33 protein-coding genes and 4 pseudogenes are annotated in these 44839 nt (G+C 68.6%); 28 read left to right on the forward strand and 9 right to left on the reverse strand.

Features of this window, described 5'->3' with window-relative positions; translation table 11 throughout:
- Nucleotides 1-515: pseudogene (locus tag F1643_RS18290) on the reverse strand (hybrid sensor histidine kinase/response regulator); the annotation flags it as partial.
- A gap of 276 nt (nt 516-791) precedes the next feature.
- Here F1643_RS18290 and F1643_RS18295 point away from each other — a divergent pair.
- The 3 genes from F1643_RS18295 (at nt 792) to F1643_RS18305 (ending at nt 2198) form a co-directional block, all read left to right on the forward strand.
- On the forward strand, nt 792-1217 hold the full coding sequence (locus F1643_RS18295) for a TerB family tellurite resistance protein (protein ID WP_194914645.1): 426 nt from the start codon (nt 792-794) through the stop codon (nt 1215-1217).
- 348 nt (nt 1218-1565) lie between these two features.
- Nucleotides 1566-1814: a hypothetical protein gene (locus tag F1643_RS18300; protein ID WP_085092051.1), complete on the forward strand. Its 249-nt coding sequence runs from the start codon at nt 1566-1568 to the stop codon at nt 1812-1814.
- A 93-nt stretch (nt 1815-1907) separates the two neighbouring features.
- The gene (locus F1643_RS18305) at nt 1908-2198 is read left to right on the forward strand and encodes a hypothetical protein (protein ID WP_194914648.1); all 291 of its coding nucleotides are present in this window, start codon (nt 1908-1910) and stop codon (nt 2196-2198) included.
- 117 nt (nt 2199-2315) lie between these two features.
- Here F1643_RS18305 and F1643_RS18310 read toward each other — a convergent pair whose 3' ends face one another.
- A complete protein-coding gene (locus tag F1643_RS18310) occupies nt 2316-2564 on the reverse strand; it encodes a hypothetical protein (protein WP_111070105.1) in 249 nt (82 codons plus the stop codon).
- A 270-nt stretch (nt 2565-2834) separates the two neighbouring features.
- On the opposite strand from F1643_RS18310, the gene F1643_RS18315 reads away from it, so the two are divergent.
- The 4 genes from F1643_RS18315 (at nt 2835) to F1643_RS18330 (ending at nt 9433) form a co-directional block, all read left to right on the forward strand.
- Nucleotides 2835-6395: a PAS domain-containing hybrid sensor histidine kinase/response regulator gene (locus F1643_RS18315; RefSeq protein WP_194914649.1), complete on the forward strand. Its 3561-nt coding sequence runs from the start codon at nt 2835-2837 to the stop codon at nt 6393-6395.
- Nucleotides 6396-6450: 55 nt separating this feature from the next.
- Nucleotides 6451-7146 carry a response regulator transcription factor gene (locus tag F1643_RS18320; RefSeq protein WP_194914650.1) on the forward strand — a complete coding sequence of 232 codons (696 nt, stop codon included), beginning with the start codon at nt 6451-6453 and terminating at the stop codon, nt 7144-7146.
- 427 nt (nt 7147-7573) lie between these two features.
- The gene (locus F1643_RS18325) at nt 7574-8128 is read left to right on the forward strand and encodes a DUF2335 domain-containing protein (RefSeq protein ID WP_194914651.1); all 555 of its coding nucleotides are present in this window, start codon (nt 7574-7576) and stop codon (nt 8126-8128) included.
- 117 nt (nt 8129-8245) lie between these two features.
- A complete protein-coding gene (locus F1643_RS18330) occupies nt 8246-9433 on the forward strand; it encodes a DNA polymerase IV (RefSeq protein WP_194914652.1) in 1188 nt (395 codons plus the stop codon).
- A 119-nt stretch (nt 9434-9552) separates the two neighbouring features.
- On the opposite strand, the gene rnk is transcribed toward F1643_RS18330, so the two are convergent.
- Together rnk and F1643_RS18340 are read right to left on the reverse strand one after the other, a co-directional pair.
- Nucleotides 9553-9975 carry a nucleoside diphosphate kinase regulator gene (gene rnk / locus F1643_RS18335; RefSeq protein WP_255543010.1) on the reverse strand — a complete coding sequence of 141 codons (423 nt, stop codon included), beginning with the start codon at nt 9973-9975 and terminating at the stop codon, nt 9553-9555.
- 411 nt (nt 9976-10386) lie between these two features.
- Nucleotides 10387-10866, reverse strand: a complete 480-nt coding sequence (locus F1643_RS18340; protein ID WP_194914655.1) for an Lrp/AsnC family transcriptional regulator — start codon at nt 10864-10866, stop codon at nt 10387-10389.
- Between the two features lie 206 nt (nt 10867-11072).
- Between F1643_RS18340 and ald the strand changes: the two are divergent.
- The 7 genes and pseudogenes from ald to F1643_RS18375 all read left to right on the forward strand — a co-directional run bounded on the left by ald (nt 11073) and on the right by F1643_RS18375 (nt 19361).
- Nucleotides 11073-12193: pseudogene (ald, locus tag F1643_RS18345) on the forward strand (alanine dehydrogenase).
- A gap of 759 nt (nt 12194-12952) precedes the next feature.
- On the forward strand, nt 12953-13858 hold the full coding sequence (locus F1643_RS18350; RefSeq protein WP_014189442.1) for a branched-chain amino acid ABC transporter permease: 906 nt from the start codon (nt 12953-12955) through the stop codon (nt 13856-13858).
- Nucleotides 13859-13863: 5 nt separating this feature from the next.
- Nucleotides 13864-15354, forward strand: a complete 1491-nt coding sequence (gene livM / locus F1643_RS18355) for a high-affinity branched-chain amino acid ABC transporter permease LivM (protein WP_194914512.1) — start codon at nt 13864-13866, stop codon at nt 15352-15354.
- Between the two features lie 8 nt (nt 15355-15362).
- Nucleotides 15363-16274 (forward strand): ABC transporter ATP-binding protein, encoded by a 912-nt coding sequence (locus F1643_RS18360; RefSeq protein ID WP_194914657.1) that lies wholly within the window; start codon nt 15363-15365, stop codon nt 16272-16274.
- Between the two features lie 3 nt (nt 16275-16277).
- Nucleotides 16278-16988 carry an ABC transporter ATP-binding protein gene (locus F1643_RS18365; protein WP_194914659.1) on the forward strand — a complete coding sequence of 237 codons (711 nt, stop codon included), beginning with the start codon at nt 16278-16280 and terminating at the stop codon, nt 16986-16988.
- 1 nt (nt 16989) lies between these two features.
- Nucleotides 16990-17343 carry a DUF6867 family protein gene (locus F1643_RS18370; protein WP_194914661.1) on the forward strand — a complete coding sequence of 118 codons (354 nt, stop codon included), beginning with the start codon at nt 16990-16992 and terminating at the stop codon, nt 17341-17343.
- Nucleotides 17344-17675: 332 nt separating this feature from the next.
- Complete coding sequence (locus F1643_RS18375) at nt 17676-19361, forward strand: methyl-accepting chemotaxis protein (RefSeq protein ID WP_194914663.1); 1686 nt, start codon at nt 17676-17678, stop codon at nt 19359-19361.
- A 178-nt stretch (nt 19362-19539) separates the two neighbouring features.
- On the opposite strand, the gene F1643_RS18380 is transcribed toward F1643_RS18375, so the two are convergent.
- On the reverse strand, nt 19540-20718 hold the full coding sequence (locus F1643_RS18380; protein WP_194914664.1) for an acyl-CoA dehydrogenase: 1179 nt from the start codon (nt 20716-20718) through the stop codon (nt 19540-19542).
- A 372-nt stretch (nt 20719-21090) separates the two neighbouring features.
- Between F1643_RS18380 and F1643_RS18385 the strand changes: the two genes are divergently transcribed.
- Complete coding sequence (locus F1643_RS18385; RefSeq protein WP_370540687.1) at nt 21091-21792, forward strand: DedA family protein; 702 nt, start codon at nt 21091-21093, stop codon at nt 21790-21792.
- Between the two features lie 46 nt (nt 21793-21838).
- On the opposite strand, the gene F1643_RS18390 is transcribed toward F1643_RS18385, so the two are convergent.
- The 3 genes from F1643_RS18390 to F1643_RS18400 form a co-directional block, all read right to left on the reverse strand.
- Nucleotides 21839-23155, reverse strand: a complete 1317-nt coding sequence (locus F1643_RS18390) for an aspartate aminotransferase family protein (RefSeq protein ID WP_194914666.1) — start codon at nt 23153-23155, stop codon at nt 21839-21841.
- 6 nt (nt 23156-23161) lie between these two features.
- Nucleotides 23162-24199, reverse strand: coding sequence for a phosphotransferase (locus F1643_RS18395; RefSeq protein WP_194914668.1), 1038 nt, complete (start codon nt 24197-24199; stop codon nt 23162-23164).
- 94 nt (nt 24200-24293) lie between these two features.
- Nucleotides 24294-24995 carry a GntR family transcriptional regulator gene (locus F1643_RS18400; protein ID WP_194914670.1) on the reverse strand — a complete coding sequence of 234 codons (702 nt, stop codon included), beginning with the start codon at nt 24993-24995 and terminating at the stop codon, nt 24294-24296.
- Between the two features lie 221 nt (nt 24996-25216).
- On the opposite strand from F1643_RS18400, the gene F1643_RS18405 reads away from it, so the two are divergent.
- The 13 genes and pseudogenes from F1643_RS18405 to F1643_RS18460 all read left to right on the forward strand — a co-directional run bounded on the left by F1643_RS18405 (nt 25217) and on the right by F1643_RS18460 (nt 43223).
- On the forward strand, nt 25217-26455 hold the full coding sequence (locus F1643_RS18405) for an efflux RND transporter periplasmic adaptor subunit (RefSeq protein ID WP_194914672.1): 1239 nt from the start codon (nt 25217-25219) through the stop codon (nt 26453-26455).
- A complete protein-coding gene (locus tag F1643_RS18410; protein WP_194914674.1) occupies nt 26452-29592 on the forward strand; it encodes a multidrug efflux RND transporter permease subunit in 3141 nt (1046 codons plus the stop codon). The genes F1643_RS18405 and F1643_RS18410 overlap by 4 nt, the downstream gene beginning before the upstream one ends.
- A gap of 6 nt (nt 29593-29598) precedes the next feature.
- Nucleotides 29599-32703: an efflux RND transporter permease subunit gene (locus F1643_RS18415; RefSeq protein WP_304488784.1), complete on the forward strand. Its 3105-nt coding sequence runs from the start codon at nt 29599-29601 to the stop codon at nt 32701-32703.
- 247 nt (nt 32704-32950) lie between these two features.
- The gene (locus F1643_RS18420; protein ID WP_206692557.1) at nt 32951-33517 is read left to right on the forward strand and encodes an RNA polymerase sigma factor; all 567 of its coding nucleotides are present in this window, start codon (nt 32951-32953) and stop codon (nt 33515-33517) included.
- 11 nt (nt 33518-33528) lie between these two features.
- Nucleotides 33529-33972, forward strand: coding sequence for a hypothetical protein (locus F1643_RS18425; protein WP_255543014.1), 444 nt, complete (start codon nt 33529-33531; stop codon nt 33970-33972).
- Nucleotides 33969-34463 (forward strand): periplasmic heavy metal sensor, encoded by a 495-nt coding sequence (locus tag F1643_RS18430; RefSeq protein ID WP_194914678.1) that lies wholly within the window; start codon nt 33969-33971, stop codon nt 34461-34463. The genes F1643_RS18425 and F1643_RS18430 overlap by 4 nt, the downstream gene beginning before the upstream one ends.
- A gap of 244 nt (nt 34464-34707) precedes the next feature.
- Nucleotides 34708-34962 (forward strand): hypothetical protein, encoded by a 255-nt coding sequence (locus F1643_RS18435; RefSeq protein WP_081506015.1) that lies wholly within the window; start codon nt 34708-34710, stop codon nt 34960-34962.
- 166 nt (nt 34963-35128) lie between these two features.
- The gene (locus F1643_RS18440; protein ID WP_194914680.1) at nt 35129-36616 is read left to right on the forward strand and encodes a thymidine phosphorylase family protein; all 1488 of its coding nucleotides are present in this window, start codon (nt 35129-35131) and stop codon (nt 36614-36616) included.
- A 24-nt stretch (nt 36617-36640) separates the two neighbouring features.
- Nucleotides 36641-38245: an MBL fold metallo-hydrolase gene (locus F1643_RS18445; RefSeq protein WP_194914683.1), complete on the forward strand. Its 1605-nt coding sequence runs from the start codon at nt 36641-36643 to the stop codon at nt 38243-38245.
- A complete protein-coding gene (locus F1643_RS23885; protein WP_255543015.1) occupies nt 38242-38619 on the forward strand; it encodes a biotin/lipoyl-binding protein in 378 nt (125 codons plus the stop codon). The genes F1643_RS18445 and F1643_RS23885 overlap by 4 nt, the downstream gene beginning before the upstream one ends.
- Complete coding sequence (locus F1643_RS23890) at nt 38604-39260, forward strand: HlyD family secretion protein (RefSeq protein WP_255543016.1); 657 nt, start codon at nt 38604-38606, stop codon at nt 39258-39260. The genes F1643_RS23885 and F1643_RS23890 overlap by 16 nt, the downstream gene beginning before the upstream one ends.
- A pseudogene (rbbA, locus tag F1643_RS18455) lies at nt 39257-42092 on the forward strand (ribosome-associated ATPase/putative transporter RbbA). The gene F1643_RS23890 and the pseudogene rbbA overlap by 4 nt, the downstream one beginning before the upstream one ends.
- A 3-nt stretch (nt 42093-42095) precedes the next feature.
- A complete protein-coding gene (locus F1643_RS18460; RefSeq protein WP_194914684.1) occupies nt 42096-43223 on the forward strand; it encodes an ABC transporter permease in 1128 nt (375 codons plus the stop codon).
- Between the two features lie 236 nt (nt 43224-43459).
- Here the strand turns inward: F1643_RS18460 and pgmG are convergent.
- A pseudogene (gene pgmG / locus F1643_RS18465) lies at nt 43460-44839 on the reverse strand (phosphoglucomutase/phosphomannomutase PgmG); the annotation flags it as partial.

Here is a 44839-nt window from a genome sequence, read left to right on the forward strand (position 1 = left end):
CACGCCGACGAAGCGCCCTTCGTCGTCATGCAGGGGCGGGACACCGGGAAGACCAGCGGCTGGCTGGCGGTGCGGCCCGGCTGTCCAGCGCCGATATGCAGGCGCATGCCGCTCCGCAGGGCCTCCAGCCCGGCCGGATCGGCGAAGCCGGCGATGCGGTTGGGGAAGCTGGCCGATTCCAGGACGGCGCGCCCGTCGGCGTCATAGATCCAGATCGCGTCCGCACCCTCGATATGGGCGGCGTATTCGCGCAGGCGGGTCCAGTGCTTCAGGTCGCGCACCTTCTGCGGCCCGCCGGCCTCCGCCACCATCGCCGCCGTCTGGTCGAGCGCGATGTCGGCCGTGCGCACCGTCCGGTGGACATGGTCGTCCACCAGCCGGGCCATGTCGCGGACCATGGCGAAGCGGCGCTGCTGCGTGTCCTGGTAGTCGTAATAGATCCTGTGCGCCGCGTTGCCGGCCAATGCGGCCAGGACGACGACCACCACCAGAGCGCCCCGGACGAAGCGTCCCACAGATCCTCCCGGAATTCCCCGACCCGCCGCGCGATGCAGCCCGATCGTCGCGGCCAAACCAATGCTTCAAGTCCAAACTATCACGAAAGCCGGCGGGCCGGCGCGCTAATCGACGGCGGCCCGCCTCAGGGTTTGCCCGATGGCGGGCGGCGGTGGCGGGCGGCGGTGGCGGCATCGGCCGATCTCGCACGAGAAAATCGCCACCGCCCCCATCTTGCACGGGGTACCCCACGGGCCCAAATGCGCGGACGTCTCGACCATTGGGGAGCTAGGAACATGGGTCTGTTCGATATGTTCAAGGGCAACGCTCCGCTGGAGCTGAACCCGCGCCGGGCGCTGGTCGTCTCGCTGATCTACTGCATGGGGTCGGACGGCGAGATCGATCCGGAGGAGGTGGGCCATCTGATCTCCGTCCTCGGCCGCAGCGCCACGCGGGAGGAGCTGGACCGCTGCTTCAAGTTCGCGCGCAGCACCCCGCCCGACACGTTCCTGGGAGAGGTCGCGCCGAAGCTGAACGAACAGCAGCGCCTGTGCATCCTGCTGAACATGATCGACAGCGCCATGGCCGACGGCGAGGCGGAGCAGGGCGAGCGCGACCTGATCATCCGCTTCCAGCAGGCCTTCGGCTTCGACGACGCCAAGCTGCAGCCCTATTTCCAGGCGCTGGTGGTGAAGAACAGCCGGACCGTGCTGGACGCCTGACGGCCGGGTGAATGCAGCTCCCGGTCCCGGCCCGCCGGGATCGGGAGCGGCCGGCAATGCCTTGCCCGGATGGGGAAAACCGCGGCCGGCGCAAGAGGGGATTGCCGCAGGAGCTGGCCGGAATTTGCCGCGTCTGACCCGCGAAACGGTCAAAGGCGGAATAAACCGCCCCGACCTATGTTCATGCAGGTGAGAGGCCGGCCACCGTCAGCTTTGCCGATGCGCCCACTGTGGCACGAACGTTCAATTGTCACAGCCGAACGTCATAGGCACCGTTGTGGGAACTGGTCCGAAGGTTTAATCTGTTCGTGCCCCCAACCAATTCCCGAACATGGGAAGGTGCCATCCATGAATCTGCACAGTCTGGCCAGCGACATGGTGCAAACCGTCCTGGCCTGTGAAAAGGCGCTCCCCGGCCGGGCGAATGCCGACGACCAAGATCTTGCCCGGCACATCCTGGTCGAACCCGACCACGCCTGGCACGTTTGCGAGACCTACGCCCGCGCCGTCCGCATACCGGTCGAACAGCTCCCGGTCAGCCAGCTCCGCGGCCTCATCAGCGACATCGTCCTGTCGAAGCTTCCCCGTTACGACTGAGTTTCTCGATCCCAAGGGCCGGTGCCGTATCCGGCCGATGGCCGGAACGATCCGGGTGCTTCATTCCCGCAATTCCTGTTCCGTGGTGCCACCATGGCGATCGAGCTTCATTCCTTTACCGTAACGCTGGCCGTCGCGGATTCCTCCGGCTGTTCCAGCGCCGCCGAACACCGTGCCCGCATCTGGAAGGCCGTGTCCGAGCTGTCGGCCGCCGTCCGCAATGCCGGCATGGCGACCGAGGCCCGCTTCCGCGGCCAGGACCGCCAGGGCCACGTCCTGTTCGAAGCGACCGACACCGGCGCCGCCTTCCTGCGCGGCCTGCCCGCCATCGCCCGCGTCGACGACGCGCGCATGGGCGGCGGACGCGTACAGCTTCGCCACTGACTTCGTCGCCGAAGGGCCGCCGGGTATCCCCCGCCGCATAAACGAAGGCCCGCCGCTCCGATCAGGGGCGCCGGGCCTTCCGTTTTCCTCGCCGTTCTCAGCGTCGGCGGCTTCCGCTCAACGCGCGCGGTGGCGCAGGGGCCGGACGTTGCTTTCGGTCTCGACCTCTTCGGTCGGGCGCACCTTCTTCAGCTGGACGATGAAGCGCTCTGCGCCGTTCTCCATGACGGCGATGCCGGTCAGGCCATGCGCCCAGTCGCACGGGACGACGTGGATCTCCTTGATGGTGGCGGTACCGGCGGCAAGCTCCGCGCGATCCAGGACCACGTCCCCGACCCGGAACCCCAAATAGGCGTCTATCAGCATTCTGTTGGGTGTCCGTCTTCCGTTTCAGGCCACGCACCGGGTCCGGCACCAGGGGCCGGGCTCGTTCACGATAAGCCATCTTGCCACAGATTGGGCTTTTCGCGACGCTTTCCCAGCGACGGCGTCGCAGTAAACCGACGGAGACCCCCGATCGTTCCAGCCGCGGACGGCCGGACATTGTTGCCGGCGGGCCGTTTGGGATAGGGTCTGCCGGCTTTTCCGTCCCCCGTTCCGCCCCCATCCCCATCCCTCCCGAGAGGTCCGTCGGTCGTGCAGAGTTGGCTGGTCCTGGCCGTGTCGGCGGCCTATCTGGGCGTGCTGTTCGCCATCGCCTGGTGGGGCGACCGGCGCACCGCGGGCGGGACGCTGGTGCTGTCCTCCCCGCGCGCGGCCGGCATCCTCTATGCGCTGACGCTCTGCATCTACAACACGAGCTGGAGCTTCTACGGGTCGGTCGGGCGGGCATCGGCCAGCGGCTTCGATTTCCTGCCGATCTATCTGGCGCCGATGATCCTGCTGCTGGCCGCAAGGCCGGTTCTGACCAAGATCATCGCCATCACCAAGGCGCAGAACGTCACCTCCATCGCCGACTTCATCGGCGCCCGCTATGGCAAGAGCCAGGCCGTGGCGGCGCTGGTGACGCTGACGGCGCTGGTGGGGGTGCTGCCCTACATCGCGCTTCAGCTGAAGGCGGTGGCGGCCAGCTTCGACGTGCTGACCGCGCCCTCGCTGGCCTCGCCGGCGGCCCTGCCGCCGCCGATCTGGAGCGACACCGCCTTTGCGGTGGCATTGTCGATGGCGGTCTTCACCATCCTGTTCGGCGTCCGCCACATCAACGCCAGCGAGCATCACCGCGGCCTGATGCTGGCCATCGCCTTCGAAAGCCTGGTGAAGCTGACCGTCTTCCTGGCCGTGGCGGCCTTCATCGTCTGGGGCATGTTCGACGGCTACACCGACCTGATCTCCCGGCCGCAGGCGGAGCCGCTGCTGTCGCCCAGCTTTTCCGACCCGACATGGTGGTCGAACACGGCGATCTCGATCATCGCCTTCCTCTGCCTGCCGCAGATGTACCATGTGATGACGGTGGAGAACGACAATCCCCGCCATCTGCGCGCCGCCGCCTGGATGTATCCGACCTATCTGGTCGCGCTCAGCGCGCTGATGATCCCCATCGCGGTGGCCGGCCTGATCACCTTCGGGTCCGATTCACATGGCGGCGACGGGATCAACCCCGACACCTTCATGATCACCCTGCCGATCGCGGCGGGAGCCGGCGGCTTCAGCCTGCTGTCCTTCATCGGCGGCCTGTCGGCGGCGACCGGCATGGTCATCGTCGCCGCGGTGTCGCTCAGCACCATGCTGTGCAACGACGTGGTGATGCCGCTGCTGCTCAGCCGCCCGCGCTTCGCCGCCCGCGTCGGCCGGCGCGACATGGTCGGCACGCTGCTGCTGGTGCGGCGGCTGTCGGTGCTGGGCATCCTGCTGCTGGCCTATGTGATGCACCGGCTGGTCGACCGCGACTATCCGCTGACCGTCATCGGCCTCTTGTCCTTCGTCGCGGTGGCGCAGTTCGGGCCGGCCTTCTTCGGCGGGCTCTACTGGCCGCGGGCCAACCGGGTGGGGGCGCTGGCGGGGCTGGGCGCCGGCTTCCTGCTGTGGGTCTACACCCTGCTGGTGCCGTCGATGGCCCGCATCGTCCCGGTGCCCGACGCGCTGTTCGACGTCGGCCCCTGGGGCATCGGCTGGCTGCGGCCGCAGGCGCTGTTCGGGATCGAGGGGCTGGACCCCATCTCCCACGCCAGCCTGTGGAGCCTGCTGGCCAACCTGATCGCCTTCGTCGCCGGGTCGCTGCTCGCCCGCCCCAGCGCGGTGGAGCGCAGCCAGGCCGTCTTCTACACCACCGCCACCACCGACCGGGACGAGGACGACACCCCCCAGGCGCTCGCCAAGCTGGCCGACCTGCGTGCGCTCGCCATTCGCTTCGTCGGGGCGGAGCGCGGCAACGCCGCCTTCGATGCTTATGCCGCCGGCCGCAAGGGCGAAACCGGCCCGGCCGACCTCGACGCCGTCCGCTTCACCGAGACGCTGATCGCCGGCGCCATCGGCGCCGCGTCGGCGCGGGTGGTGATGGCCGCCTCGCTCCAGGGGCGCTCGCTGTCGCGCGGCGACGCCATGGCGATGCTGGACGAGGCGTCGGAGGCGCTGCGCTTCAACCGGAAGCTGCTGCAGGCGACGCTGGAGAATATCGGCCAGGGCATCTGCGTGATCGACGCCGACCACCGCATCGCCGCCTGGAACCACCGTTACCTGGAACTGCTCGACCTGCCGGCCGACATGGTGCGGGTGGGCGTGCCCTTCGCCGACCTGATCCGCTTCAACGAGCGTCGCGGCGAATACAGCGCCCACGACATGAAGGCGCTGCTGATCAACCGCGACACCGCCAACCTGCGATGGCCCTACCGCTACGAGCGGCGCCGGCCCGACGGCACGGTGCTGGAGATCGTCGCCAACCCGCTGCCGGAGGGCGGCTACGTCTCCACCTACACCGACGTGACCGAGCGCTACCGCGCCGCCGAGGCGCTGCGCGAGGCCAACGAAAGCCTGGAGCACCGGGTGCAGGAGCGCACCGACGCCCTGCAGCAGGCGAAGGCGGACGCCGAGGCGGCCAACGCCAGCAAGACCCGCTTCCTCGCCGCCGCCAGCCACGACCTGCTGCAGCCGCTGAACGCCGCCCGCCTGTTCGTCTCGGCGCTGGAGGAAAGCATCCGCGTTCCCCTGCCGACGGTGGAGCAGCGGGAGTCCGAATGCGGCATGATCGACAATGCCGCCGCCGCCCTGCGCTCCACCGAGATGCTGCTGGGCGGGCTGCTCGACATCTCCTCGCTGGATGCCGGCAATGTCCGGGTGCAGCTGCGCAGCTTCGCCATCGACGAGCTGCTGGGCGGGCTGGGGGTCGAGTTCTCCGCCCTGGCGCAGGAGCGCGGGCTGACGCTGAAGGTGGTCGGCTGCGGCGCGGCGGTGCGGTCGGATCCGCAGCTGCTGCGCCGGGTGCTGCAGAATTTCCTGTCCAACGCCATCCGCTACACGCCCAAGGGCCGGGTGCTGCTGGGGTGCCGCCGCCGCCGCGACCCTGTTCATGGCGACCGTCTGCGCATCGAGGTGTGGGACACCGGCCCCGGCATTCCCGAGTCCAGGCACCACGAGGTGTTCGAGGAGTTCCGCCGGCTGGGCGGTGAAGACGGCAACGGCGACCCGACCGACAAGGGGTTGGGGCTGGGCCTCGCCATCGTCGACCGCATCGCCCGGCTGCTCGGCCATCCGGTCACGATGCACTCCACCGTCGGGCGCGGCACCGGCTTCACCGTGGAGGTGCCGATGGAGCAGGCGCGCGCCGCCCCGGTCGTCCGCCCGGTTTCCGTCCCCACCGCCCTGTCGGCCGGGCTGCTGGTGCTGTGCATCGACAATGAGGAGCCGATCCTGGCGGGCTTGCGCGCCCTGCTCGGCCAATGGGGCTGCCGGGTGGCGACGGCGTCGGACGTGTCCGGCGCGCTGGCGGCGCTCGCCCCCTTCGACGGCACACTTCCAGATGTGGTCTGCGTGGATTATCACGTAGGCGGAGGGCAGACGGGGCTTGCGGTTCTGCAGCGGTTGCGGGAATTGTGGGGCCGTCCGGTCAAGGGGCTGCTGCTGACCGCCGACCGGTCCGAAGCGGTGCGGGCCGAGGCGGAGCGTTGCGGCTGCGGCGTGCTCTACAAACCGGTGAAGCCGGCGTCGCTGCGTCGCTTCCTGAACGGGGCGGCCCTGCAGACGTCTGCGGTGGCCGAACGGTAAGGCTGGAACCGGAAAAAAAAGCCGGACGGCCGCTAATGGGGGGAGTGCGGAAGCCATGGGCGAGGACAGCGCCGCGAGTGCAGCGACCGACGCAACGGCCGGCGACGGAACGACCATCGTCATCGGCGACGACCACCCGCTGGTCCAGGCGGCGCTGCGCGACGCGCTGGGCAAGGCGATGCCGGAGGTGCGGGTGATCGAATGCCCGGACCTCGACTCGGTGATGACCGCGGTGGGGCGGCGGCCGGCCGACATCGACCTCGTGCTGCTCGACCTCAACATGCCCGGCACCCACGGCTTCGCCGGCCTGTTCATGATGCTGGCCCACCACCCGACCGTGCCGGTCGCCATCCTGTCGGCGCTTCAGGACTCCGACACCATCCGCCGGGCGCTGGCCTATGGCGCCTCGGGCTACATCCCCAAATCGCTGTCGATGCCGGCGATGGCCGACGCCATCCGCGCCATCCTGTCGGGCGAGACCTGGGCGCCGCCGCTGTCCGCCGCCTCATCCGAAGCCGACGAGGCAGAATCCGCCCGCCGCTTCGCCTCTCTATCGCCGCAGCAGCTGCGCATCCTGACGATGATCGTCGACGGCAAGCTGAACAAGCAGATCGCCGGCGAACTGAACGTGTCGGAGCAGACGGTGAAGGTCCACGTCTCCAGCATCCTGCGCAAGCTGAACGTGGTCAGCCGCACCCAGGCCGCCGTGGTCGCCGGCCGGCTGGCGGTGGGCGGGGATGTGCTGCGGTGAGGTATGGCAGGCGCCTGAAAGTAACTTGCATACGCCAAGCCGACAGCATGTTTGTGCAGATTGCCATAACCGTCCTGCGCATCCATCTGTTATAGCGTGTCATGTTATGACGCGTTGAGACGCATTGAGGCACATGGCATGATGTGACGCTCGATGAGCGGGGAGGATGTCGTGGGGAACAGCAAGAAAGCCGTGTATCGTAGGCAACGGGAAGACCGTGCGTCGGCGACACCGAAAGCTGGCCGCGCATTCTGGTCCGGTCTCGTCATGGGGCTGGGTGCGATGACGTTGCTCGGACCAACCGAATTCAACCCACCGCGCTACAGCGGTGACGGCATTCGCGGCAGCTGGCGGGCGGTTGGAGATCATGTTCGCACAGTGATGCGGCGTGAACGGGGCGGGCAGGCCTTCTGACGCCATCGCCCCCATGATGCCCAATCAAAAAAACCAAAAGACCGATTCAACGAAAGCGCCTTCTGCCCAGCAGGGGACGTTTCCTGTTCCAGAGCCGTTGGAAAACACAATCGAGCAGGTCCTTGAAGGAATGCTCGGGCCAGAAAAGGCCGAAGAGGCCAGTGCCGCCGTCGTAAGCATTCTTGAAAGGCATGAGCTTTTCGAAGGCCCCATGCCGCCGCCCGCACTGCTTCGACAATATGAAGAGATCGTGCCGGGCGCTGCGGAGCGCATGTTATCGATGGCAGAGCGCCAGCTCGACCACCAGATCCATTGGGAAAGAACCGCGATCCACTCGCAGGCCAGGAATTCATTCTGGAGTCTCTGCTTTGGCTTCCTGATAGCTGCCGGCTTGATAATCGGTGCGATCTTCTGTGCGGTCACCGGCCATGAGCAGGTTGCACTTGCTCTGGTTGGGGCAAGCGCTCTTGGCCTTGTTCCGGCCTTCATCAATGCCTGGAAGCAGGCACGGCGCAGTCAGCCCCCCTCCCAGCCTCCCCAAGCTGCGGACGGCAAACGCAGGAAGTGAACAGTCAGGTGCTCTGGCACACCACCCTCCGTTCACTATATGTACTTACCCCTGGCCGCGACATCCGCCCTTTGATAAAGTGGCTCTTCTGCACCTGGAGCCAGAGTGCCAGTGCAAATGACCGCCACCCCGCACTGCGTCTGCCGCGACTGCGCCGCCGCCCCATCAAGCGCAGGCCAGGGCGAGGTGACGCGCTGCCCGAAATGCGGCAGCCGGCGGCTGTTCCGCCATGCGGAGCTGCACAGCCTGTCCATCGGCCACATCGACTGCGACAGCTTCTATGCCACGGTGGAGAAGCGCGACCGCCCGGAGCTGGCGAGCCGGCCGGTGATCGTCGGCGGCGACGACCATCGCGGGGTGGTCGCCGCCTGCTGCTATGTCGCGCGGATGTCGGGCGTGCGCTCCGCCATGACGATCCGCGAGGCGCTGGACCGCTGCCCCGACGCCACCATCATCCGCCCGAACATCGCCAAATACAAAGAGGTCGGCCACCAAGCCCGAGCGATCATGGAGGCCTTCACCCCCCTGGTGGAGCCGATCAGCATCGACGAGGCCTATCTCGACCTCACCGGCGTCGAGGACCGCCTCAGCATCAGCCCGGCCCAGGCGCTGGTGGAGATCGTCCGCCGGTTCGAGCAGGAGCTGCGCATCACCGCCTCCATCGGCCTCAGCTACAACAAGCTGCTGGCGAAGATCGCCTCGGACCTCGACAAGCCGCGCGGTTTCTCCGCGCTCGGCCGGGCGGAGGCGGCGGGCTTCCTGGCGCCCAAGCGGGTCACCATCCTGTGGGGCGTCGGCCCGGCGCTGGAGCGCAAGCTGTTCGCCGACGGCATCACCCGCGTCGGCGACCTGCAGGACAAGGACGAGCATTGGCTGGTCAAGCGCTACGGCGCCATGGGCCGGGTGCTGTTCAACTATGCCCGCGGCGAGGATTCCCGCCGGGTCCAGCCCGAATCGCCGAGCAAGAGCATCTCGTCGGAGGAAACCTTCGACTGGGACGTCACCACCCTGCCCGCCCTGGCGCAGGAGCTGCGCCCGCTGGCCGACAAGGTCGCCCGCCGGCTGGAGCGCGAGGGGCTGCTGGGCCGCAGCGTGGTGCTGAAGCTGAAGACCAAGGATTTCCAGCAGCTGACCCGCTCCCGCCGGGTGGAGCCGACCCGCTCGGCCGAGACGATCCTGGCCGCCGGCATCGCCCTGCTGGAACGCGAGGTGGATGGCCGCGCCTTCCGCCTGATCGGCATCGGCTGCACCGACCTGACCCACCCGGAAACCGCGCCGGATCCGGAGCTCGACCTGTTCGGGTGAGAGGGGGCATGAAAGATCGGCGGCCTTGGCACAGGGCTGTATGTCCCATCGGACGGCACGAACGGGAGCAACGTCGCGAGGCTGGAGGACGGGCGTGCAGCCGCTTTTCCGACCGCGGATCATGCGGCGACGGCGTCCCCGTCCGCAATGGGAGGCTCGACGGCCAAGACGGTCAGGGTCTTCGCCTCGCCCTCGCGCGTGTACCATGTGATCGACTGTCCTTCCGCGACGCCGATGAGGGCCGCGCCAATGGGGGTCAGCACCGACACCCGACCGGCCGCGAGGTCGGCATCACGCGGATAAACCAGGGTGACGGTCCGCTCCTGTCCGGTTACCTCGTCCCGGAACGCCACGCGCGCGCCCATCGTGACCACCGTCGTCACGAGTTCGCCGGCATCGATCACCGCAGCGCGCTCCAGTTCGACCGTGAGGTACTCGTATACATCGGGCAACCTCTCGGAAACGGCCTCTACCAGAGCTGAGAGGCGGTCATGGTCGGTGGCGGTCAGCACGATGGGCGGAAACTGGTCTGCGGGACGCATCAAGGTCTTCCTTCGCTTTTCTCGGCATGCACAACCGACCGCCAGGCGGCGTCCCCCGGTGGACGCCTCATCGGTCATGCAGCGGTTGCACATGATAAACCCGCGGCCGCATGGATGCGGTTCGAGCGGCTCTCTTGAATTCGGAGACTATGTTGGCCCCGGATGGTCCGGGAGCCTTGCCTCAGGCGACCAGATCCGGGGCGAGCGAGCCTGCGTGAACGCGGCCTGCACGCAGGAGGTTACGGATATGGCGGGGCGGCAGTGTCATGGTTCCCCAAGCTTGGACAGGTTCGCTCCGGAATTCAAGGATTACCCGATCACGACGGGGGCACGCGGCCCCCACTCCCTGAAGCAAGCCCTTCCGGAGCGAACCTGCCACCCTTGGGCAAGAAGAGGACGTTCCCGCAACGGTCAGTCCGCCTGTTCCTCCAGCGCCGGCAGGCTGCCGGGGCGCACCACGCTGCGGATGGCGAAACTGGACTGGATGCGCTGGACGCCGGGCAGGCGCGACAGCGAGTCCTTGTAGATGCGGTCATAGTCGGCCGGGTCCTGCGCCACCACCCGCAGCAGATAATCCGAACTGCCCGACAGCAGGTAGCACTCCCGCACCTCCGGACAGCGGCGCACCGCGGCGTCGAAGCGGCGCAGATACTCCTCGGTCTGGCGTTCCAGCGTGATCTGGACGATGACGGTCACCGACCGCTCCTCGTCCGCCGTCTCGATGATGGCGGTATAGCCGCGGATCACGCCGGAATGCTCCAGCATGTGCAGGCGGCGCAGGCAGGCCGATGGCGACAGCCCGACCTCCGCCGCCAGCTTGGCATTGCTCATCCGGCCGTCCTTGCGGAGAAGGCGCAGGATCTTGTGGTCCAGGGCGTCCAGGGCGTGCATGCAACTTTGTTCGAAGATGTGGAGGATTCTGCGAAAGCTCCACCACACTATGGGGGATTCATGCAAGGCTTTGCAGAGATTCACCCGCTCGGACGGACGTATAGTGGCCCATCCGAGACAATCCGCCTGACCGATGGTTTCCAATGACACCAGATCGGGTTCGACGGGGGTTCGCATCGGGGAGAACTCTCATGGTCACTTCTCGCATGGTCGCGCGCATCGGCGTGCCCAAGGAAATCAAGAACCATGAGTACCGGGTCGGCCTGACGCCCGCCTCGGTCCGCGAACTGGCGGCGGACGGCCATGCCCTGCTGGTGCAGAGCGGCGCCGGCGCCGAGATCGGCTTTTCCGACGAGGCCTACCGCGCGGCGGAGCCAAGATCGCCGGCACCGCCGAAGAGGTGTTCGCGAAGTCCGAGCTTATCGTGAAGGTGAAGGAGCCGCAGCCGGCGGAATGTCGCAGGCTGCGGCCGGATCAGGTGCTGTTCACCTACCTGCACCTCGCCCCCGATCCGGAACAGGCCCGGCTGCTGATGGACAGCGGCTGCACCGCCATCGCCTACGAGACCGTCACCGACCGCGCCGGCCGGCTGCCGCTGCTGGCGCCGATGTCGGAGATCGCCGGCCGCATGGCCATCCAGGTCGGCGCGGTAGCATTGCAGAAGAGCAACGGCGGCTCCGGCATCCTGCTGGGCGGCGTGCCCGGCGTGCTGCCCGGCAAGGTGCTGGTCATCGGCGGCGGGGTCGTCGGCGCCAACGCCGCCCGCATGGCGATGGGGCTGGGCGCCGACGTGACCATCGCAGACCGCTCCATGCCCCGTCTGGCCCAACTCGACGATCTGTTCGGGCCGCGGCTGAAGACCGTCTACGCCTCGGCCGACACGCTCGACCGGCTGGTCGCCGACAGCGATCTGGTGGTCGGCGCCGTGCTGGTGCCGGGGGCGGCGGCGCCGAAGCTGGTGCGCCGCGACCAGTTGGCCGGGATGCGCCGCGGTTCGGTGCTGGTGGACGTCGCCATCGACCAGGGCGGCTGTTTCGAGACCAGCCACGCCACCACCCATTCCGATCCCACCTATGTGGTGGACGGCGTGGTGCATTACTGCGTCGCCAACATGCCGGGTGCCGTTGCCCGCACCAGCACCGAGGCGCTGAACCACGCCACCCTGCCCTTCGTCCAGGCGCTGGCCGGCAAGGGCTGGAAGCGGGCGCTGGCCGAGGATCCTCACCTGCTGGAGGGACTGAACGTCCATGCCGGACATTTGACCTACGCGGCGGTCGCCGACGCCCTGGGACAGCCCTTCACCGACCCCCGCAACCTCGTCGGCTGAACATGTGAACAGCTGTTGACAAAGAACTGAACGGAATTTTGCTGAAATCCTCTTTTGGGAAATTTCGTTTTGAAATCGACGGGGACAGCGCGAGGAATGTTGTTTTTTTCCGCCGCAGGAAAGAGAGTGTTGCGCCTACGGATCAAGTTGCTTTACCTGTCTGTGACAAGAAAAAGGGCAGCATCCGCCACCGGCACCAAAGTGCCGGGGTGAGAGGCCAAGAACAGAATAGAACAGGGTAAGGCTCGGCGCCTTTCGCCGACTGGGCCGGGCTGGGCGGTCGTTCCGTCCATTCCGGCCGATTCACAACAGGTTTGCCCGGCAGCGATGCCGGTGGGGACGCCACGGCCGCAAGCCGTGCCGCGCAAGTGGGAGCTGTTGACCATGGCCGAACGACGGAATGCCGCCCGGGTGCGGGACCGCGCCCCCGCGACATCGTCGCGCGTTCGAGTGACAGTGTCGCGCGTCCGGATGACGTCGCCGCTCGTCCTGATGTCCGTTGGTCCGATTCCGGCCCTCCACATGCAGACCCGCACGGGTCCCCCATACCGCCTTTGACCGAAGCCCCGCCGGATCCCGCATCCGGCGGGGCTTCGGCAAGAACCGTGTGCGGCGGCGGGGTTCCAAGCGTCCCCTGCCTCGGTCCTGGATGTTCTCCCCCGTTCATCCGGATCGGAACTCCGCCGCCGCACACGGCTCAAATCTGGTTTCGCGTGCCTGCCTATTCGATGATCTGGGAGAGTGGGAGAAGAGCGCCTGATGGATTATTTCATACAGCAATTGATCAACGGCTTGTCGCTTGGGGCGATTTACGGCCTGATCGCGATCGGCTACACGATGGTGTACGGCATCATCGGGATGATCAACTTCGCTCATGGCGAGATTTACATGATCGGGTCCTTCGTGGCGCTGATCACCTTCCTGGCCATCGGCGCGCTCGGCATCACCTGGGTGCCTTTGGCCCTGCTGGTCATGCTGCTCGCCTCCATGCTGTTCACCAGCGTCTATGGCTGGACGGTCGAGCGCATCGCCTACCGGCCGCTGCGCTCCTCGCCGCGGCTGGCGCCGCTGATCTCGGCCATCGGCATGTCGATCTTCCTGCAGAACTACATCCAGCTCCTCCAGGGCGCCCGCTCCAAGCCGCTGCAGCCCATCCTGCCCGGCAACCTCACCATGATGGACGGCGCCGTCTCGGTCAGCTACGTGCGCCTCGCCACCATCGTCATCACCCTCGTCCTCATGGTCGGCTTCACCATGCTGATCAACCGCACCTCGCTGGGTCGCGCCCAGCGCGCCTGCGAGCAGGACAAGAAGATGGCCGGGCTGCTCGGCGTCAACGTCGACCGCGTCATCTCGCTGACCTTCGTCATGGGCGCCGCCCTCGCCGCCGTCGCCGGCATGATGGTGCTGCTGATCTACGGCGTCATCGACTTCTACATCGGCTTCCTGGCGGGCGTGAAAAGCTTCACCGCCGCCGTGCTCGGCGGGGTGGGCTCGCTGCCCGGCGCCATGCTCGGCGGCGTGGTCATCGGCCTGATCGAGGCCTTCTGGTCCGGCTATGTCGGCTCCGAATGGAAGGACGTCGCAACCTTCTCCATCCTCGTCCTCGTCCTGATCTTCCGGCCCACCGGCCTGCTCGGCCGGCCCGAGATCGAGAAGGTGTAAGCGCCATGACCATGCACTCCAACACCGTCTCGTCCGCCGCGGGCGGCGCTGCCCGCGGCGTCGACTGGGCCGCCACCGTCAAGGACGCCGGCCTCGCCGCCTTCGTGGCATTGCTGCTGACCGTGCCGCTGGTGGGCCTGCGCACGGTCGACCGCCCCACCGGGCTCGGCATCGAAGCCCGGCCGGAGGAGGTCGTCGCCTCGCTGCTGCTGGTCTTCCTCGGCCGGCTCGGGCTCGGGCTGATCCGCCAGGGCATGGCGCTGCCGGTGCTGATCCTGGCGCTGGTCTGCGCCGGCGTCGGGCTGCTGCTGCCGATGCCGACCCAGGTGCTGCGCCTGGTGCTGGTGCTGGGCGGCGGCGTCATCGCCATCCGCGCCGCCATGACGGTCGCCACCGGCCGCTCCAAGCTGTCCCAGGCCGACCGCGACAAGCGCATGGACCGCGTCGCGGCCAAGGTGCAGCATGCCAGCCGCTACATCGGCCCGGTCGCCGTCGCCTTCGCCGTCGTGCTGCCCTTCACCCCGCTGGCCGACCGCATGATCCTGGACATCGGCATCCTGCTGTTGACCTACATCATGCTGGGCTGGGGCTTGAACATCGTCGTCGGTTTGGCCGGCCTGCTCGACCTCGGCTATGTCGCCTTCTATGCGGTGGGCGCCTATTCCTACGCCCTGCTGGCCCATTACTTCGGGCTCAGCTTCTGGGTCTGCCTGCCGCTGGCGGGCGTGCTGGCCGCCATCTCCGGCGTGCTGCTGGGCTTCCCGGTGCTGCGGCTGCGCGGCGACTATTTCGCCATCGTGACCTTGGGCTTCGGCGAGATCATCCGCATCATCCTGGTCAACTGGTACCAGTTCACCGGCGGCCCCAACGGCATCTCCGGCATTCCGCGGCCGAGCTTCTTCGGCATCGCCGACTTCTCCCGCAGCCCGGCCGAGGGCATGGCCGCCTTCCACGAGATGTTCGGGCTGGAATTCTCGCCGCTGCACCGCATCATCTTCCTCTACTACCTCATCCTGGCGCTCGCCCTGGTGGTGAACCTGTTCACGCTGCGGGTCCGCAAGCTGCCGCTGGGCCGGGCGTGGGAGGCCCTGCGCGAGGACGACATCGCCTGCGCGTCCTTGGGCATCAACCGCACCAACATGAAGCTGGCGGCCTTTGCGATCGCGGCGATGTTCGGCGGCTTCGCCGGCTCCTTCTTCGCGACGCGCCAGGGCTTCATCAGCCCGGAGAGCTTCACCTTCATCGAGTCGGCGATCATCCTGGCCATCGTGGTGTTGGGCGGCATGGGCAGCCAGATCGGCGTGGTGGTCGCCACCCTGCTGGTGATCGGCCTGCCCGAAGCGTTCCGCGAGCTGGCCGACTACCGCATGCTGGCCTTCGGCGCCGGCATGGTGGTGATCATGCTGTGGCGTCCGCGCGGCCTGCTGGCCCACCGCGACCCGACCATCCTCCTGCATGGCGGCAAGAAGCCGATCCCGGCGGGAGCCGCGAAATGAGCGCCGTGATGACTGACAAGCCGCTTCTGACGGTCGAACACCTGACCATGCGCTTCGGCGGGCTGGTGGCGAACAACGACGTGTCGTTCGAGGCGCGGGCGGGCGAGATCACCGCGCTGATCGGCCCGAACGGCGCCGGCAAGACGACGCTGTTCAACTGCGTCACCGGCTTCTACACCCCCACGGTGGGGCGGCTGACGCTGCGCCACCCCGCCGGCAAGGAGTTCCTGCTGGAGCGGATGCCGGGCTACCGCATCGCCCAGCTGGCCGGCGTGGCGCGCACCTTCCAGAACATCCGGCTGTTCAGCGGCATGAGCGTTCTGGAGAACCTGATCGTCGCCCAGCACAACAAGCTGATGCGCGCCTCGACCTTCGCCATTGGCGGCCTGCTGGGCTTTCCCAGCTACCGCAAGGCCGAGCATGAGGCGGTGGAGCTGGCGAAATACTGGCTGGAGCGGGTGCGCCTGACCGAGTTCGCCGACTGGGAAGCCGGCAACCTGCCCTATGGCGCCCAGCGCCGGCTGGAGATCGCGCGCGCCATGTGCACGGAGCCGGTGCTGCTGTGCCTGGACGAGCCGGCGGCGGGCCTGAACCCGCGCGAGTCGGCGGAGCTGGCCGAGATCCTGACCTTCATCCGCGACGTCCAGACCCCGCAGGGTCACCGCACGGGCGTGCTGCTGATCGAGCATGACATGAGCGTGGTGATGCGCATTTCCGACCATGTTGTGGTGCTGGACTATGGCCGGAAGATTTCCGATGGCGATCCGGAGCATGTGAAGAACGACCCGGCGGTGATCCGCGCCTATCTGGGCGAGGACGAGGACGAAGCCCTGCCGCCGGAGGTCGCCGCCGACCTGAACATGCCGCCCACCGCCGGACAGGCGGGCGCCGGCCAGACCAGCGCGCAGAAGGGGGCCTGAGCCATGCTGAAGGTATCGGGCGTCCACACCTACTACGGCGCCATCGAGGCGCTGAAGGGCATCGACATCGAGATCGGCGCCGGCGAGATCGTCTCGCTGATCGGCGCCAACGGCGCGGGCAAGTCGACGCTGCTGATGACGATCTGCGGCAGCCCCCGCGCCCGCCAGGGCCGGGTGTTCTTCGAGGGCGAGGACATCACCGACCTGCCCACCCACGAGATCGTGCGGCGCGGCATCGCGCAAAGCCCGGAAGGCCGGCGCATCTTCCCGCGGATGACGGTGCTGGAGAACCTGCAGATGGGCTCGATCGTCGCCCAGCCCGGCAGCTTCGAGCGCGAGCTGGAGCGGGTGCTGACGCTGTTCCCGCGTCTGAAGGAGCGCATCAACCAGCGCGCCGGCACGATGTCGGGCGGCGAGCAGCAGATGCTGGCGATCGGGCGGGCGCTGATGAGCCAGCCGCGGCTGCTGCTGCTGGACGAGCCGAGCCTCGGTCTGGCGCCGCTGATCGTGAAGCAGATCTTCCAGGTGATCCAGGAGATCAACCGGGAACAGAAGATGACGGTGTTCATGGTCGAGCAGAACGCGTTCCACGCGCTGAAGCTGGCGCACCGGGCCTATGTGATGGTGACGGGGAAGATCACGATGACGGGGACGGGGGCGCAGCTTCTGGCCGACCCGGAGGTTCGCGCGGCTTATCTGGAAGGGGGCCACTGAGATGGAGACGATCCTCGGCTCTTCCGTTCCGGTGTTCGTGTTCCTGACGGTTCTGGTGTTCGGCGGCTGCGGCGTGCTGACCGGCCAGACGCTTGCCGAAGGGTGGAAGCCGGTGTCCAGCGTGCTGGCCTATTCGCTTCTGCTGGGGCTGGGTGACCGCTTCCTGGCCTGGGGCCTGTTCGGCGAGCAGCTGCTGTCGCTGTGGGGCTTCATCGTCCACACCGTGGTGATCGGCCTGATCACGCTGACCGCCCACCGCATCGCCATCGCAAGGCGCATGGTCAACCAGTATCCGTGGCTCTATGAGACCGCCGGGCCGTTCGGCTGGCGGGAACGCAATCCGGCCCGCGGCTGAAGCGGCTCAGTCAAAGCACCGCCGAAGAAGAATTAAAGCTGGATTTGTGAAATTCCTGGCATGAAAAGGCGCCGCTTCGTCCGAGCGACGGCGGCGCCTTCACTTTGACAGATCTAGACCACAACTTTGGGATTGCTGTGACAACCGGCAATCTTCCGAAAGTCAGAGATGAAGATCATGGCGCAGACCATGATACGCTGTTACAATACCATTTAAATTTTGCAATTCGTTGACGCTTTGCCAAAAAACGCCGGCCCTGCCGGCGGCGCGTCGTCGTGCCTTGACGGCCGGCGATCTGGGCAAGCGAAGGCGGCACGGGAAGGGGCTAGAGCATGGCAGTGGACAAGGCGGCCGCATCCCGGCCGCGTCGGTTCTGGAGCGTCGGACGCAAGGTGACGGCGGCCTTCGTGGCGGCCATCGTCGGCGGCTTCATCGTCATCATGGGGCTGCAGGCCAAGATGCAGTATGACGACGCGGTGCGGCTGGCCACGCACGACGCCCGCGTCAAGACGGACATGCTGGCGAACGCCACCAAGACCAGCTTCGTCGCCGGCGACGGCGCCTCCATCGAGACGGAGTTCATGCCGCTGGCCGACAGCGGCGAGGTGCAGCTGGCCTCGCTGCGCGCCGCGACCGCTTCTGGCACGCTCGCCGACTTTTCCAACCAGCGCTTCGCCAGATACGACCTGAAGGCCGATCAGGATCTGGTCGAGGCGGTGCTGGCCGGCAAAGGGGCGCAGACCCGCTCCGCCAAGGGCCACATCGTGGTGACGGTGCCGGTGGTGACCGGCAAGAGCAACCGGCTGGTCGGCGCCCTCCAGATCGCCTGGAGCCTGGACCAGCAGGTCGACGCCATCGCCACCCAGATGCGCAACCAGATCGCCATCTGCCTGATCGCGCTGGTGGTTCAGATCGCCCTTCTGAACGTCCTGCTCGGCCGGATCGTCATCCGCCCGCTGCGCGCCATGTCGGCGGCCATGGCCACTCTCGCCGGCGGCGACACGGCGGTGGAGGTGCCCGGCACCGGCCGTTCCGACGAGATCGGCGCGATGGCCGGCTCGGTCACCGTCTTCCGCGACAACGCCCGCGCCATCGACCGCATGCACGCGGTGCAAGCCGAAGCCGATGCCAAGGCGGAGGAGGCCAAGCGCGCAGCATTGCTCGACCTCGCCGACCGTTTCCAGGGCACGGTGAAGCGCTTGGTGGAGGGCATCGCCGAGTCGGCATCCGGCATGGCCGACAGCGCCGACCGCATGGCCGTGGAGGTGGGTGAGGCGTCGAGCCAGACCCGCAACGTCGCCCGCGAATCCGACGACATCCAGTCCAACGTCCGTTCCGCCGCGGCGGCGGCGACCGAACTCGCCGGCTCCATCGGCGGCATTTCCGAGCAGGTCGGCCATTCCGCCCGCATCGCCGGGGAAGCGGTGTCGCACGCCGACCGCACCAACGCAACGGTGCAGGGGCTGATCGCCAATGCCGAGCGCATCGGCCAGGTGGTCGGGCTGATCCACGCCATCGCCAAGCAGACCAACCTGCTGGCGCTGAACGCCACCATCGAGGCCGCCCGCGCTGGGGAGGCCGGCAAGGGTTTCGCCGTGGTCGCGACCGAGGTGAAGGGTCTGGCCGACCAGACCGCCAAGGCCACCGACGAGATCGCGGCCCAGGTCAACGCCATGCAGTCGGTGACCCGCGAGGCGGCCGACGCCATCGGCGCCATCGGCAGCACCATCACCGAGATCGACGGCATCGCCGGCACCATCACCCAGTCGGTGCAGGAACAGAATGCCGCCACCAGGGAGATCGCTCGGGCGGTGGAGATGGCCGCGCTGGGCACCCAGGACGTGTCGGCGACCATCGCCGCGCTGGCCCACACGGCGGAAAGCGCCGGCAGCACGGCGCTTGGCGTGCAGGACGCCGCCCGCGGCCTGTCCGGCCAGACCCGCGCGCTGGCGGCCGAGGTCGACCGCTTCCTGGCGGAGGTGCGCCAGCAGGCGACGGGGGATGTGAAGGCGGCGTGAGAACGCCCTCTCCCGCCCCGGGAGAAGGAGGGAAGACCTGCCGTTGCCGGTCGGGAAAGGACAGGATCGCTCCGAGCGACCCGCAACCACACCGATCCTCGGAGCACCCCTCACCCTCCCGCCGCTCCGCGGCGGGCCCCTCCCTCTCCCGGAACGGGAGAGGGGGATAAAAGCGACCTTACGAGAAGGCCTGCAGGCCCGTCTGCGCCCGGCCCAGGATCAGGGCGTGGACGTCGTGGGTGCCTTCGTAGGTGTTCACCGTCTCCAGGTTCACCATGTGGCGGATGACCTGGAACTCCTCGGAGATGCCGTTGCCGCCGTGCATGTCGCGGGCAACGCGGGCGATGTCCAGCGCCTTGCCGCAGTTGTTGCGCTTGATCAGCGAGATCGCCTCCGGCGACCAGCTGCCGTCGTCCATCATGCGGCCGACCCGCAGGCAGGCCTGCAGGCCAAGCGTGATCTCCGTCATCATGTCGGCCAGCTTCTTCTGCACCAGCTGGGTCTGGGCCAGCGGACGGCCGAACTGCTTGCGGTCCAGCGTGTACTGGCGGGCGGCGTGCCAGCAGAACTCGGCCGCACCCATCACGCCCCAGGCGATACCGTAGCGCGCCTTGTTCAGGCAGCCGAACGGACCGCCCAGGCCCGACACGTTGGGCAGCAGGTTCTCGTCGGGCACGAAGGCCTCGTCCAGAACGATCTCGCCGGTGACCGACGCGCGCAGCGACAGCTTGCCTTCGATCTTCGGCGTGGAGAAGCCCTTGGTCCCGCGCTCCACCACGAAGCCCTTGATCTTGTTGTCATGGGCGTCCGACTTCGCCCAGACGACGGCGAGGTCGGCGATGGGGGAGTTGGTGATCCACATCTTGGCGCCCGACAGCAGATAGCCGCCGTCGACCTTGGTGGCGCGGGTCTTCATGCCGTTCGGGTCGGAGCCGTGGTCCGGCTCGGTCAGGCCGAAGCAGCCGACCAGCTCGCCGGTGGCCAGACGCGGCAGCCACTTCTTCTTCTGCTCCTCGCTGCCATAGGCGTAGATCGGGTGCATGACCAGCGAGGACTGCACCGACATGGCGGAGCGATAGCCGCTGTCCACCCGCTCCACCTCGCGGGCGACCAGGCCGTAGGCGACGTGGCTGACGCCCGGCCCGCCATACTCCTCCGGGATGGTCGGACCCAGCAGGCCAAGCTCGCCCATCTCGGTCATGATCTCGCGGTCGAACCGCTCCTCGCGGAAGGCGGAGATGACGCGGGGCTGCAGCCGGTCCTGGCAGTAGGCGCGGGCGCTGTCGCGCACCAGCTTCTCATCCTCGGTCAGTTGGGCTTCAAGGAGGAAGGCGTCGTCCCACTGGATGCTCTGCACGGTGCGTCTCCTGGTCGTGTCGTATGGCGGTTCGCCGCCGGTTGCCGGCCAGCTGCCGAGTGGCCGGTCATCGATTGAACCGCACTGTGCCGTGCCGCCGCCATACCTGCAAACACATATTTTCTATCCTAGCCATACCGATACGATATGCCTCAAGAAAAACAGTCGGCGCCCCCACCGGTTATACAAAAGTTTTAACGTGATGCTTACGATTACCTATGCAATTTTGCCGATGGCGCCCTGACCGCCATTCATCCATCGGACATCCCGCCCGTGTTTGCTGCACTGCAACCAATAACCGCCCTTGCCGGTTTCCCTCTTTTGCTGGGCCTTGCTTTGCTTACGCTTCTGCATGAAGACGTTGCAATTGCGGTGGGGGCCAGTCTGGTCAGCGTCGGCACCGTCAGCATCGGCATGACCGCCGTCACGTTGCTGTGTGGGATTGTTGTCGGCGACCTTTTCATTTATGTCCTCGGACTGTTGTCCCTGCGCGTCAGTTGGATCCGGCGGCGGACCGAGGGCCCAATGCTTGAGCGTTGCCGCATGGCGTTGCAGAAGAACCTGCTGCCGACGCTGGTGACTTGCCGGATTGTTCCGGGCGTCCTGTTTCCGACCTATTTCGCCTGCGGCATGATGCGGGTGCCGTTCCTGCGCTTCATCGTCATCACGCTGGTGACGGCGGGGGTGCATGTCGGGCTGCTGCTGACGCTGATGACCTCGTCGCTGGAGGCGGCGGCGGTCCAGGTGCAGGTGATCGGCATCGGCTGCGCGGCCCTGCTGGTGCTTCTGCGCACGCGGCGCGCCCGGTCCGTCGCCGGCGGCCTGTTCGCCCGCATCCGGACGAAGGCGGAACCGCACCTGCCCCGCGGGCTGCGCGACGCGCTGCACTGCAATCCCACCCCGCGCGCCATCGCCCTGCCCGGCCTGCCGGTGGTGCCGGCCAGTGCCCCCACCATCGGCTGGGCGGAGCGCATCCCGCCGCTGCTGTTCTACATCCCGCTGACGGCCTGGGAACTGATCAGCTACCAGCGCCGCCAGCAGAGCCTGCTTCCGCTCTATCCCGCCTCCAACTGACCGGGCGGCCGAGGTCGGTCGACCCGGTCAGGCGGAGGCGCAAGGATCACAGCCCCGCCAGCACCTCGTCCAGCGTGGCGAGGAACAGCTTGGCGTCGTCGGAGGAGAACACCAGCGGCGGGCGGATCTTCAGGATGTGCCCTTCCTGCCCGGTGGCGCTGATCAGCACCCGGCGGCGGCGCATGTCGTTGACCACGCGGGCCGTCTCCTCCGGGGCCGGCGTCTTCAACTTGCGGTCGCGCACCATCTCGACGCCGATGAACAGGCCGCTGCCGCGCACGTCGCCGATCAGGTCGTGCTTGTCGGCCAGCGACCGGATACCGTCGATCATCTCGGTGCCGACGGCCAGGGCGTTCTCCTGCAGGCGCTCCGCCTTGATGACGCGCAGCACGGCGTGCGCCACCGCGCAGGACACCGGGTTGCCGCCGAAGGTGTTGAAATAGCGCTGGCTCCTGCCGAACGCCTCGATCACCTCCGGCCGGAAGATGGCTCCCGCCACCGGGTGGCCGTTGCCCATCGGCTTGCCGACCGTCACGATGTCGGGCACCAGCCCGTGGCGCGCGAAGCCCCACATGTGGGTGCCGAGCCGGCCGAAGCCGGGCTGAACCTCGTCGGCGATGAAGAGGCCGCCGGCCTTGCGCATCGCCTCCACCGCCGGGGCGAGGAAGCCGGCCGGATCGGTGAAGACGCCGCTGCTGGAAAAGATGGTGTCGACCAGCAGCGCCGCCGGAGCGATGCCCTTCTCGCGCAGATCGGCGATGGCCGCCTCCACCGAGCGGGCGAAGGCGGCGCCGACCTCCGCCTCCGGAATGCGGTAGCCGTCGGGCGCCGGCACCACGCGGACATGGTCGCCCAGCTTCACCGCAGCGCCCAGCGAGGGCGACATCTCCGCCAGCGCCGAGGTGACGCCGTGATAGGCGTTTTGGGCGATGACGACGCCGGTCCCGCCGGTGTGGACGCGGGCGACGCGCAGGGCCAGGTCGTTGGCCTCGCTGCCGGTGCAGGTCAGCATCAGGTGCGACAGCGGCGCCGGGAACTCCGCCAGGAAGGCTTCGGCGAAGTCGATGATGCCGTCGGTCAGATAGCGTGTGTGGGTGTTCAGCACGGCGGCCTGTTTCGCCATCGCCTCCACCACCTCCGGCCGCGAATGGCCGACCGAGGCGACGTTGTTGTAGGCGTCCAGATAGCGGTTGCCGTCGGCGTCATAGAGGTAGGACCCCTCCCCCCGCACGACATGGATCGGATCGGCGTAGAACAGCCGGTAGGCCGGGCCGAGCAGCCTCTCGCGGCGGGCGATCAGGGCGCGCTCGCGCTCCGGCAGGGAACCGGCGGAGGCGGGCGCGTAGGCGTTGATCATGGTCATGACGGGTCACACTCTCTGGCAGGCGAGATGGAGCAGGCGGTGCGCGGTGGCGGCCTCGTCGCCGGTCAGCTTTTCCAGCCCGGCGAAGGCGCGTTCGGAATTCCGCAGGATGTAGGCGGCGTTGTCTGGATATTCGGCAGCCCGCCAGCCGGTGATGCCGATGGTCAGCGCCAGCCGGGCCGCCACCAGATCGGGCAGCAACTCCACCTCCTCCGGCGTCAGCGGCAGCACGGCGTTGTAGGCGCGGGTCATCTCGACCAGGGAGCCGAAGGGCGTCTCGCCGCTGGTGACGTGGTATGCCAGCGCCGTCGCCAGATCGTTGACCAGCGGCGCCTTCAGCGCGTCGCCGAAATCGATGATCCCGGTGACAGTCTCGTGCCCGACCGGATCGACCACCGCATTGTGCGGGTTCAGGTCGTTGTGGATCACCTGATGCCGCAGGGCGGGCAGCCGCGGCGCCACCCGCTCGGCGAATCGGGCGACGAAGCGCTCCACCATCCGGCGGCGCGGGCCGTCGGGCAGATAATGCAGCCGGTCGGCGACGCCGGCGGTGCGCGTGATGTCCCACAACAGGTCGCGCTCCGAACCGGGATGCTCGTAGTCGGCCAGCGCCAGATCCAGCCGGGCCAGCGTCGCCCCCAGCGCCCGCATCTGCCCCGGCGAGGCCGGCGCCGCGTGGAGCGGCGTGCCCTCCAGATAGGTCAGCAGCCGCAGCACCATGGTTTGGCCATCGATGCGGACAATCGCCTGGGCTTCGCCGTCCAGGGTCGGCACCACCCGCGGCACCGGCAGGGACGGATCGCGCGCGGCGACATGCTGCATCGCCCCGGTCTGGAAGCTGGTGACGGGCTGCGGTTCCGCCGGGTTGGTGAACTTCAGCACATAGCCCTGCCCTCCGGCGGCGGCGATGTGGAAGTTGCGGTCGCGCTCGCTGCTCAGGGTCCGGACGGTGCCGGTCACCCCGAAGCACCGCTGCATCATGGCGCCCGCCTCGTCCGGGGAGATCGGCGGCGCGGCGGTGGTCAGAACGTCACCGGGGGTCATGGCCGATGTCTCCTTGTGGTTCGAGGCGTTCAATGTTTGATGCATCATAGTCATCGGCGGACGGGGCGCGAAAATAGGCGGACTGGCGCCGGGGTCAGGAAACGAGCGCGGCAGGGGCAGGCGCTGGGACAGGGATCTCGGCGTCGATCCGCTCCAGGATCGGGCCGCTGGCCAGCAGGATGTCGGCCTGGATGGCGATGGCGGCGGCCGGGCCGTCGTGACGGCGGATGGCGTCCATCAGCGGGTAGTGATGGTCGATCATCGTGCGCCCGGCCCCGCCATAGACGTCGGCGATCAGCGGTCCCATCTGCAGCCACAAACGCCGCAGGATGTCGCCGAGCACCGGCATGTCGGCGATCTCCGCCAGCTTGAAGTGGAAGATCTGGTTGAGTTCGGTGGCCAGCGCGGTGTTGCCGGCAGCCATCGCCTCCTCGTTGCGCGCCAGCAGGCTTTCCAGCGCCGCGATCTGGGCGGTCGTGGCCATCCCGGCGGCGCGGGCGGCGGCCATCCCCTCCAGCCCGACGCGGATGTCGCGGATCTCCAGATAGGCGGCGCGGGTCAGCATCGGAACGCGGATGTCGCGCGGCGAGCGCAGCACCAGGGCCTGATCCTGCACCAGCCGCAGGATGGCGTCGCGCACCGGCGTGACGCTCGTCCCCAGCCGCTCGGCCAGATCGCGGATCTTCAGACGGTCGTTCGGCTTGAACGCCCCCTTCATCAGAGCCTCGCACAGCTTCTGATAGATCGTGCTGCCGAGATTGTCGTGTTCGAGAAGGGATAGATCGAATCCGCTCATCGTCTGCCCGCTCACCCATGCTTCGGCGTTCGTTGTATGATACATCATAATGACCGCGTCTCGACCGAAGATCAAGGTGAACCATCCGGGCGAACCATCCGGGCCGACCTTGGACATTTTTTTCGATCCGCCCCGACGAATCCGCCCCGCCGCCCCGTATCAGGGGCATACGGAAAGACCGGTGCGGCCCTGCGGCCGTTCCGGCAAGCGTCGGGACAGTCATGACGATTCGTTGGAAGCCGGTGGTCACCGGTGTGGTTCTCGCCGGTCTGGTCGGCGGCGTCGGCTACGCGGTTCAGCAGAAGCTGACGCCTCCCACGGCACCGCCCGCCGCGGGCGCCCCTCCCGGCCTCGGCGGGCCTGGGGGCGCCGGCCGCAGCGCCGTGGTGGCGGTGCAGGCCGGCACGGTGGCGCGGGAGGATGTGCCGATCTGGTTCGACGGCATCGGCACGATCCAGGCCTTCAACACCGTCACCGTGCGCGCCCGCGTCGATGGCGAGCTGCAGCGCGTCTCGCTTCAGGAAGGCCAGCTGGTGAAGGCCGGCGACCTGCTGGCGACCATCGATTCCCGCGCGCTCCAGGCCCAGCTGGCCCAGGCCGAGGCGAAGAAGGCGCAGGACGAGGCGCTGCTCGCCAACGCCAGGCGAGACCTGGAGCGCAACATGAACCTCAAGGAATTCGCGTCGCGCCAGACGGTCGACACCCAGCGCGCGCTGGTCGCCCAGTACGAGGCGCAGATCCGCGCCGACGAGGCGGCGATCGAGGCGGTGCGGGTCCAGCTGAACTACACCACCGTCACGGCACCGATCAGCGGCCGCATCGGCCTGCGCAACGTCGACCAGGGCAACGTAGTGCGGGCCAGCGACCAGAACGGCATCGCCACCATCACCCAGATCCAGCCCATCGCCGTGCTCTTCACCCTGCCGGAGAAACAGCTCCCCGCCGTACTGGCCGCGCAGGCGCAAGGGACCGTCAAGGTGGAGGTGCAGGACCGCGAGGGCCGGCGCGTGCTCGACACCGGCTCTCTCGCCGTGGTGGACAACCTGATCGACAGCGGCACCGGCACCATCCGCCTGAAGGCGCAGATGCCGAACGACCCGCAGAAGCTGTGGCCCGGCCAGTTCGTCAATGTCCGCCTGCTGTCCACCATCCGCCGCGACGCCACCACGGTGCCCTCGACGGTGGTGCAGCGCGGGCCGCAGGGCACCTACGCCTATGTCATCAAGGACGACCTGACGGTGGAGCAGCGCCCGATCAAGGTCGCCCGCCAGGAGGAGAACAAGGCCATCATCGACGAGGGCCTGACCCCCGGCGAGCGCGTGGTGGTGGACGGCCAGTACCGCCTGCAGCCCGGCTCCAAAATCCGCATCGTCGACCCCATCGCCTCGGCGCCGGCGCCGGCGCCGCAAGAGGAACGGCGGCGCGACCGGCAGCAGCGTGAGGGGCGGCAGCCCTCATGAACATCTCCGCCCCCTTCATCCTGCGGCCGGTCGCCACCGGGCTGCTGATGCTGGCGGTCGTGCTGCTCGGCCTGCTGGGCTACGGCGCGCTGCCGATCTCCTCGCTGCCGACGGTGGATTTCCCGACGGTGCGCGTCACCACCCAGCTGCCGGGGGCGGCCCCCGACGTGATGGCGTCGTCCGTCACAGCGCCGCTGGAACGGCAGCTCGGCCAGATCGCCGGCATCTCCTCGATGATCTCGACCAGCTCCTTCGGGCTGTCGGTCATCACCCTGCAGTTCGACCTCAGCCGCGACATCGACGCGGCCTCGCAGGACGTGCAGTCGGCGATCAGCGCCGCGTCGGGCACGCTGCCCAAGGGCCTGCCGAACCCGCCGGTCTACGACAAGGTCAACCCGGCCGACACGCCGGTGATGGTGCTGGCGCTGAGTTCGGAGTCCCTGCGGCTGGAAACCGTCAGCGACGCCGCCGACACGCTGCTGGCGCAGAAGCTGTCCCAGGTCGAGGGCGTCGGCTATGTCGGGATCGAGGGCGGCCTGCGCCCCGCCGTGCGCGTTCAGGTCAACCCGGCCGCCGTCGCCGGTCTCGGGCTGACGCTGGAGGATGTGCGGACCACCATCACCCAGGCCAACGTCAACGCGCCCAAGGGCAGCTTCGACGGCCCGCGCCAGTCCTGGTCGATCGGCGTCAACGACCAGATCGAGACCGCCGCCGCCTACCGCCCGATCATCGTCACCTACAAGAACGGCGGCCCGGTGCGGCTGTCCGACATCGGCACAGTGGTCGATTCGGTGGAGAACATCCGGCTGGCGGCGTGGCATGACGGCAAGCCGGCGGTTCTGCTGAACGTGCTGCGCCAGCCCGGCGCCAACATCATCGAGACGGTGGACCGCATCCGCGCGATGCTGCCCTCGCTCCAGGCCACGCTGCCGCCGCAGATCCACATGGCGGTGCTGACCGACCGGACGGAAACCATCCGCGCCTCGGTCGTCGACGTTCAGAAGACGCTGGTGCTGACCGCCGGGCTGGTGGTGATGGTGATCTTCCTGTTCCTGCGCAAGGCGTGGGCGACGGTGATCCCGGCGGCGGCGCTGCCGCTGTCGCTGATCGGCACCTTCGGCATCATGGCCCTGTGCGGCTTCAGCCTGGACAACCTGTCGCTGATGGCGCTGACCATCGCGTCGGGCTTCGTCGTCGACGACGCCATCGTGATGATCGAGAACATCGTCCGCTACATCGAGAAGGGCGAGAAGCCCTTGCCGGCGGCCCTCAAGGGCGCGCGCCAGATCGGCTTCACCGTCGTGTCCCTGACCCTGTCGCTGATCGCGGTGTTCATCCCGCTGCTGTTCATGGGCGGCGTGGTCGGCCGGCTGTTCCGCGAATTCGCCATCACGCTGTCCATCGCGGTCCTGGTGTCGGCGGTGATCTCGCTGACGCTGACGCCGATGATGTGCGCCCGCCTGCTGAAGCCCGAGACGGAGAGCAGGCCCAACGCCTTCTTCCGCTGGACCGAGCGCGGTTTCGAGGCGCTTCTGAACGGCTACGCCGCCTCGCTGCGCGTCGTGCTGCGCCACCAGCCGGCGACCCTGATCTTCACCATCGCCACGCTGGCCGCCACGCTCTACCTCTACACCGTGATGCCCAAGGGCTTCCTGCCGCAGCAGGACACCGGCGTCATCATCGGCGTCACCGACGCCGCCCCGTCCATCTCGGTCAAGGCGATGGCGGAGCGGCAGCGCGAGGTCGCCGACATCGTGCGGCGCGATCCCGACGTGGCCGGGGTGGCGAGCTTCGTCGGCACCGGCACGGTGAACGCCACCACCAACACCGGCAGCCTGACCATCGCCCTGAAGCCGCGCGACGAACGCAGCTCCTCGGCCGAGGAGTTCATCGCCCGCCTGCGCGCCGCCACCTCCGACCTGAAGGGCGTCTCGCTGTTCATGCAGGCGGTGCAGGACGTGCAGATCGACAGCCGCGTCAGCCGCACCCAGTACCAATATGTCCTGCAGGACGCCGACCCGCGGGAGCTGGAGAACTGGACCCCGCGCCTGCTGGAAGCGCTGCGCGCAAGGCCGGAGCTGACCGACGTGGCGACCGACCAGCAGCCGGACGGGCTTCAGGTCTACCTGACCATCGACCGCGACGCCGCCAGCCGCCTGAATGTGCTGCCGCAGGCGATCGACGACACGCTGTACGACGCCTTCGGCCAGCGGCAGGTCTCCACCATCTACACCCAGACCAACCAGTACCGCGTGATCCTGGAGGTGGAGCCGTCCTTCCAGATGGACCCGGCGTCGCTGTCCAAGATCTACGTGAAGTCCGGCAATGGCGGCGTCGTTCCCCTGGGCGCGGTGGTATCGGCGGAGCGCAAGACGGCGCCCCTGGTCATCACCCACCAGGGTCAGTTCCCGTCCGTCACCCTGTCCTTCAACGTGGCGCCCGGCGTCTCGCTGGGTGCGGCGGTGGCGGCGATCCAGCAGGCGCGCGAGAGCATCGGCATGCCCGACACCGCGACCGCGCGCTTCGCCGGCACGGCGGCGGAGTTCCGCACGTCATTGGAAACCCAGCCCTGGCTGATCCTGGCGGCGGTGGTCGCGGTCTACATCGTGCTCGGCATCCTGTACGAGAGCACGATCCACCCCGTCACCATCCTGTCGACCCTGCCGTCGGCGGGCATCGGCGCGCTTCTGGCGCTGATGGCGACCGGCCACGACCTGTCGCTGATCGCGCTGGTCGGCATCGTTCTGCTGATCGGCATCGTCAAGAAGAACGCCATCATGATGATCGACTTCGCGCTGGAGGCCGAACGCCACCAGGGCATGGCGCCGGAGCGCTCGATCTACGAGGCCTCGCTCCTGCGCTTCCGCCCGATCATGATGACCACCATGGCGGCCCTGCTGGGCGCCCTGCCGCTGGCGCTGGAGAACGGCACCGGGTCGGAACTGCGCAAGCCGATGGGCATCGCCATCGTCGGCGGTCTGGTGCTGAGCCAGGTGCTGACGCTCTACACCACGCCGGTGGTCTATCTCTACATGGACCGGCTGGGCACCCGCCTGCGGCGCTGGCTGCGGCCGGGCTCCAAGGCGGCGGCGCTGCCCGGCAACGACCGGGCGCCCGGCCGCGCGGCGGCGGAGTAGCCGGCCATGATTCCCTCCAAGCTGTCGCTCTCCGCCCCCTTCATCGCACGGCCGGTCGGCACCTCGCTGCTGATGATCGGTCTGATGATCCTCGGCATGGTCGCCTACCGCTTCCTGCCGGTGGCGCCGCTGCCGCAGGTGGAGTTCCCCACCATCGTCGTCACCGCCTCGCTTCCCGGCGCCAGCCCGGAGACGATGGCGGCCTCCGTCGCCACCCCGCTGGAACGGCGGCTGTCGCGCATCGCCGGCATCACCGAGATGACGTCGAACAGCAGGCTCGGCAGCACCTCCGTCGTCGTGCAGTTCGATCTGGACCGCAATGTGGAGGCGGCGTCGCGCGACGTGCAGGCGGCGATCAACGCCGCCGGCGGCGACCTGCCGGCCGACCTGCCCAGCCCGCCCAAGATGCGGCGCATCAACCCGGCCGACGCGCCGGTGATGACGCTCGCGATGACCTCCACCACGCTGGCGCCGTCGGAGCTGTACAATCTGGCCGACAGCGTCATCGGCCAGCGGCTGAGCCAGATCGAGGGGGTGGCCCAGGTCTCCATCAACGGGGCGGAGAAGACGGCGGTGCGCGTGCGGGTCAATGCCACCGCCGCCGCCAACATGGGCGTCAGCCTGGAGACGATCCGCAGCGCCATATCGCGCGCCAACGCCAACGGCCCCAAGGGCAGCTTCGACGGCACCCATGAATCCTGGTCGATCGGCGCCAGCGACCAGCTGTTCGGCGCGGATGCCTACCGCCGGCTTATCGTGGCGCAGAAGAACGGCGCCACCATCCGTCTCGGCGATGTCGCCGAGGTGATCGAGGCGCCGGAGAACAGCCGCACCGCCGCCTGGCAGGACGGCCAGCGCGCGGTGCTGATCAACATCCAGAAACAGCCGGGCTCCAACGTGGTGGAGACGGTGGACCGGGTGAACGCCGAGCTGCCGACTCTGCGCGGCTGGATGCCGCCGGGGGTCCAGCTTTCGGTGCGCACCGACCGCACCCCGACCATCCGCGCCTCCATCGACGACGTGCAGAAGACGCTGGCGATCACCGTGGCGCTGGTGGTGATGGTGATGGCGCTGTTCCTGCGCCGCCTGTGGGCCACGCTCATCCCGGCGGCCTCGGTGCCGCTGTCGCTGGCCGGCACCTTCGGCGTGATGTGGATCGCCGGCTACAGCCTGGACAATTTCTCGCTGATGGCGCTGACCATCTCGGTCGGCTTCGTGGTGGACGACGCCATCGTCGTCATCGAGAACATCGTCCGCCACATCGAAAAGGGAGCGAAACCGTTCGAGGCGGCGGTGAAGGGCGCCCGGCAGGTCGCCTTCACCGTGGTGTCGATCAGCCTGTCGCTGGTCGCCGTCTTCATCCCCATCCTGTTCATGGGCGGCATCCAGGGCCGGCTGTTCCGCGAATTCGCCGTGGTGCTGTCGGTCGCCATCGCCGTGTCGGCGGTGGTGTCGCTGACCCTGACCCCGATGATGTGCGCCCACCTGCTGCAGCCGGAAGCGGAGCGCAAGCCCCCCGGACGGTTCGCCCGCGCGTTGGCCTGGATCGGCGACCGGCTGTTCGGGCTCTATGCCGACGGGCTGGACTGGGTGCTGGCCCATCGCCGCACCATGCTGGCCACGACCTTCGCCATCATCGGCGTCAGCGTCTGGCTCTACGGGCAGGTGCCGAAGGGCCTGGTGCCGCAGCAGGACACCGGCCTGCTGATGGGCTTCAGCGACCCGCCGCCGGACATCTCCTTCACCGCCATGGTCACGCGCCAGCGCGCCCTGCAGGAGGCGGTGGCCGGCGACCCGGCGGTCGCCAGCGTCGGCGGCACCATCGGCGGCGGCGGGCCGGGCGGCAGCTATTCCGGCCAGATCTACATCGCGCTGAAGCCGAAGGCGGAGCGCGAGGATCTGGCGACCGTCACCCAGCGGCTGCGCATGCGCGCCGGCCGGGTGCCGGGGGTGCAGCTGTTCCTGATGCCGGTGCAGGACATCCGCACCGGCGGCTTCCAGGGCCGCAGCCAGTACCGCTACAGCCTGCAGGATCCCGACATCGGCGCGCTGAACGACTGGGCGCCCAAGCTGGTGGAGAAGATGCGTACCCTGCCGGAGCTGGTGGACGTCGCCAACGACCGCCAGAACGGCGGCATCCAGGCCAACGTGATCGTCGACCGCGACGCCGCGTCCCGCCTCGGCGTGTCCCTGAGCGCGCTGGAGGCGACGCTGTACGACGCCTTCGGCCAGCGGCAGGTCTCCACCATGTATCTGGCGCAGAACCAGCACAAGGTGGTGCTGGAGGTCGATCCGCGCGAGGCGCTCGGTCCCGACGACCTGAAGCGCATCCATGTGTCGGGCCGTGACGGCATGGTGCCGCTGTCGGCGGTGGCGCGCGTCGTCATCGGCAACCAGGCGTCCAGCATCCAGCACCAGAGCGGCTTCCCGGTCGCCAACCTGACCTTCGACCTCGCCCCCGGCGTCTCGCTGAGCCAAGCGACCGAGGTGATCCAGCGCGCGGCGGAGGACATCGGCATGCCCGCCGGCATCCGCGCCGGCTTCCAGGGCGACGCGCGCGCCTTCCAGCAATCCTCGTCCAGCCAGCCGCTGCTGATCCTGGCGGCGCTGATCACCATCTACATCGTGCTGGGCGTTCTGTACGAAAGCCTGATCCACCCGCTGACCATCCTGTCGACCCTGCCGTCGGCCGGGCTGGGGGCGCTGATCGCGCTGATCCTGACCGGCTACGACCTGTCGATCGTGGCCTTGATCGGCATCATCCTGCTGATCGGCATCGTCAAGAAGAACGCCATCATGATGATCGACTTCGCCCTGGAGGCGGAGCGCGAGCGCGGCCTGTCGCCGCTGGAGGCGATCCGCGAGGCCGGACTGGTCCGCTTCCGCCCGATCATGATGACGACGGTCACGGCGCTGCTGGGCGCGGTGCCGCTGGCCTTCGACTACGGCACCGGCGGCGAAATCCGCCGCCCGCTGGGGGTGGCGATCATCGGCGGCCTGCTGGTCAGCCAGATGCTGACGCTCTACACCACGCCGGTGGTCTATCTGACCTTGGAACGGCTGGCGATGCGCCGCCGCCGCCGCGCCGCCATCGCCGCACCGGCGGAATAGGAGGCGGCGGATGGGTGTGGCGCTCTTCAGGGATAAACGCCCTCTCCCGCCCCGGGAGAGGGAGGGGACCCACGAAGTGGGGAGGGTGAGGGGTGGCCCAAGAATCCCGAACCGCATGGTTCCTTGGATGCCCCCTCACCCTTCCCACCGCTTCGCGGCGGGCCCCTTCCCTCTCCCGGGGCGGGAGAGGGGGATTTCTCCACCCTGGCGCCTCTCCACCCTGTTGGGCATAGTTCTCGCCCACGGCATGAGCGGACCCCCGGTGATCGAGGCCAGCGGCACGGACGACGAGTTGATGGCCCGCGTGGCCGGCGGCGATGCCGCGGCCTTCGACCGGCTGGCCGCCCGCCACATGCGCCGCGCCGTGGCGCTGGCCCAGCGGATGACCGGGAACCCGTCCGATGCCGACGAGATCGCGCAGGAGGCCTTCCTGCGGGTCTGGCAGCATGCCGGCCGCTGGGACGGCGGGCGGGCCTCCTTCACCACCTGGCTCTACCGCATCGTGATGAACCTCGCCATCGACCGCGGCCGCCGTCCCGGCTGGTCGCCGCTGGAGGAGGCCGGCGATCCGCCCGACGAGTCCCCCGACGCGCTCACCCGCATCGCCGAACGCCAGACGGCCGAGCGCGTCAACCGGGCGCTCGCAGCATTGCCGGACCGCCAGCGCGCCGCGGTGGTGCTGTTCCATCAGGAGGGGCTCAGCCTGCGGCAGGCCGCCGACGTGCTGAGCATGGGTGAGACCGCCTTCGCCTCGCTGCTCGCCCGCGCCCGCTCCACGCTGAAGACCGCGCTCTCCGCCGGTGACGGTCCATGAAGGAGGAACCAATGACCGACGACCAGTTCCTCCGCCATCTGGACGAGTACGGCGCCTCCCCGGAACGCTGGCCGCCCGAGCTGCGTGCCGGGGCCGAGGCCGCGCTTGCCCGTTCGCCTGGGCTGCGGGCGGCGGCGGACGAGGCGCTCGCCTTCGACCGGCTGCTGGCCGGCAGCCCGCCGGCGGTGGAGGATGCCCGCATCGGCCGCCTGCTGGCTGCCGCCGGCGCCGCCGCCCGCGCCGTGCCGCAGGACGGGCTGGTGCTGCTGTTGCTGGGGCGGATGCCGCGGCAGAGGGTGGCGGGCTTCTGCGTCGCCCTGCTGGCGCTGGGCTGGCTCACCGGCGGCTGGCTCGCCGGGACGCTGCCGGCACCCGCCGTCCAGGCACCGCGCGGCCAGGAGCTGGCCCTGCTGCACGACGACGTCATCACGCTGTTCGACGGAGAGTCCCGATGAGCGCTTCCGCCGCGCCCCGCCAATTCCTGCGGCGGCCGGGCCTGCGCACGCTGGCGCTGGCCTCGCTGGCGCTGAACCTGTTCTTCGGCGCGATGCTGGTCGCGACCGTCCGCCACCCTTCCCCGCCATCCCGTCAGCCCGCGCATCAGCCGATGCCCGACCGCTTCGTCGAGCGGATGGCCCCCGACCTGTCCGACGCCGACGCGGGACGCCTGCGCGCCGCCTTCGAGCCGCTGCGCCCGCGGTATGACGCGCTGACCCGGGAGTACCACGAGGCCGGACAGCAGGTGCGCGCCCTGCTGCAGGCCGATCCCGTCGACTACGACTCCCTGCGCGCCGCGACCGAAGCGGCCCGCGCCAAGCGCCGGCAGATGGGCGAACTGACGGAGGAAACCGTCCTCTCCATCCTGCCCGACCTGTCCCCCGCCGGACGCCTGCGGCTGGTCGGGGGTCCGGGTTCCCCCGGCATGCCAGCTATGCCTAAAAAATAAGCAAACCCAGTCATCCACAGGCCGGACAGGCTGGCGGGAACGATGTGGATGATTCTGTTCGGGGATTGCTCACACATCTATCCACAGATTCTGTGGAGAAGAAAACCGGCAGAAATTTTATCCACACAAATTCACAAGTTATCATCCCCAAGTTTTATCGCCCGTCTTCCCGACGATCCTTGTATCCACCGCCGATCCGGCATATCCAAATAACGAGGATCGGCAAGATTGGTGGAGGATCGTCATGATCGGAGATCCGTTTCATCCAAAGAAGGCGACGATCTCTTTGCGCGTTGATCGCCGAATCAAAGATGTCGCCAAGAATTACGCACGCCAGCGGCAGACGCCTTTGGCCGAGGTCATGCGCGACCTCTTGGCCCGCTACGTCGCCGAATGCGCGCGGGAGAATGCCCAGGCAGCCCCGGACCTGTTGAAGGACCGGCCGGCGCAATATGTGGATTTCGCCAAGCTGGAAGGGCTGATGGGCCGGCGGGAATAAATGCGGGGCAGCCGGGGTGGTGCAGCAGCAATGTCACTGCGCATCTCCTGACCACATCCCCGCCGTTTCGCCAATGATCCGGATCAAGCGGGGTGTGCGAAGTCCCGTATGGCTGACGCGCGGGCTGGGCGACTCTATTTGGCGCGGTCTGTCGTAGACTGTTCCCATGCTGACGCTTCGACATCTGGCGATAGACACCGTCCGGGAGAACGTCGCCTTCCTCAACCGGCACTGCGCCCGGTACCATGTCGAGGATTTCCTCGGTCTGGGCCGGGTGGAGGTGCGGAACGACGGCCGTTCCCTGCTGGCGGTCCTGAACATCGTCGACGACCCCGCCATCGTCGGGCCGGACGAGATCGGCCTGTCCGACCCCGCCTTCCGCCAGTTGGGACTGGCCGAGGGCTCCGCCGTCCATCTCGTGCCCCCCACCCCGCCCGAGAGCTTCGAGTTGGTGCGCGCCAAGGTCGGCGGCGCCGCCCTGACCGACGCGCAGCTGGCCGCGATCATCCGCGACGTCACCGACCAGCGCTATTCCAAGATCGAGATCGCCGCCTTCCTGATCGCCTGCGCCAGCTTCATGACGACGGCGGAGGTGTTGGGCCTGACCCGCGCCATGATCGCCGCCGGCACCCGGCTGCACTGGCAGGATTTGGGCACCGTCGCCGACAAGCACTGCATCGGCGGCATCCCCGGCAACCGCACCTCGATGATCGTGGTGCCGATCGTCGCCGCCCATGGCCTGCCGATCCCCAAGACCTCGTCGCGCGCCATCACCTCCCCCGCCGGCACCGCCGACACCATGGAGGTGCTGGCGAATGTCGACGTTCCGATGGAGCGCATGCAGACCCTGGTGCGCGAGGCCAAGGGCTGTCTGGTCTGGGGCGGCCATGTCCGGCTGTCGCCGGCCGACGACATCCTGATCTCGGTCGAGCGCCCGCTCGCCATCGACACCCGCGAGCAGCTGGTCGCCTCCATCCTGTCGAAGAAGGTGGCGGCCGGCTCCACCCATCTGCTGATCGACATCCCCGTCGGCCCCAGCGCCAAGATCCGCACAGCCGGCGAGGCGGTCCGCCTGCGCAAGCTGTTCGAGCATGTCGGCGACAGCCTCGGCCTGACGCTGGAGGTGGCGATCACCGACGGCTCGCAGCCGGTCGGACGCGGCATCGGCCCGGTGCTGGAGGCGCGCGACGTGATGGCCGTGCTGCGCAACGACCCCGCCGGCCCCGCCGACCTGAAGGAGCGCGCCCTGCTGCTGGCCGGCCGCATCCTGGAATTCGATCCCGTCGTCCGCGGCGGCAGCGGCAACCGCCGGGCCCGCGACCTGCTGGAGTCGGGCGCCGCGCTCGCCGCCATGGAGCGCATCATCGCCCTGCAGGGCCCGCCGCCCGCCGTGGCGACTCTGGGCTCCCTGGTCGCGGAGGTCGCGTCCCCCGCCGACGGGGTGGTGTCGGCGCTCGACTGCTACCGCCTCGCCCGCATCGCGCGGCTGGCCGGCGCGCCCACTGACAAGGGCGCCGGCATCGACCTGCTGCGCAAGGTCGGCGACCCTGTGCGCCGGGGCGAACCGCTCTACCGCATCCACGCCAGCACCAACGCCGACTTCACCTTCGCCCAGGCCTTTGCGGCCGACGACAGCGGGGTGGCGGTGGCGTAAGGAAACCCAACCAGGAGCCGACCAATGTCCCTGTCGCTGACCTTCCATGGTGCCGCCGGAACGGTGACCGGTTCCTGCTTCCGCCTGTCCACGCCTGCGGGCGACGTGCTGATCGATTGCGGCATGTTCCAGGGCACCAAGACGATCCGGGAACTGAACTACCGCCCCTTCCCCTTCGATCCGGCCGCGATCAAGGCCGTCCTGCTGACCCACGCCCACATCGACCATTCCGGCCTGCTGCCCAAGCTGACCCGTCTCGGCTTCCGCGGCCGCATCCACGCCACCGGCGGCACGGTGGACCTGCTGGAATACATGCTGCCCGACAGCGGCTACATCCAGGAGGGCGAGGTGGAGCGGCTGAACCGCCGCAACCGCCAGCGCGGCCGCCCGCCGGTCCAGGCGATCTATACCCAGGACGACGCCATCCGCAGCCTGCGCCGCCTGCGCCGCGTCGAGTACGACCGCTGGACCGAGATCCTGCCGGGCCTGCGCGTCCGCTTCTGGCAGGCCGGCCATATCCTCGGCTCCGCCTCCATCGAGGTGGAAGCAACGAATGGCACCGGCGAGCCCACCCGCATCCTGTTCTCCGGCGACCTCGGCCCCGGCGGCAAGAGCTTCCACGCCGATGCCGAGGGGCCGGAGCGGCCGGACTGGATGGTGCTGGAGACCACATACGGCGACCGCGACCGCACCGACCTGGACGAGGCCGGGCGGCAGGCGGTGCTGCGCGCCGAGGTTTCCGCGGCCCTGGCCGCTGGGGGCGTCCTGCTGATCCCGGTCTTCGCGGTGGAACGCACGCAGGAACTGCTCTACGACCTCGACTGCCTGTTCGACGGCGGCCAGCTGCCGGCGGTGGACGTCTTCCTCGACTCGCCGCTCGCAGACGCGGTGACCGGCGTCTTCCGCCGCCATCTCGACGATCTGGAGACCGACGGCGATCCCTTCACCCGCGCCAATTTCCACCATGTCCGCGGCGTGCCGGAAAGCCAGCGCCTGAACAGCATCTCCGGCGGCGCCATCATCATGGCGGCCAGCGGCATGTGCGACGCCGGCCGCATCCGCCACCATCTGAAGAACCGCCTGTGGCGCCCGCAGGACACCGTGCTGCTGGTCGGCTACCAGGCCCCCGGCACGCTCGGCCGCCTGCTGCAGGAGGGCACCCCCCGCGTCCGTATCCATGGCGAGGAGATCGCGGTGAAGGCGAAGGTCCGCTCCATCGACGTCTATTCCGGCCATGCCGACCGTTCGACGCTGCTGGACTGGGTGGAGGCCCGCCACGGCGTCGGCCACGGCCTGTTCCTGGTCCATGGCGAGGAGGCAGCCCGCGCTTCCATCCGTCAGGCCCTGATCGACACCGGCTGGTCGCCGGACCGCATCGCCCAGCCGGCGCTGGACGACCGTATCGATCTCGCCGCCCCGCGCCCGCTGACCCCGGCCGAACGCCATCCGCGTCTCGCCCCCGCCGACCTCGCCGGCCGCGACTGGCACAACCATTATGCCGAAGCGCTGCTGGCCCTGCGCCGCACGCTGGACGCCGCCCCCGACGACGCGGCGCGCGAACGCATCCTGGCCGGCGTGATGGGCGCGCTCGGCACCGACGGAGAAGCCGGGAAAGGAACCCAGCCATGAGCATCAAGCGTCTCCTGATCGCCCTGGCCCTGCTGGCGATCCTCGGCGCCGGCGCCGGCTATGGCTGGCGGGCGATGCAGGGAAACCGCCTGCCCGCCGGCTTCGCCTCCGGCAACGGCCGGATCGAGGCGAACGAGATCGACGTCGCCACCAAATACGCCGCCCGCGTCCTGACCATCCCGGTGCAGGAGGGCGATCTGGTGGAGGTCGGCGCCGTCATCGCCACGCTCGACACCCGCGACCTGGAGGCGCAGCTCCGCTCCGCCGAAGCCCAGCTGCGCCAGACCCGCCGCACCGCGAGGAAGCCGTCGCCCTGGTCGACCAGCGCTCCAGCGAGGCCGATTTCGCCGCCAAGGAGATGGAACGGGCACTGATCCTGTTCGGCAAGGGACATGTCGCCGAACAGCGCGTCGATCAGGCCCGCAACAGCCGCCGCACCGCCGACGCCGCGCTGGAAGCGGCCAAGAGCCACCTCGCCAGTGCCGACGAGGCCATCGCCGCCGCGGCCGGCGACGTCGACCGGCTGGCCGATCTGGTCGCCGACGGCGTGCTGAAGGCCCCGCGCAAGTCCCGCGTCCTCTACCGCCTGTCCGAACCCGGCGAGGTGCTGGCGGCCGGCGGCAAGGCGGCGACGCTGCTGGACCTGTCCAACGTCTACATGACCTTCTTCCTGCCGACCGACACCGCGGGCACCCTGGCGCTCGGCGCCGACGCCCGCATCCTGCTGGACGCGGTTCCCGACACCGCGATCCCCGCAACCGTCACCTTCGTCGCGCCCCGCGCCCAGTTCACGCCCAAGCAGGTGGAGACCAAGTCCGAACGCGACCGCATGATGTTCCGCGTCAAGGCCCGCGTCCCGGAAGCGCTGGTGACCCGCTACATCGAGCGGGTGAAGACCGGCCTGACCGGCATGGCCTATGTGAAGCTGGACGACAAGGCGGCTTGGCCCGACTGGCTGGAATCGAAGCTGACGCGGGAGGAGACCCTCTCCTCCACCCAAGGTCCTCGCTCATGACCCCCGCCCCAGCCGTCTCGCTGTCCGGCGTGCGGCACCGCTATGGCGGGACGGTGGCGCTGGAGGACGCGTCCCTCGACATTCCCGCCGGCATCAGCGTCGCGATCATCGGCCCGGACGGCGTCGGCAAATCGACCCTGCTCGGCCTGATCTCCACCGCCAAGAAGATCCAGCAGGGCAGCGTCCGCGTTCTCGGCACCGACGTCGCCGACCGCCGTGGCCGCGCCGCCCTCCAGCCGCGCATCGCCTACATGCCGCAGGGTCTGGGCCGCAACCTCTATGCCGAACTCAGCGTCGCCGAGAACCTCCAATTCTTCGGCCGCCTGTTCGGCCTCGACGCCGCCGAGCGCCGGCGCCGCATCGACGACCTGCTGGAGGCGACCGGCCTCGCCCCTTTCCCCGACCGTCCGGCCGGCAAGCTGTCCGGCGGCATGAAGCAGAAGCTCGGCCTGTGCTGCGCCCTGCTGCACGACCCCGACCTGCTGATCCTCGACGAGCCGACGACCGGCGTCGATCCCCTCTCCCGCCGCCAGTTCTGGGAGCTGATCGACCGCATCCGCGCCGGCCGCCCCGGCATGACCGTGCTGGTCGCCACCTCCTACATGGACGAGGCGGAGCGGTTCGACCGGGTCGTGATGATGAACGCCGGCCGCCTGCTGGCCCACGACACCCCCGCCGCTGTCAAGGTGCAGACCGGCGCCGCCGACCTGGAGGAGGCCTTCGTCGCCCTGCTGCCGGAGGATGCCCGGCGCGGCCATCGACGCCTGACCGTGCCGCCCCGCCCGCCCGAACCCATTGGCGCCGAACCGGCCATCGAGGCGATCGGCCTGACCCGCCGCTTCGGCGATTTCACCGCGGTGTCGGACATCAGCTTCCGCATCGGCCGCGGCGAGATCTTCGGCTTCCTGGGATCCAACGGTTGCGGCAAGACCACCACCATGAAGATGCTGACCGGCCTGCTCCCCGCCAGCGCGGGCGAGGCGCGGCTGTTCGGCAAACCGGTGGACGCCGGCGATCTGGAGAGCCGCCGCCGCGTCGGCTACATGGCGCAGGCCTTCTCGCTCTATGGCGAGCTGACGGTGCGCCAGAACCTCGACCTGCACGCCCGCCTGTTCGACCTCGCGGATGCCGACACCCGGTTGGCGGCGCTGGTCGAGCGTTTCGGCCTGTCCTCCTACATCGACGCGGTGGCCGACCGCCTGCCGCTGGGCGTGCGGCAGCGGCTGTCGCTGGCCGTCGCCATCCTGCACGGACCGGAGCTGCTGATCCTCGACGAACCGACCTCCGGGGTCGATCCGGTGGCGCGCGACCAGTTCTGGCGCGACCTGATCGCCTTGTCGCGCGACCAGGGGGTGACGATCTTCGTTTCCACCCATTTCATGAACGAGGCGGCGCGCTGCGACCGGGTGGCCTTCATGAACGCCGGCCGCGTCATCGCCGCCGGCCCGCCCGACGAGCTGCGCCGCCAACAGAAGGCCGACAGCCTGGACGACGCCTTCATCGGTTTCATGGAACAGGCGGAGGAGCCCGAACAAAATCGCCCTCTCCCGCCCCGGGAGAGGGAGGGGACCCACGCCGAAGGCGTGGGGAGGGTGAGGGGTGATCCAAGCATCCCGAACCGCATGGCTTCATGCCCCACCCCTCACCCTTCCCATGGCGATGCCATGGGCCCCTTCCCTCTCCCGGGGCGGGAGAGGGAGGCCTCACCCCTCTCCCGCCGCCGCCTGCTGGCCTATGCATGGCGAGAAACCCTCGAACTCCGCCGCGATCCCGTCCGCCTGACCGTCGCCCTGCTCGGCACCGTCCTGCTCATGCTGGTCTTCGGCTTCGGCATCACCATGGACGTCGAGAACCTGACCTTCGCCGTTCTGGACCATGACCGCTCCCCCGAAAGCCGCGCCTATATCGAGCAGTTCGACGGCTCGCGCAGCTTCCGCGCCACCCCCGCCGGCCGTGGACGCCCGCGACCTTGCGCTCCGCCTGCAACGGGGCGAGGCGTCGCTGACCATCGAGATCCCCGAAGGCTTCGGCCGCGATCTCCGCCGCGGCCGGGTGCCGGAGGTGGCGGTGCGCATCGACGGCGCCATGCCCTTCCGGGCGGAGACCATCCAGGGCTACGTCTCCGGCCTGCACCAGCGCTTCATCCAGGATGCCGCCATCGCCGCCGGCGCCACCCTGCCTGCCCCCGCCGCGAACCTGGAGATGCGCTACCGCTACAATCAGGCCTTCCGCAGCCTCGACGCCATGGTGCCCAGCACCATCGGCCTGCTGCTGGTCTTCATCCCCGCCATCCTCGCCGCCCTCGGCGTGGTCCGGGAAAAGGAACTCGGCTCCATCACCAACCTCTACGTCACCCCGGTGACCCGGCTGGAGTTCCTGCTGGGCAAGCAGTTGCCCTACATCGCGCTCGCCGCCTTCAACCTGCTGCTGATGGTGGCGATGGCGGTCATCCTGTTCGGCGTGCCGGTGAAGGGCAGCCTTGTGGGGCTGTTGCTGGGCGGGCTGGTCTATGTGGTGGCGACGACGGCGCTGGGGCTGCTGATCTCCGTCTTCACCGCGACGCAGACGGCGGCGGTGTTCGGCACCGCCATCGTCACCATGCTGCCGGCGACGCAATTCTCCGGCATGCTGCAGCCGGTGGCGACGCTGGAGGGCGGCGCGTGGCTGTTCGGCACGCTGTTCCCCACCACCCATTTCCTGAAGATCTCCGTCGGCGCCTTCACCAAGGGCCTTGGCCTGCCGGAGCTTCTCCCCTTCATCCTGGCGACCGCCGCCTTCGTCCCCGTCTTCCTGGCGCTGGGCGTCGCCTTCCTGCCGAAACAGGAGCGCTGAACCATGATGCGCTTCCTCCGCAACAGCCTGACATTGGCGCGCAAGGAGTGGATCAGCCTGCTGCGCGACGTCTTCATGCTGGGCTTCGTCGTCTATTCCTTCACCTTCTCCGTCTACAGCGAGGCGACCGGCATCTCGCATGACCTGCGCAACGCCGCCATCGCCATCGTGGACGAGGACCGCTCCACCCTGTCGCAGCGGCTGGTCTCCAGCTTTCACCAGCCGGAGTTCCAGACACCGGTGATGATCGGCCATGCCGAGGTCGATCCGGCGATGGATTCCGCCCGCTACACCTTCGTGCTCGATATTCCGCCGGATTTCCAAGCCGACGTGCTGGCCGGCCGCAGCCCGACGATCCAGCTGCTGATCGACGCCACCGCGATGATGCAGGCCGGCATCGGCGCCGGCACCATCCAGGGCATCGTCGATGACGAGGTCGGCCGCTTCGTCCGCCGCGAGGCCGAGGGCAGCACCGCTCCGGTCAGCCTGCAGATCCGCGTCGCCTACAACGAGGCGCTCGACACCAAATGGTTCACCGGCACCATGGCGGTGGTCAGCAACGTCACCATGCTGGCGGTGCTGCTGGCCGGCGCCGCCCTGATCCGCGAGCGCGAGCACGGCACGCTGGAACATCTGCTGGTGATGCCGGTCCGCCCGGCCGAGATCATGGCCGCCAAGGTGCTGGCGAATGGTGCGGTGATCCTGGGCCTGACGCTGGTGGCGCTCTATGTGGTGCTGCGCGGCCTGCTGTCGGTGCCGCTGGCCGGCTCGGTGCCGTTGTTCCTGGCGGGGACTGCGCTCTACCTGTTCTTCGCGACGGCGCTCGGCATCTTTCTCGGCACCGTGGCGCGCTCGATGCCGCAATTGGGCTTGCTGTTCATCCTGATCGTGCTGCCGATGGACATGCTGTCCGGCGGCTTCACCCCGCTGGAAAGCGAGCCGGAATGGCTGCAGATGGCGATGCAGCTGTCACCGTCCACCCATTTCGTCGCCTTCGCCCAGGCGATCCTGTTCCGCGGGGCGGGGTTCGACGTGGTGTGGCCGCGCTTTGCGGCCACCGCGGGGATCGGCGCACTGTTCTTCGCCTGGAGCTTGGCGAGGTTCAGGAGGCATCTGGCGAGTTTCCGGTGAGGGAGCGTTAGACCCCCACCTAACCTCCCCCGCTCTCGGCCGACCGAAGTTCGGTCCGATGGCGGGGGAGGGACTGCCGCCATTCTCCCGCATCAGCACTTGTCCCCTCCCCCGCCCAGCTCTCGCACAAAGCTATGCTTTGTGCTGACGCGGCAGGCGGACCGTAGGTCCGCTGAGAGCGGGGGAGGGTTAGGGTGGGGGCATTCGCCAGCCGACGACTCCCCCACCCTCTAACCTCAGTGCGACCCGCCGCCCTCGAAGGACGGCGCGCTCAGCCCCGAAGCCACCAGCTGCTCGATCAGCGCGCCCTTCAGCCGCTCCAGCCCTTCCTGGCTGTAGGACTCCGCCCGCGCCACCAGCACGTCCTGGGTGTTGGACGCGCGCAGCAGCCACCAGCCATCCTCGGTCGTCACGCGGACGCCGTCGATGTCGTTGACCTTGGCGCCCGACGCCTTGACGCGGCCCTTGACCTCCTCGACCACGGCGAACTTGCGTTCCTCGTCGATCTGGAAGCGGGTCTCCGGCGTGTTGACCATGTCCGGCAGGCCGTCGCGCAGGTCCGCCAGCGTGGTGTCCAGCTTGCTGACCAGCCCGGCCAGACGGACGCCGCAATAGAGCGCGTCGTCGAAGCCGTACCACTTGTCGGCGAAGAAGATGTGGCCCGACATCTCGCCGGCCAGCGGCGAACCGGTCTCGGCCATCTTGGCCTTCAGGAGCGAGTGGCCGGTCTTCCACATCAGCGGGTTGCCGCCATGCTTGGCGATCTCGTCGAACAGGGCTTGGCTGGCCTTCACGTCGGCGATGATGGTGGCGCCCGGATGGCTCTTCAGCACGTCGGCGGCATAGAGCGCGACCAGCTGGTCGCCCCACACCACGCGGCCCTTGTGGTCGATGGCGCCGATGCGGTCGCCGTCGCCGTCGAAGCCGATGCCGATGTCGCAGCCATGCTCCGCCACCGCCTTCTTCAGGTCGACGAGGTTGGCCTCGACCGTCGGGTCCGGATGGTGGTTGGGGAAGTTGCCGTCGATGTCGTCGAACAGCAGGACATGCTTGCCCGGCAGCTTGGCGGTCAGGCGGCGCAGGATCTCGCCCGACGCGCCGTTGCCGGCGTCCCAGGCGATCTTCAGGTCGCGGGTGCCGTCATAGTCCTTCAGCAGGCGGGCGACATACTCGTCCTGGACGTCGATCTTCTCCGACGAGCCCTGGCCCTGCTCCCAGTCGGCCTTGGCCGCCATGGTGCCGAGTTCCAGGATCTGCTGGCCATAGACCGGACCCTTGCCCAGCATCATCTTGATGCCGTTGTAGTCCGGCGGGTTGTGCGAGCCGGTGATCATGATGCCGGCCGCCGCCTCGCGGTCGCGGGTGGCGAAATACAGCATCGGCGTGGGGCCGAGCCCGATGCGCAGGACGTGCAGGCCGGTGGAAACCAGCCCCTCGACCAGCGCCTCCTCCAGCTCCGGCGAGGACAGAGACGGCCGTCATAGCCGACGCAGACCGTCTTGCCGCCCTTGCGCACCACCACGGTGCCGAAGGAGCGGCCGACCGCGCGGGCGTCTGCCGGGGTCAGCGTCTTGCCGACGATGCCGCGGATGTCGTACTCGCGCAGCACCGTGGGG

It is taken from the genome of Azospirillum sp. INR13, assembly GCF_015390205.1.
GTDB lineage: Bacteria > Pseudomonadota > Alphaproteobacteria > Azospirillales > Azospirillaceae > Azospirillum.

Excerpts from the sequence above, each read along its gene's own strand:
- F1643_RS18295 (WP_194914645.1), top strand. The coding sequence starts at position 792 with ATGGGTCTGTTCGATATGTTCAAGGGCAACGCTCCGCTGGAGCTGAAC.
- F1643_RS18300 (WP_085092051.1), top strand. The coding sequence starts at position 1,566 with ATGAATCTGCACAGTCTGGCCAGCGACATGGTGCAAACCGTCCTGGCC.
- F1643_RS18305 (WP_194914648.1), top strand. The coding sequence starts at position 1,908 with ATGGCGATCGAGCTTCATTCCTTTACCGTAACGCTGGCCGTCGCGGAT.
- F1643_RS18310 (WP_111070105.1), bottom strand. The coding sequence starts at position 2,564 with ATGCTGATAGACGCCTATTTGGGGTTCCGGGTCGGGGACGTGGTCCTG.
- F1643_RS18320 (WP_194914650.1), top strand. The coding sequence starts at position 6,451 with ATGGGCGAGGACAGCGCCGCGAGTGCAGCGACCGACGCAACGGCCGGC.
- F1643_RS18325 (WP_194914651.1), top strand. The coding sequence starts at position 7,574 with ATGATGCCCAATCAAAAAAACCAAAAGACCGATTCAACGAAAGCGCCT.
- F1643_RS18330 (WP_194914652.1), top strand. The coding sequence starts at position 8,246 with ATGACCGCCACCCCGCACTGCGTCTGCCGCGACTGCGCCGCCGCCCCA.
- rnk (WP_255543010.1), bottom strand. The coding sequence starts at position 9,975 with ATGCGTCCCGCAGACCAGTTTCCGCCCATCGTGCTGACCGCCACCGAC.
- F1643_RS18340 (WP_194914655.1), bottom strand. The coding sequence starts at position 10,866 with ATGCACGCCCTGGACGCCCTGGACCACAAGATCCTGCGCCTTCTCCGC.
- F1643_RS18350 (WP_014189442.1), top strand. The coding sequence starts at position 12,953 with ATGGATTATTTCATACAGCAATTGATCAACGGCTTGTCGCTTGGGGCG.
- livM (WP_194914512.1), top strand. The coding sequence starts at position 13,864 with ATGACCATGCACTCCAACACCGTCTCGTCCGCCGCGGGCGGCGCTGCC.
- F1643_RS18360 (WP_194914657.1), top strand. The coding sequence starts at position 15,363 with ATGACTGACAAGCCGCTTCTGACGGTCGAACACCTGACCATGCGCTTC.
- F1643_RS18365 (WP_194914659.1), top strand. The coding sequence starts at position 16,278 with ATGCTGAAGGTATCGGGCGTCCACACCTACTACGGCGCCATCGAGGCG.
- F1643_RS18370 (WP_194914661.1), top strand. The coding sequence starts at position 16,990 with ATGGAGACGATCCTCGGCTCTTCCGTTCCGGTGTTCGTGTTCCTGACG.
- F1643_RS18375 (WP_194914663.1), top strand. The coding sequence starts at position 17,676 with ATGGCAGTGGACAAGGCGGCCGCATCCCGGCCGCGTCGGTTCTGGAGC.
- F1643_RS18390 (WP_194914666.1), bottom strand. The coding sequence starts at position 23,155 with ATGACCATGATCAACGCCTACGCGCCCGCCTCCGCCGGTTCCCTGCCG.
- F1643_RS18395 (WP_194914668.1), bottom strand. The coding sequence starts at position 24,199 with ATGACCCCCGGTGACGTTCTGACCACCGCCGCGCCGCCGATCTCCCCG.
- F1643_RS18400 (WP_194914670.1), bottom strand. The coding sequence starts at position 24,995 with ATGAGCGGATTCGATCTATCCCTTCTCGAACACGACAATCTCGGCAGC.
- F1643_RS18405 (WP_194914672.1), top strand. The coding sequence starts at position 25,217 with ATGACGATTCGTTGGAAGCCGGTGGTCACCGGTGTGGTTCTCGCCGGT.
- F1643_RS18410 (WP_194914674.1), top strand. The coding sequence starts at position 26,452 with ATGAACATCTCCGCCCCCTTCATCCTGCGGCCGGTCGCCACCGGGCTG.
- F1643_RS18415 (WP_304488784.1), top strand. The coding sequence starts at position 29,599 with ATGATTCCCTCCAAGCTGTCGCTCTCCGCCCCCTTCATCGCACGGCCG.
- F1643_RS18420 (WP_206692557.1), top strand. The coding sequence starts at position 32,951 with ATGAGCGGACCCCCGGTGATCGAGGCCAGCGGCACGGACGACGAGTTG.
- F1643_RS18425 (WP_255543014.1), top strand. The coding sequence starts at position 33,529 with ATGACCGACGACCAGTTCCTCCGCCATCTGGACGAGTACGGCGCCTCC.
- F1643_RS18430 (WP_194914678.1), top strand. The coding sequence starts at position 33,969 with ATGAGCGCTTCCGCCGCGCCCCGCCAATTCCTGCGGCGGCCGGGCCTG.
- F1643_RS18435 (WP_081506015.1), top strand. The coding sequence starts at position 34,708 with ATGATCGGAGATCCGTTTCATCCAAAGAAGGCGACGATCTCTTTGCGC.
- F1643_RS18440 (WP_194914680.1), top strand. The coding sequence starts at position 35,129 with ATGCTGACGCTTCGACATCTGGCGATAGACACCGTCCGGGAGAACGTC.
- F1643_RS18445 (WP_194914683.1), top strand. The coding sequence starts at position 36,641 with ATGTCCCTGTCGCTGACCTTCCATGGTGCCGCCGGAACGGTGACCGGT.
- F1643_RS23885 (WP_255543015.1), top strand. The coding sequence starts at position 38,242 with ATGAGCATCAAGCGTCTCCTGATCGCCCTGGCCCTGCTGGCGATCCTC.
- F1643_RS23890 (WP_255543016.1), top strand. The coding sequence starts at position 38,604 with ATGGAACGGGCACTGATCCTGTTCGGCAAGGGACATGTCGCCGAACAG.
- F1643_RS18460 (WP_194914684.1), top strand. The coding sequence starts at position 42,096 with ATGATGCGCTTCCTCCGCAACAGCCTGACATTGGCGCGCAAGGAGTGG.